Genomic DNA, 43051 nt, shown 5'->3' on the forward strand with positions numbered 1-43051 from the left:
GCCCCGGAGCGACGAGTTCGTCCCCCGTGGCGAGGATCGCAACGCGCGGTCGCCGCCGAACGCTGAGCGATCCGTGGCCCCCGGCCGCAGCGAGCGCGATGCGACGCGGATCCAGGGTCTCGCCAGCGCCGAGCAGGTGATCGCCCGCCGTGAAATCGAGGCCGCTCGGACGGATGAAGCGCCCGGAGGTCACCCGCTCGAGGGCCGTGACCGTCTCCGGCGTCGCCTCGGCATTCTCCTGGATCAGGATGGCATCGGCCCCGTCGGGGACCGGGGCGCCGGTGAAGATCCGCACAGCCTCGCCGGCGCCGATCCCTCCAGTGAAACCGTGTCCGGCCGCACTGGTCCCTAAGACCCGCAGGGTCGCGGGCGCGGAAGCGACATCCGCGCTGCGCACGGCGTAGCCGTCCATGGCGGAGGCCGGGAAAGGCGGTTGCGTCCGCCCTGCCAGGACATCCGCCGCCAGCGTGCGACCCGCGGCCTCCGTGATCGGGACGGTTTCCGCCGTTACGCGACCGGGCAGGCCGGCGAGGACCCGCGCCAGCGCCTCGGCGACCGGGATCATCCCGCTCAAGCGTCGTCCTCGGCGCGGTAGGCGCCGGAGCGTCCACCGTCCTTGGCGAGCAGCCGGATGCCCTCGATGCGCATGCCGCGATCGGCGGCTTTCACCATGTCGTAGATCGTCAGGCAGGCCACCGAGACCGCGGTGAGCGCCTCCATCTCGACACCGGTCGGACCCAGAACCTTGACCTCCGCCGTCACTCGCAGACCTGGCAGGGCGTCATCGACCTCGCAATCGACGCGGACCTTGGAGAGCAAAAGAGGGTGGCAAAGGGGGATGAGCTCATGCGTTCGCTTCGAGGCCATGATGCCGGCAAGCCGCGCCGTGCCGATGACATCGCCCTTCTTGGCGTCGCCCTCCCGGATCAGCCGCAGCGTCTCGGGCAGCATGACCACGGCCCCCGTGGCGCGGGCCGTGCGGGTGGTGGCGTCCTTCTCGGAGACATCGACCATGTTGGCCGCGCCCGATGCGTCGAGATGCGTGAGTTCGGCCATGATCCCGCCTCAGGCTCCCGCATCGCCGAAGAGCAGGCGGCGCGTCGCCGCCGTCACGTCGGCCTCGCGCATCAGACTCTCGCCGACCAGGATGGTGTCGAGCCCGCTCTCGGCGAGGCGAACCACGTCGGCGTGACCGGCGATACCGCTCTCAGCCACCGCGATCCGGTCCGCCGGCACGCCCTCGGCGAGGCGGATCGCCGTCTCGAACGAGACCTCGAACGTCTTCAGATTGCGGTTGTTGATGCCAACCAAACGCGTCCCGAGGGGGAGGGCGCGTGCGAGCTCCTCGCTGTCGTGCACCTCGACCAGTACGTCCATGCCCAGATCGTGCGCGGTCTCCACCAGGGCCGCGGCTTCCGCATCGTCGAGGCAGGCCATGATGACGAGGATGCAGTCGGCGCCCCAGGCGCGCGCCTCGAAGACCTGATACGGCTCGAACAGGAAGTCCTTGCGCAGGACCGGCAGGGTGCAGGCGGCACGCGCCTCGGTGAGGTACTCGGGCCGGCCCTGGAACGAGGGGGTGTCGGTCAGCACCGAGAGGCAGGTGGCGCCCCCGGCCTCGTAGGCGGCTGCGAGGGTGGCGGGGTCGAAATCCGCCCGGATCAGGCCCTTCGACGGCGAGGCTTTCTTCACCTCCGCGATCAGGGCCGGACGCTTCTGCGCGATATGGGCCGCGATGGCGTCGGCGAAGCCTCGCGGGGGCTCCGCGCTGGCTACGCGCTTCTCGAGCTTGGTCTGCGGCACCCGCAGCTTGGCCTCCGCAATCTCGCGCCGCTTGTAGGTCTCGATGCGGGCGAGCACGTCCTTGCGCTCGACCGGCGCGATGTCAGGGGACGGCTCGGACTTCTGCTCGGACATGGGAGGCCTTCAGGCGTTCGAGCGCAGGTTCGAGAGACGGATGAGTTGGTTCAGGGTGGCGCGCGCGGCACCGCTGTCGAGGGCCTCGGCCGCTCGGGTGACCCCGTCCGCGAGGGTTCCGGCGCCTTGCGCAACCACGAGGGCCGCACCCGCGTTCAGCACCGCGATATCCCGGTAGGCGTTGCGGGCGCCCTCCAGGACCTGCCGCAGGGCGACGGCGTTGTGCTCGGGATCGCCTCCGCGCAGGGCGTCCAGGCCGTGGAGGGGCACGCCGACTTCGCGCGGGTCGATGGTGAAGCGCGACACCCGGCCCGCCTCCAGGGCGACGACGGCGGTCGGCCCCGTCACCGTGATCTCGTCGAGGCCGTCGCTGCCGTGCACGGTCCAGACCCGGTCGCTGCCGAGTTCTGCCAGTACGGCGGTCAGCGGCTCGGCCCAGGCCGGCGACGAGACCCCGAAGAGCTGGCGCGTCACGCCGGCCGGGTTCGCCAGAGGGCCGAGCATGTTGAAGATCGTCCGCGTCGGCAACTCCGCCCGCACCGGGGCCACGTGGCGCATGGCGCCATGGTGCGTCTGCGCGAACATGAAGCATAAGCCCGCCTCCGCGAGGCAGAGGCTGAGTTCGTCAGGCGCCAGTCCAATGCGAACCCCAAGCGCCGCGAGCACATCGGCGGCGCCGGAGCGCGAGGTCGCAGCGCGATTTCCGTGCTTGGCCACCGGCACGCCGCAGGCCGCCACGATGATGGCGGCCAGCGTCGAGACGTTGTAGCTGCCCGAATGGTCGCCGCCCGTGCCCACCACGTCGATGGCGCCCGGCACCGCGTGCACGGGGAGCATGCGAGCGCGCATCGCCTCGACTGCGCCGATGATCTCGTCGGGCGCCTCGCCACGGACCTTCAGGGCCATCAGGAACGCGCCGGCCTGCACTGGCGTCACCTCGCCCGAAAGCAGGTCGTCGAAGGCGCGCCGGGCCTCGGCGCGGTCCAGGCCCGCGCCAGTGGCGACCTTCGCAAGGAGGGGCTTAAAGGATTCCATGGGGCTCGGGCGCAAAAATCCGGCGTGGGCGACCGGGATTATTCTCGACGGGCGACGGCCCCCGTCAATGCACGCCGTCGCGCCCCTTGTCACGCGCCGCGTTCCAGGCACCTGCGATGTCCAGGAAATTGCGCAGGATCTGTGACCCATGGTGCGAGAGGATGCTCTCGGGATGGAACTGGACCCCGTGCACGGGCAGGTGTGCGTGCTGCAGTCCCATGATCAGGCCATCGGCCTCCGCCGTCACGGTGAGGTCTTCGGGGCAGCCGCCGCGCTCCACCACCAGCGAATGGTAGCGGGTGGCCTCGAAGGGTCCGTTCAGACCGCGAAAGATGCCCGACGCCCCGTGCCGGATGCTGGAGACCTTCCCGTGCATCGGCGTGGGCGCCCGCACGACATCGCCGCCGAAGGCCTGCCCGATCGCCTGCAAGCCGAGGCAGACGCCGAAGAGCGGGATCTCGGCCGAAAGATCCCGGATCACGTCGAGGCAGATGCCGGCCTCGTTGGGTGAGCAGGGCCCGGGCGAGAGTACCACCGCATCGGGGCGGCGCGCGCGGATCTCGGCGGTCGTGATGGCGTCGTTGCGCACCACGTCGATCGAGCCGCAGAGCGGGCCGATGAGGTGCACGAGGTTCCAGGTGAAGGAATCGTAGTTGTCGATGACGAGGACGTCGGACATCTTCTGTGCGTGCTCGGACATGATCGGGGTTTGACCCGAGTCTGAGGCGCGGTCAACCAAGTCGATCGTCCGCTACTGCCCCCGCCGCGCCCGGCTCGCAAACACCACCGCATCCTCCGCGGCACGGAACAGCGCCTTGGCCTTGTTGACGCATTCCTGCTGCTCCGAGGCGGGGTCGGAATCGTAGACGATGCCGGCGCCGGCCTGCACGTGCATGCGGCCGTCCTTCACCAGGGCCGTGCGCAGGACGATGCAGGTGTCCATCTCGCCGCGCGCGCCGAAGTAGCCGATGCAGCCGCCATAGGGGCCTCGCTTCTCGCGCTCCAGTTCGTCGATGATCTGCATGGCCCGAACCTTGGGCGCACCCGAGACCGTGCCGGCGGGAAAACCGGCGGCGAGCGCCGCCAGGGCGTCGTGCTTCGGGTCGAGATCGCCCTCGACGTTCGAGACGATGTGCATGACCTGGCTGTAGAACTCGAGGAAGAACGAGTCCGTCACCGTGACGCTGCCGATGCGCGCGACGCGGCCGACATCGTTGCGGCCCAGGTCAAGCAGCATGAGGTGCTCGGAGCGCTCCTTCGGATCAGCCAGAAGCTCCTGCGCCAGCGCCTTGTCCTCGGCCGGCGTCGCGCCGCGCCGGCGCGTGCCCGCGATGGGCCGGATGGTGACGCGGCCGTCACGCACCCGCACCAGGATCTCGGGGGACGAGCAGACGAGCTGAAAGGTTTCGAAATCGAGGTAGCACAGGAACGGCGCCGGGTTCGTCCGGCGCAAGGACCGGTATAGCGCCAGGGCCGGCAGGGTGAAGGGCGCCTCGAAGCGCTGGGACAGCACCACCTGGAACACGTCGCCGGCGACGATGTACTCCTTGGCCCGCGCCACCATCGCCAGGTATTCGTCGGGTGTGGTGTTCGAGACCGGCTCCGGGTGCGCGATGGCGCGGGGATCGATGCGAGCCTCGACGGGAAGGGGGCCCTCCAGCGCCGCCGCCACGCTCTCCAAGCGCGCCAGGGCCGCCTCGTAGGCGGCGCGCGTGGGTATACAGGCGTCCGGGCGTACGGGACCGACGACCGTGATGAGGTCGCGCACGGCGTCGAAGACCACCATCACGCGCGGGCGCACCAGGATGGCATCCGGAACGCCGAGCGGGTCGGGGTTCGGCGTGCTCAGGGTCTCCATGGCCCGGACCATGTCGTAACCGAGATAGCCGAACAGGCCGGCGGCCATGGGCGGAAGCGCGTCGGACTCGCCGACAGCCCCGATGGCGCTCTCGGCGATCAGCGCCCTCAGGCTCGTGAGCGGCGCTGCGTCCTCCGGCGTGAAATCGGAAAGCCCAGGGTCGCGTGCGATCTCGGCCCGCCCTTCGCGGCAGCGCCAGGCAAGGTCGGGGTCGAGACCGATCATCGAGTATCGCCCGCGAACGGCGCCGCCCTCGACGGATTCGAGGAGGAAGGCGGGGCCGGTATGCCCGGCCCGCAGCTTCAGGAAAGCGGCGACGGGAGTCTCCAGATCCGCCACCAGGGTCAGGTGGAGGAGGGTGGCGCGACCGGCCTCGTAGGCGTCGGCGAAGGCCGCGAAGTTCGGGTCGTGCTCCATCGCCGGATCAGTACTCGCCGCCGCCGATGGCCCTGCGGAAGGCCTGCTGGTTGATGGTCACGCCGACGGATGTCTGCACGTCGCCGATGTACTGGCCAAGCACGTCGTCCGCGATGGTCGGCTGGAAGCGCTTGGTGATCGCCTCGTCGGCCGGCGTACCGGGCACGTAGGCCGGCATGGTCGCGGCGGTCACCTTGAACAGGGCGCGGCCTTCCCCGGACTCCGCCGAAGCCGACTTGTCGACCGCCGTGGCGAAGACGCGATTGACGATTTCGGCGCTGAGATCGCCCTGTGCCTGGTTGCGGGCGAGGTCGCTCAGGGTCTGCACGTTGAGCCCGGCCTCGGCCGCCACGGCTTCCACGGCCTCGCCCTTGTCGAGGCGGGCGTTGAGCTCCTTGGCCTTGGCAAGGAGCCGGCGCTGGGCTTCGGCCGCACGCCAGCGCGCCACCACCTCGTCACGGACCTCCGCGAGCGGCTTGTCATGCGCTCGGTCGATATTGGCGATGTCGTACCAGATGTAGCCACCCGACTTCGTGCGCAGGGGCTCGTTGTCTCCGCCCATCTCGGCGCGGAACAGGGCGGTCAGCGTGGTGTCGCGGTCGGGAATACCCTCGACTGTGTTTCCAGCCGGATCGAGGCCCTGGGCGCTGACGGCCGGGATGATGCGCAGCGGGAGATCGCGTTCCTTCGCGATGTCGGCCAGCGGCTTCGTATTGGCTCGCTGGTCTTCGATCGCGTCGTGGGCGGCGTCGATCCCGCTGGTCGCGCGCTCGAGCGCGATCGCCTTCGCGATGTCGGACAAGACGTCGGCGAGCGGCTTCACGGTCTCGGGTTCGATCGCCGTGACGCGCAGGAGCACGGTGCCGAAGCGGCCCTTCACGGGCTCGCTCACCGCGTTGAGAGGCAGGGCGAACGCGGCGTCCGCCACCGCCGGATCGAACAGCTCGGCCTTAGTCAGGGTGCCGAGTGACAGGTTCTTGGGATCGGCGCCGGTCTCAGCGGCCACGGCCTCGAACGGCTTCTCGCCGGCCTCGACGGCCTTGCGGGCGGCGTCCGCCGCCGTGGCGTCCGGGAATACGATCTGCTGGATGGTCCGGCGCTCCGGCGAGCCGTAGCGGGCCTTGTCGGTGGCGTAGCGCTTGGCGATATCCTCCGCGCTCACGGCATCCGGCTTGGCCATCGCCTGCGGGTCGAGGATCAGCAGCGCGACGTTGCGGGTCTCGGGTGCGCGGAAGGCGAAGGTGTTCTCGCCGTAATAGGCCTTCACCTCGTCTTCGGTGGGCGCCGGGATCTCGCCGGCCACGGAGGGCGGCAGCATCATCAGCGCCACGGCGCGCCGCTCGGTGGTGTAGCGGTGCACGGCCTCGCGCAGCGCCTCGGGCACGTGAAGGTCGGCAGCGACCGCCTCGGCGAGCTGGAGGCGGGCGGCCACCGCCCGCTGCTCCCGCACGAAGGTGGCCTCGGTGATGCCGGCGCGCTGGAGCGTCTGGTAGAAAAGAGCGGGGTCGAACTTGCCGTCCGCGCCCTGGAAGCTCTTCTCCTCGCGGATCGCCCGCAGGACCGCCGCGTCCGGGATGCTCAGGCCCAGCGTCGCCGTCTGCTGGTCGAGGGAGGCCTCGCTGACGAGCTGTGCCAGCACCTGCCGGTCGATCCCGAGCGCGCGGGCCTGATCCGGCGTCAGGGTGCGGCGGGTCTGGCTCTGGTAGCGTTGAAGCTGGTTCTGGTAGGCGGTGCGTACGGCCTCCGCAGAGATCTGTGCCTTGCCGACGGTGGCGACGGTGCTCGTCGAGCCGGCGCGAAAGAACTCCTCGACCCCGAAGATCGCCACACCCGCGATGAGGAAGGTGAAGACCACCGTCAGGATGATCTTGCCGAGCCAGTGCCGGCTGGCATTGCGCATGTTCTGCAGCATCGGACGTCCGGGTACCCGTCGGGTTGGGCGCGGCGTCGCGCCCGTCATGCCTGGGAAGGCCGACCGCGATAGACCATCCGGGCTGTCATCGCAAAGCCCGTCTCCCGGTTTGCGCCACCTCCGAGGCTCTGTTACGGCCGGCGCAACCGCGAAGCGAAGCCATATCGGACGAGGGCTGGGATGACGAAGTCGGGGCGACGGCCTCTGGTTGCCGGCAACTGGAAGATGAATGGCCTGCGTGGGTCGATCGCGGTGGTGGAGGCGGTACGCCACGGCCTGACGCCCGAACTGACCGCCTCGGCCGACGTCCTGATCTGTCCGCCTTCGACCCTCATCGCATCCTGCGTGGCGGCCGCCTACGGCTCGCCCATCGCGATCGGTGGTCAGAACCTGCACGCCAAGCCGAATGGCGCCTTTACCGGCAGCATCTCGGCGGAGATGCTCGCCGATCTCGGCGCGTCCTACGTCATCGTCGGACATTCCGAGCGCCGGGCCTACCACCACGAGACCGATGACGGCGTCCACGCCAAGGCGCTCGCCGCCCGTCGCGCCGGCCTTTGCGGCATCATCTGTGTCGGCGAGACCAAGGAGGAGCGCGAGGAGGGCCGCACCCTCGACATCGTGCGCGCCCAGCTCGCCATCGGTGTGCCGAAGGGCGCCACCGCCAAGGACACCGTCATCGCCTACGAGCCGGTCTGGGCCATCGGGACCGGGCTGACCCCGACTCCCGAGGACATCGCCGAGGTGCATGCCTCGTTGCGCGAGATGCTCGGCCAGCTCATCGGCGCCGAGGCGCAGGCGGTGCGCATCCTCTACGGTGGTTCGGTCAAGCCGAGCAACGCGCGCGAACTGATGGCCGTGGAGAACGTCGACGGCGCCCTCGTGGGGGGCGCCAGCCTCGTGGCCGACGATTTCCTCGGAATCGCCCGCGCCTACCTGCGCTGACCCGCCGCCCGACTGGTCGCGCGCCACGGGAGGGATCCGTCATGATCGGGCAACCGGACGCGGATCTCGCCTGGGCCGTCGAGGAGGCCTGCCTCAACGCCCGGCCCTCACCGGTCGCGATCAATCTCGGGGGCTGGCTCCTGCGTGCCTCCGGCGGTCCGACCCGCCGGACGAACTCCCTCAATCCCCTGCGTGGCCGGCGCGACGATCCCGCTGCGGTGATCGCGGCGGCCGAGGCGGTGTATCGCGATCTCGGACGTCCCCTGATCGTCCGGGTGCCCGATCTCGCCCCCGAGATGAACACGTACCTCGATCGCTTCGGCTTTCGCAGCGAGGGCGAGACCTGCACGCTGCTGGCCGACCTCGCCGACAGCAGCGGAGCCGAGCCGGAGGGCCTCGTGCTGTCCCGCGACCCGGACGAGGCCTGGTTCGCCGCGCAGGCCGCGTGTGAGGGGCCGGTTTCGAGCGAGGCCGCACGGACCTACCGCGCATCCCTGGCCTGCCTCATCCTGCCCCGCGTGTTCGCTCGGCTCGACCGGGAGGAGCAAGCCGTGGCCGTCGCCTACGGCGTCCTGCATCGCGGGCTCTTCGTCCTCGAATCGGTGGCGACGCACCCGGCGCATCGTCGGGCCGGGCACGCGATCACACTCCTGACCGCCCTGATGGACCGGGCCCAGCGGATGGGGGCAGAGGGCGCGTGCCTTCAGGTCGTGGCCGAGAACGGACCAGCCCGCGCGCTCTACGCGGCGCTCGGATTCACCCGGACTCTCCACGGCTACCGGTATCGCCGGCGTGACTGAGGGTCGGGGCCAGCGCGACCGGTGCCGAGTCATCGCCCGGTTGGCGCGTTCGGCCATCTGGTGTAAGGCCCCAGACTTACGTCGGCTCTGCCCGGATCCCTGCGGCCCGTGGCGCGCCCCTGACCGACCCGTCGTCTCCGAGCGTTCGGATCGGCGCGCATGGTGAAGATTCCGGATTTTCGATGCAGACCGTTCTGATCTCGATCCACCTCATCGTCGTCCTCGGCCTCATCGCCGTGGTGCTTCTGCAGCGCTCCGAGGGGGGGCTCGGACTGGGTGGCGGTGGAGGCGGCGGCGTCGCTGGCTTCATGACCGGGCGTGGCCAGGCAAATGCCCTGACGCGCGCGACCGCGATCCTGGCGGCGCTGTTTTTCACGACCAGTATGGCGTTGGCCATCCTGTCCCACCGGGGTGCGGCACCGCGCTCGATCCTGGAGGGGACTGCAACGGGCCAGCCGGCGACGCAGCCGAATGCCGGCAACCTGCTGGATACCCTGCGCAGCCAGGGCGGTGCCCAGCCGGGCACCCCGGCCGACGTTCCGACCACGCAGCCGGCTCAGCCGGCCGTTCCCCAGGCGCCGCAGTCGCGCTGAGCGCGTTGGTCACTACGTCCGGTTGACGGACCTGCGTCGATACGATCGGCGCGGGCCAAGCTGATCCGTCAGCATTGAAACGGCGCCCGAGGCTTCGGGCGCCGAACATCGTTTGAAGACACTTCACGGACTGCGTCCTCACCGCGCATGCGCCCGCATCGTGGTGGATAAGCGTTTTTGCCGTTTGGCGAATCACCCACCCTTGTTTATGGACCGAGGCCCATGACGCGGTACGTTTTCATCACCGGCGGCGTGGTTTCCTCGCTCGGCAAGGGTCTCGCATCGGCAGCACTCGCTGCCCTGCTTCAGGCTCGCGGCTACAAGGTCCGCCTGCGCAAGCTCGATCCCTACCTCAATGTGGATCCGGGCACGATGAGCCCGACGCAGCATGGCGAGGTCTTCGTCACCGACGACGGTGCCGAGACCGACCTCGATCTCGGCCACTACGAGCGCTTCACCGGGGTGCCGGCAACACGCGCGGACAACATCACGACGGGCCGGATCTACCTCGACATCATCACCAAGGAGCGGCGCGGAGATTACCTCGGCGCGACGATCCAGGTGATCCCGCACGTCACCAACGCGATCAAGGACTTCGTCCTCGAAGGTAACGACGCATTCGACTTCGTGCTCGTCGAGATCGGCGGCACGGTGGGCGATATCGAGGGACTTCCGTTCTTCGAAGCGATCCGCCAACTCGGCCAGGAACTGCCGCGCGGCGCAACGGCCTTCGTGCACCTGACGCTGCTGCCCTACATCCCATCAGCCGGGGAACTTAAGACCAAGCCGACCCAGCACTCGGTGAAAGAGCTGCGCTCGATCGGCATCCAGCCCGATATGCTGCTCTGCCGCTGCGACCGACCGATCCCCGCCGACGAGCGGCGCAAGCTCGGGTTGTTCTGCAACGTGCGCGAGACCGCCGTCATCGAGGCCCGCGACGTGGAGTCCATCTACGACGTACCGCTCTCCTACCGCGAAGCCGGGCTCGACCGCGAGGTCCTGGCGCATTTCGAGATCAGTTCCGAGGGCGAACCGGACCTGTCGCGCTGGCGCACGATCTCGGAGCGGGTAAAGAACCCGGAGGGCGAGGTCTCCATCGCCATCGTGGGCAAGTACACGGGGCTCAAGGACGCCTACAAGTCGCTTACGGAAGCACTGACCCATGGCGGCATCGCCAACCGGGTCAAGGTAAACCTCGAATGGATCGAGGCCGAGGTCTTCGAGCGGGAGGACCCAGCGCCGTTCCTCGAAGGCATTCACGGCATCCTGGTGCCCGGTGGCTTCGGCCAGCGCGGCGCCGAGGGCAAGATCCGTGCGGCGCGCTACGCCCGCGAGCGCAGCATCCCGTATTTCGGCATCTGCTTCGGCATGCAGATGGCGGTCATCGAGGCGGCACGCTCCCTTGCCGGTGTCGCGAATGCGAATTCCACGGAGTTCGGCGAAACGGCGGAACCCGTCGTCGGTCTTCTCACGGAATGGCTCAAAGGCAACGAACTGGAGCGACGCGCGGCGGCCGGTGACCTCGGCGGCACCATGCGGCTGGGCGCCTATCAGGCTGCCTTGCGTCCCGAATCGAAGATCGCCGAGATCTACGGGACCACCGACATCTCTGAGCGTCACCGCCACCGCTACGAAGTCAACATGGCCTATCGAGAATGCCTGGAGGCCAAGGGTCTGCGCTTCTCCGGCCTTTCGCCGGACGGCCTCCTGCCGGAGACCGTGGAGCATGTCGGCCACCCGTGGTTCATCGGCGTGCAGTTCCATCCGGAGCTTAAGTCGCGCCCGTTCGAGCCGCATCCCCTGTTCGAGAGCTTCATCGGCGCCGCCATGGTGCAGAGCCGTCTGGTCTGACGCTGCGCCCGGTCCGGTCGCAGAACCCAGCTATCGGGTAGCCGGGTTCTGCATCGGTGGCGGGATCACCGTCGTCAGCACATCGGTCACGCCGCCTGTGCGACGAGCCCGGAGTAGCCCGCGACCGCGTCCTGCCGCGCGGAGCGCGTGCCGAACAGAAGTGCCTGAAGAACCGAGGGGGTATGCACCCGGCCCTCGGCATCGACGATCCGGACCTCCGCCATGCCCGCAACCAGCAGCGACAGGCTCTGATCGAGTGCGCTCAGCATGGAATGATGCTGGAACGAGAACTGACGAGCGGAGACGCGCGCGCGGACGGTGAAGCTCACGGGGGAAAGTCCTGATGTGTCGGGTCCGCGACCGGTCGATCCGGCCGTTGAATCCGATGAAAATTGGGATGTGCGCCGCAAGGTCTGCAGAGCCGTCGCGAGCGAGTTGTCGCTATGGGACAATCATGGCTTCGGGTTGACGAAGCATGCGCCAAATCGGGCCGCCGCACGGAAAAATCAGGCCTTTCCGTGGGCAGGGGCCGAAATCGCCTGCGCGGCAGCGACCACCGCCTCCGGATGCTGATGATGCAGCATGTGCCCGGTCCGACGAAGGGTCTGGAAGACCGCATCCGGAATCTGCAGGGACGCCAGGGCGCCATGTCGGGGCGTGCTCACGACGATATCGGAATCACCCCCCAGGATCCGCACAGGAACACGGCAGGTCTGGTAGGTCAGTGCGCTCCGCGTCAGACCGGCCGTAAGGCCCATCGCGTCTTCGCCTTCGGCCACGAGTTGCGCCGCCTGTGCGGCGAGCCCGAACGGATAATGTGCGGCAAAGGCCGCTGGCATCACGGAGGGGAGGAACATCGCATTCCAGAGGAGCGGGAGCAGTGCCGGATCGGCTGAGCGTTCCAGTGCCCCCGACAGAGCCCTGCCGCCCGGAGCGGCCCTCGGTCCGAAGATCAGGTGTTCGAGGCGCGGCTCTGGATAGCAGATCGGTGCCAGGGCGACCGTGCCCGCGATCTCATCCGCAAACTGCAGGGCGTAGGCAAGGGCGACCGCTCCTCCGAAGGAATGTCCCAGGATCACCGGTCGCTCGAGCCCAAGGGCCCGAACGCCCTCCCGGATCAGCGCGGCCTGGCGCCAGGAATGGGCGTCGGCCGCCCCTTTCCTCCGGCTGAAGCCGTGTCCCGGCCGGTCCACCGCAATCACCCGGAAATGCCGGGCAAGGTATGGGACCGGCCCAAGCCAAAGATCCTCCAGGGACATCAGCGTGCCGTGGATCGCGACCAACGGTGGACCGCTGCCCATCTCGGCATAGGCGAGTGTCCGGCCTCCGGAGAGTTCGATCACCGTACGCGGAACCATACGGGCAGTAACGGCTGACGAGATCGGGCCGGTCGGGCTGACGGTGGCCTGCGGCCGCATCAGAGCGGTTTCCGGCGGCGCAGGCTCTGGCGCGCCACGAAGGCGGTCGCCGCGAGCCCGAGGCCGATCCGGGCCGCCGTCGCGACCGGGTGCAGCGAGGCACGCGTGTAGGTGCTGGTTCGGCGGACGTAGCCCGGCTGGTCGCCGTGGGCCTCGCCGTCCTGACCGGGCGCGTGGAGGGCACCCTTCGGATCGCGCGGCGATTCGTTGCGCTTCTGAAAGGCGATGATCGCGGGCGCCAGGAGGTCGTAGGCGCCGGGCGAGAACTCCTTCAGGCTGGTCAGCGCCTTGCCACCGCCGCCGACGACGATGTCGCGCTCCGGATGCACGGCGGCATGCAGAATTGCATGTGCCACCTCCTCCGGCTGGTAGACCGGCGGCGGGAGCTTCGGCTCGTGGTCCATGTAATTCCGCGCCCGGTGCGGCAGGGGCGTGTCGATGGAGTTCGGCTTGATCAGCGTCACCGAAATCGGGGCGCCCTCGTGCACCAGTTCCATGCGCAGGGCGTCGGTGAAGCCCTTGATGGCGTGCTTGCTGGCGCAGTACATGCCCTGGAACGGGAAGGCGAGGTCGCTGCCCACGCTGCCGATGTTGATGATGGCTCCACCGCGCCCGCGCAGGTGTTCGGCTGCGATCAGCGAGCCGTAGACCGTGCCCCATAGGTTGGTCTGAAGCAGGCGCTCGTGGTCTTCGTCGCTGACGACGCGCAAGGGGCCATAGATGGTCAGGCCAGCGACGTTGACCCAGGTGTCGAAGCCGCCGAAGGCCGACACCGCCCGGTCGGCGATCGCCTGGACATCCGCGCGCTTTCCGACGTCGGCCGTCACCGCCAGCGCCTGCCCGCCATCGGCCTCGATCTCCCGCGCGATGCGCGCGAGGGTCTCGCCGCTGCGTGCCGCCAGAACGACGCGGGCGCCTTCCCGCGCGGCCATGCGCGCCGTCGCGAGACCGATACCGCTGGACGCGCCCGTAATGACGATGACCTGATCGCGCAGCTTCTTGCGACGTTGCATCTCGTGAACTCCCCTTTTGGCACCGGTGCGGACGATCACGGTCCGCCTTTCAGGAGGAGTTACGTCCGGGACACGCATCGGTTCGCTGCGCGCGTGATCTGCGCGGTTATCACGCGCGTCCCGGCGAGCCGGTTCGCCGGTGTGAACCCGCGATGGTGCTGGCAATAGGCGGCGGGATGCCTACCTTGCTGCCTGTGACCGAGATCCTGTTCTACCACCTCCAGCAGCAGCCCCTCGAGAAGGTGCTCCCGAACCTCTTGGAGCGCTCGCTCGAGCGTCAATGGCGCGCGGCGATCCAGGCGGCCAGCGAGGAGCGGCTCCAGGCCCTCGACGACCAGCTCTGGACCTACAGCGACGACAGCTTCCTGCCCCACGGTACGGATCGTGATACCGATGCGGCAAGCCAGCCTGTGGTGCTGACGCTGAAGGATACCAACCCGAACGCGGCGTCGATCCGCTTCCTCGTGGAGGGTGCCGATCTCCCGCCGGATGCCGAAGGATATGCACGGATCTGCGTGCTGTTCGACGGAACCGACCAGGACGCGCTCCTGCGGGCCCGCGAGCAGTGGCGGGAGGCCAAAGCCGCCGGCCACACGATCGCCTACTGGCAGCAGGACGAGGACGGCCGTTGGCAGAAGAAGGCCTGAGGCTCCTGCCGACCTCACGAACAATGCCGAGAGGAAACGCCATGAGACGCTTCGCCATCGGCCTCGCGGCCCTCCTGTTTGCGGGAGCGCCCCTCCAGGCGCAGCCGAGCCCCCAGCCCGAGGCGAGACGGGCCGCCGAGCCGCGCGGCCTGGAAGGGCGCAAGCTCCCCGCCGACTCGGTCACCGAACACAGCATCACCCTGCCGGACGGCCGGACCCTCGCCTTCACCGCCCGCGCCGGGAGCCTGCCCCTCGTGGACGAGGCCGGAAAGCTTCAGGCCGAAATCGCCTTCATCGCCTACACGGTCGCCGGTCGGGCCGATGCGCCCCGCCCTGTGACTTTCGCGCTCAACGGTGGCCCCGGCGCGGCTTCGGCCTACCTGAATATCGGCGCTATCGGACCCTGGCGCCTGCCCGTCGAGGGCACCAGCATCAGCCCGTCGGCTCCCATCGGTCTCGTGCCGAACGACGGCACCTGGCTCGACTTCACCGACCTCGTCTTCCTCGACCCCGTGGGGACGGGCTACAGCCGCGCCGCCGATGGCGACGCCAAGCGCTACTGGAGCGTCGACGCGGATGCCTCCGTGTTGTCCTCGGCCATCGCTCGTTGGCTGCGAAGCTACGATCGCGTCGCCTCGCCCAAGTTCTTTGTTGGCGAGAGCTATGGCGGCTTCCGAGGCCCGCTGATCGCCGCCAAGCTGCAGGAGGAGATCGGCATCGGCCTCTCAGGCATGGTCCTGCTCTCTCCGGTCCTCGACTTCGCCTGGCTCCAGGCGCCGCGCACGACGCCGTGGGGGCACGTCATCAAGCTACCCTCCTTCGCGGCCGCCGCCGTCGAGCGCGCCGGGGGCACGCCCACGCGCCAGACGATGGCCGAGGCGGAGGCCTACGCCACGGGGCCCTACCTGGCCGATCTCCTGAAAGGACCGGCCGATGAGGCCGCCGTCGCGCGTTTGGGTGACCGGATCGGGGCGCTCGCGGGGCTCGACCCCGGTTTCGTGCGCCGCCAGGCCGGGCGTCTTTCCGGCCAGAGCGTCCAGCGCGAGATCGGTCGCGGGACCGGCCGCGTCGCCAGCGCCTACGACACCGGCGTCACGGGTTGGGATCCCGATCCGAATGCCGTGACGTCCGGTTTCGAAGATCCCCTGCTTACCGGACTCCAGGCGCCGCTGACCAGCGCGATGCTCGCGCTTTATGCCGAGAAACTGAACTACCGGGTGCCGGACCTGCGCTACGAACTCCTCAACGGCCAGGTGAACCGCGGCTGGTCGTGGGGCGGCGGACGCATGGCGCCGGAGGCACTCGGGGCGCTACGTGGCGTGCTGGCTCTGGACGGCAACATGCGTGTTCTTGTGGCGCATGGCTTCACGGATCTGGTGACGCCGTACTTCGCCTCGAAGCTCCTGATCGACCAGATGCCGGCCTTCGGCGGCGGGCGCCTGGATCTCGCCGTGTACCCCGGCGGTCACATGTTCTATTCCCGGCCCGATTCCCGTGCCGCCTTCCATCGCGATGCGGCCGCCCTCTACGCGGCGGCCCTGGCTGCGCGGGGACAGACACAGCGCTGAGGACGAACCGTGATCGCCTTTGAAACCCTGCGTGGCCTCGCTCTGGCCAGCTGTGCGGCCTTCGGTGTTTCAGCCTGTACGAGCAGAGAGGCACCTCCGCCCGCACCGGTCGTTTCCGCACCGGCCGCGCCGCCGCCGGCTCCAACCTTCGCCGGTCCGGTCCTGAATGCGGATGGTACCTGCACGGCGGCCGCTCCGGGTGGCGCCGCAGCCATCGCGCTCGGGATCGGCGAATGCGACCTCGTCCGCCTCAAAGGAAAGCCGCCCACCGATGTGCTGGTCGGCGAGGGGCGGTCCGGCCGGGAGGTGCAGGTGCTCTACAACGAGCCCGGCGCCAAGGAGCTGTACTTCTTCGTCAACAACCGCCTCGACCGGATCGTGAAGTAGGCTCACGCCTCAGCGTTCCGTCAGCTTCATCTCGATCCGGCGGTTGCGGGCATAGGCATCCTCGGTCGTCCCGGCCTCGATCGGCTGGAACTCGCCGAAGGCGGCAGCGAGCAGGTGCTGCGGAGGAATGCCCTTCGCGGTCATGGCTTGGACCACCGCGATGGCGCGCGCGGCCGAGAGCGCCCAGTTCGACGGGAATTGCGAACTGGCGATGGGGCGCGCATCCGTGTGGCCATCGATGCGCAGTACCCAGGGGATGTCGGCTGGGATCTGCCTGGCCAGGTCCAGGATGGCCCCGGCGATGCGGTCGAGTTCCGGCCCGGCCTCGGGCTTCAGGCTGGCGGAGCCCCCCGGGAACAGCACCTCGGACTGGAGGACGAAGCGGTCGCCGACGATGCGAATATCCGGCCGGTTGCCGAGAATCTGCCGGAGGCGCCCGAAGAAGTCCGAGCGGTAGCGCGCCAGTTCCTGCACCTTTTGAGCGAGCGCCACGTTGAGGCGGCTACCAAGATCCGCGATCCGGGCCTGGCTTTCGCGGTCACGGTTCTCCGAGGCCGCCAGGGCATCCTCCAGAGCGGCGAGTTGCCGACGCATCGCGGCGATCTGTTCGTTCAGGAGGTCGATCTGCGAGGCGGCACGCGCCGTGTTCGCCCGCTCTGCGGCCAGTTGCCGGTCGACCTCGCCCTGGCGTCCCGGGGCGCCCTGCGCAGCCTCGGCCTGGGCCTTCAGGCGATCCCGGTCGGCCTGTGCGCCGAGCAGTGTATTGCGCAGAGAAGCGGCCTGATCTTCCTGTGTCTTGCGGGTGGAGCGCTCCAGGGCGAGCAGATCCGTGAGGTCGGCGATCTGTCGGTTGAGCCGGGTCAGAACCGAATCCCGTCCGCTGATCTCCTGCGAAAGGAAGAACTGCCCCACCACGAAGATGGTGAGCAGGAACACCACGGCCAGCAGCAGCGTCGCCAGTGCGTCGACGTAGCCCGGCCAGACGTTCAGGCTCCGGTCGCGGCGGAAGCGCGCGGAGGCCATCTCAGCTCCGCTCGCGGCCGAGGCGCTCGAGCACCTGCTTCAGTTCGCGCTCGCGGTTCGCCTGCGCTTCGACCCAGTCGCGGATCATCTGCTGTTCGGCTCGCATGTGCTGGACGAGGCCTTGAATACCCTCCGCGAGGTTGGTCATCGCCTGAGTGGCGACGCGGCCATTGGCACCCTCGGCCACGACGGCGGTCAGACGGTCCACTGCGTCCTTCAACTCGCGGGCGCTGGCTGGATCGTGCGCGCCAGAGGGCTTTGCCACAGCCGCGACCGGTACCCCCGTCGCCGGGTGGTCGCCGGAAAGCAGCCAATCCTCCAGCTCGTTGTGGAAGCGGGCATGGGCCTGGCCCGCCTGCAGGTCGAGGAAACCGACGATCAGCGAACTGCCGAGGCCGAACAGGGAGGCGGAGAAGGCAAGCCCAATGCCCGAGAGCGGCACCGCGAGACCGTTCTTCAACTCGTCGAACATCGCCGCCGCCTCACCGCCGCCGCGCATGGTGCGGATGACCGAGCCCACCGCGCTCAAGGTATCGATGAGACCCCAGAACGTGCCGAGGAGGCCGAGGAGGATGAGGAGGCCCGAGACGTAGCGCAGGATCTCACGACCCTCGTCGAGGCGCGCGGCGGCCGTGTCGAGGAAGGCGCGGCTCGTGGGCAGGGTCAGCCCGCCGTGACGGGCCGCGATGGCGGGGACGAGGGGGGCTACGAGCAGCGGCGGCTTGCTCGGGCTCTCGCCGGCCGCCACGGCATTGACGTAGGCGGCCTCGCGGTAGAGCCGGATCACCTGACCGAAGGCCAGCAGCACTGCGATGAGCAGCACGCCGAGGATCAGCCCGTTGAGTCCTGGATTGGCGAGGAAGGCCGGTGTGATCTGCCGGAACAGCACGAAGGCGAGGAAGCCGACGAGGATCAGGAAAACCAGCATCCGAAAGAGGTAGATGCCGGGTTTGGCGAGTGTCGCGGGTGCGGGTGGGGTCGCCATCGGCTCGGGCACACTCTCGACGCAAGGGGGGCGCACGCGGGGCGCGGACGCCGAGGCGGATGTGCGGGCACATTGGAGGCAGGCTCGACATCGATCAAGCCATGGGCGCGCTTAAGCCTGTGGGAGCACCGGCCGAACCTCACCTTGATCCGAGCCAAGCTGGCTAGTCCCAGTCGCGCGGCCAAGTCTCCTCGAGGTGAGGGCCGAGGCGGACCGCGGCGACGCTGCGAGCGAGCCCGGTCGCGTCGTCGGTCTCGACGGCGATGCCGCACAAAGTGCCTTCCCCTTGCGCCGCTTCGAGCCGCGCACCGGGGGTCTTCTGCAGGAAGCGGCGCAGGGGCTCGTCCTTCTGCATGCCGAGGATCGAATCGTAGTCGCCGCACATGCCCGCATCCGACAGGTAGGCGGTTCCTCCGGGCAGGATGCGGTGGTCGGCCGTGGGCGTATGCGTATGGGTGCCGACCACGAGGCTGACGCGGCCATCGAGGAAATGCCCGAAGGCCTGCTTCTCGCTCGTGGCTTCGGCATGCACGTCGACGATGACGGCATCCGCGACTGCGCCGAGGGGGCAGGCCGCCACTTCGCGCTCCGCCGAGGCGAATGGATCGTCCAGGGCATCCATGTAGATGCGGCCCATCACATTGAGGACGAGGACGCGCGCGCCCTTCTGCGTCTCCACCACGGTGGCGCCCCGGCCGGGCGTGCCGGGCGGGTAATTGGCCGGGCGAACCAGCCGGGTCTGACGCTGGATGAAGACGAGCGCCTCGCGCTGGTCGAACGAGTGGTTCCCGAGCGTCACCGCATCGGCCCCAGCCTGCAGGAGTTCGTCGCAGATTGATTCAGTCAGCCCGAACCCACCGGCGGCGTTCTCGCCGTTGATGACCACGCAATCGAGGCGCCAGCGGTCACGCAGGGCCGGGAGGCGGTCCGAGATCACGTGGCGGCCGGGCCGGCCGACCACGTCGCCGAGGAAGAGGAGTCGCATCGGTGAACGGTCAGGTCCGCGTCAGCGGGACGGGGCCCGCTTCGGTGATGAGATGGTCGAGGGGTTGGTCATGGGGCTCGGCCGGGACGCGCTCCACGGCCTGGACCGAGAAGGCGACGCCGATGGTGAGGACCGGGCCATTCCGGGATAGGCGTTCGATCGCCTGATCGTAGTAACCGCGACCGTAGCCGATGCGGTGCCCGCGCCGGTCATAGGCGGCGAGCGGCACGATCAGCGCCGCCGGATCGACGGGGGGCAGGTCATCGTGCGGTTCGCTCAGCCCGAAGCGGCCGGCGACCAAGGTTTCGCCGTCCCGCCATTCCCGGAAGACGAGGCCGTCGGGGGTCACCTTCGGCAGGGCGACCCGCTGGCCACGCGCGAAGAGCAGGCGGGCGAGGGGGCGTGGATCGACCTCGCTGCGGATCGGCCAGAAGGCACCGACGATCATCGCTTCGGCCAGGGGCGCGATCGCGATGACGTCCTTAGCGATTCTGAGTGAGCCGGCGCTTCTCACCTCTGCCGAAAGCTCGTCGCGCCGGGCCAGGGCCTCGCTGCGCAACGCCGCTTTCACGGCGGAAATCGGCGGGTCGCTATCGGAAGAGGGTGAGTGCGGAGCCACGTGAGCCGTTGGAGTGTCGATCCCGGGAAACCTACAGTGTAGGTGGGCGCCGTGTTGGCCAAGTCCAGGGACAAGGCCAGGGACAGCTCCCTGGGGAGTCGATAAGGCCCCGGGGAAAAGTTATCCTGACGGACCCGGCAGCCCCGCCATTCCTATGTAGCGTTGCTCCTCCGCGCGCGCCAGAGGGGCGGACACGAAACCTGTTGGGCCACGCCGACTGTTTGATAGGGGGCTGAGCGAAGTGCCTCTGCGCTCAACCCGCCGAGATCGTGTGCGCGAGGCGTTCCATCCGGTCGGCGCACCGGTTCAGGCCCTCGGCGAGGCGCGCGTCCTCGCCCGCCCGCGTGGCGTCGGCGGCGTCCACTACCGCACGGAGGGCGGCCGCTTCCTTTTCCAGGGCGGCGAGGCGGGTCTGCGCCTCCTGCAATTCGTCGGCCTGCATCAGGGCTGCCATCACATGCAGGCGCATGTCGCCGATCTCGCCGAACGCGCGGCGCATCTCGGTGACGCGCGCGTCGAGCCCGGTGGCCAGCCCCGTGAGGTGGTCTTCCTCGCCCTCGGCGCAGGCCATGCGGTAATTCTTGCCGTCAATGGTGACGTTGATCTGAGGCATCGCGTGTCGGATCGATCAGGGGTGACGGTTACTGGGTGCTGCGCGGCGAAGCCAGGATGCCTTCCACGGCCGTGATCGCGCGGCCCAGTCGATGGCCGACATCCTCGGAAGTGGCCTCCACCGCCACGAGACGTGCGCTGGCCGCGTCGAGTTCCGCTGCGAGGCGGGCGCGGTCCTCACCCATGAGCGCGAGTTCGGTCTCAAGGTCGCTCGGATCACGCTCGGCCTCGAAACGCTGGATCACCGCGCCTTCGAGCCGACTCAGCACGGTCTCGAGACGCCGCAGGGCGTCGTCGATCTTCTCACTCACCAATCGAAGCCTTCCATCCGGGGGCTCTGCGCATGCCGCGTGACGGCCGCGATCATACTGCGTAGGGAATCTATCTTCGATCACCCCGCCGTGCGAGCGGGAAAGCGGACGCACCGGCGCGCCGCCATGGGCTTCGCACGAGTTATCCCCCGCCCGGCACCGGCATGTGACCTTTGCCGGATTTTGTCATCATGTTAGAGACCCGCCGTCCGCAGACCGGGTATAGGGCGTCCTGTGACACGTTCAGGTCCGTCGCAGGTCCCTCGCGCGCGGTGATGCTGCGCAACTCGTCCGGTTCAACGGGGCACTCGAGGCGGTCGTTCGTGGCGCTGGTTCATCTGTCGTTCAATCTGGATTCGCACAGAGCGGGCGACGCATCGAGGTCTGCCCATCGGGCGCGCCGCGACGATCAACATGCTGGAGGGTGCCGCGAGGCCGGCGCCCGATTTTGGGAAGGACTCACGCCGTGTCGGTGAAGGTTGCCATCAACGGGTTCGGACGCATCGGCCGCAACGTCCTGCGCGCCATCCATGAGGCCGGCCGCAAGGATATCGAGGTGGTGGCGATCAACGATCTCGGTCCGGTCGAGACCAACGCCCACCTCCTGCGGTTCGATTCGATCCACGGTCGGTTCAACGCGAAGGTCGAAGTCGACGGCGAGTTCATCGTGGTCGACGGTCAGCGCATCAAGGTCACGGCTGTGCGCAACCCGGCCGAGCTGCCGCACCGCGAACTCGGCGTCGATATCGCCCTGGAGTGCACCGGCATCTTCACTTCGAAGGACAAGGCCAAGGCGCACCTCGATGCTGGCGCCAAGCGCGTGATCGTGTCCGCGCCTGCCGACGGCGCCGACCTCACGGTGGTCTACGGCGTCAACCACGACAAGCTGACGGCCGACCACCTCGTGATCTCGAACGCTTCCTGCACCACCAACTGCCTCGTGCCGGTGGCCAAGGTGCTCAATGATCTCGTCGGGATCGAGCGCGGCTTCATGACCACGATCCACTCCTACACCAACGACCAGCCCTCGCTGGATCAGATGCACAAGGACCTTTACCGGGCCCGAGCCGCCGCTCTTTCGATGATCCCGACCTCCACGGGCGCCGCCAAGGCCGTCGGCCTCGTCCTGCCGGAGCTGAAGGGCAAGCTCGACGGGACCTCGATCCGCGTGCCGACTCCGAACGTCTCGGCCGTCGACCTCGTGTTCACCGCCAAGCGCCAGACCACGGTCGAAGAGATCAACAACGCGATCCGTGCGGCCGCCGACGGCCCGCTGAAGGGCGTGCTGGCCTATACCGACCAGCCCAACGTCTCCATCGACTTCAACCACGATCCCCACTCGTCGACCTTCCACCTCGACCAGACCAAGGTCATGGACGGCACTTTCGTGCGTATCCTGTCTTGGTACGACAACGAGTGGGGCTTCTCGAACCGCATGGCCGACACGGCCGTGGCGATGGGCAAGCTGCTCTGAGCCGCGCCGCCGGTTTCTGACGGACTTCACCGCTCCCGAAGACCAGGATGGTACGCCTGATATGACCGAGACTTCCTCCGCCGGACGCGACTTCATCCCAGGCAGTACCCCGACCGCGTCGCCGGCCCCCGTGCCGGCGGCGGCATCCACGCCTGCCGCTCCTCCGGCGGTGGTCGGGAAGGTAGAGCCTCTCTCGACCCCATCCCCGGCGTTGGGCGGCGACCAGCTCGCACGGATCGAGGATAAGTGCGCGCGGATCGAGGACAAGTACGCCCGTTCAGAGGCGCTGCTCTCGAGGGTCGAGGAGAAGGTCGAGGGGGCCGCCGTCCGCATGAACGAGGCCGCCCGGCAGAGCGATCTCTCGGCCCTGCGCAGCGAGGTTCGGGCCATTGCAGACCGGACGCGCGGCCTGCCGGGGTCCGGTGCCCTCGTGCTCACCGCGATCATCACCGCTGTCCTGACGGTGGCCCTGACCATCGCGGCCCAGCGGTTCCACCTCGATACCCTGCTGCCGCCGCGCTGATCCCGCTTCCGACCGCCCGAACGACCAGGCTCCGATGACCGCTTTCCGTACCCTCGACGATGCCGGAGCCCTCCGGGGCAAGCGCGTGCTGCTGCGCGTAGACCTCAACGTGCCGATGGAGGGGGGACGCGTGACGGACGCCACCCGGATCGAGCGGATCGTCCCGACGATTCGCGAGATCGCCGACCAGGGCGGGCGCGTCGTCCTGCTGGCTCATTTCGGTCGCCCCAAGGGCAAGCCGGTTGCGTCCGAATCCTTGAAGCCGGTGGTCGGGACGTTGAGCGAGCATCTCGGTCGGCCGGTGGGCTTCGCGGAGGATTGCGTTGGTCCTGCGGCAGCGGATGCCGTGTCGGCCTTGAACGATGGCGACGTGCTGCTCCTGGAGAACACCCGCTTCCACGCGGGTGAGGAGAAGAATGACCGGGCCTTCACCGAGCAGCTGGCTGCCAATGGCGACATCTACGTGAACGAGGCGTTCTCGGCAGCCCACCGGGCGCATGCCTCCACCGAAGGCCTTGCGCACGTGCTGCCAGCCTATGCAGGGCGGCTGATGCAAGCCGAGCTCGATGCCCTCACCAAGGGACTGGAAGCACCGACCCGTCCGGTCATCGCCCTGGTGGGGGGCGCCAAGGTCTCGTCCAAGATCGACCTTCTGCAGAACCTCGTCGCCAAGGTGGACATGCTCGTCATCGGCGGCGGCATGGCGAACACCTTCCTGCACGCGCAGGGCAAGGGCGTGGGCAAGTCGCTCTGCGAGAAGGATCTCGCCGATACCGCCCTGCGTATCGTCGAGGCGGCGAAGGCCGCCAAGTGCCGCATCATCCTGCCGGTGGATGCCGTCTCGGCTTCCGAGTTCAAGGCGAACGCCGCCCACGAGACCGTTCCCGTCGACGCCGTGCCCGAGACCGGCATGATCCTCGATGCCGGCCCGGCTTCGGTCGCCGAGATCAACGCGGCCATCGACGAGGCCGCGACGCTGGTCTGGAACGGCCCGCTGGGCGCATTCGAACTCGCGCCGTTCGATGCCGCCACCGTGGCGGCGGCGCGGCACGCGGCCGAGCGCACTAAGGCCGGCAAGCTCGTCTCGGTGGCGGGCGGCGGCGACACGGTCGCGGCACTGAACCATGCGGGCGTGGGCGAGACCTTCTCGTACGTCTCCACCGCCGGCGGCGCTTTCCTCGAATGGCTGGAAGGCAAGGAATTGCCCGGCGTCGAGGCTCTGCGCGCCAAGGCTTGACGCTTGCGGGGTCACGAACCCCTTCCGCCGAGCCTGAGGACGAAGGCGCAGCGGCGGTACCCTTTTACGATTGTCTCACGCCTCCTTGAGGCTTGAGCGAAGACATCGCATTCGAAGAACCGCGCCACCCGGCGCGACGGTTAGCGGATCGCTCCGGCGGTCGAATCTGAGGAGAAACCCATGGCCCGCATCACCCTGAGGCAGCTCCTGGACCATGCTGCCGAGCATGAATACGGCGTGCCGGCGTTCAACCTGAACAACATGGAACAGGGCCTCGCTATCATGGCGGCGGCGGATGCCACCGATTCACCGGTGATCCTTCAGGCGAGCAAGGGTGCGCGCGCCTATGCCAACGACATCGTCCTGGCCAAGCTCATCGACGGCCTCGTCGAGATCTATCCGCACATCCCCGTCTGCATGCATCTCGACCACGGCAGCGACGAGGCCACCTGCGCCACCGCCATCCAGTACGGCTTCACCTCCGTGATGATGGACGGCTCCCTGAAGGCAGACGGCAAGACTCCGGCCGACTACGCCTATAACGTGGAGATCACCCGCAACGTCACGAAGATGGCCCATTGGGCCGGCGTCTCGGTCGAGGGTGAACTCGGGGTGCTCGGTTCGCTGGAGAGTGGAGAGGGCGAGGCCGAGGACGGCCACGGCTTCGAGGGCGTACTCTCGCACGACCAACTCCTCACCGATCCGGATGAGGCGGTGAAGTTCGTGGAAGCCACGAAGGTCGATGCGCTCGCGGTTGCCATGGGGACCTCCCACGGGGCCTACAAGTTCACCCGCAAGCCGGACGGCGATGTGCTCGCGATGAACGTCATCGAGGAGATCCACCGCCGCCTGCCCACGACCCACCTCGTCATGCACGGCTCCTCCTCGGTACCTCAGGACCTTCAGGACATCATCAATCAGTACGGCGGCGAGATGAAGCCGACCTGGGGCGTGCCGGTCGAGGAGATCCAGCGCGGCATCAAGCACGGCGTCCGCAAGATCAACATCGATACCGACAACCGCATGGCGATGACCGGGCAGATCCGGAAGATCCTGGCCGAAAACAAGGCCGAGTTCGATCCGCGCAAGTACCTCAAGCCTGCGATGGAGGCGATGACGAAGCTGTGCCGCCAGCGCTTCGAGGAGTTCGGCACCGCAGGCCAGGGCTCGAAGATCCGCCCTGTTTCCGTCGCGACCATGGCCAAGCGCTACGCCAACGGCTCCCTCGACCCAAAGATCGGCACCGCCGGCTGACGGCGCGTAGAAGGACCCCGCATGTCGGAACCCCGTACCCGCCTCGCCCTGCTCAGTCCCTATCGGGTCGAGGCTGGTGATTCCGATGCCCTGGCGGTCGCGATCACGGCGGCCTGTGCCGCCGGTGACGTCGCCGCCCTGATCTTGCGTCTAGCCCCGTCCGACGAGCGAAGCCTCGTGAACTTGGTCAAGCGCCTAGCGCCGGCCGCGCAGGCCACGGGTGCGGCCGTACTGGTCTCCTGTGGGGGCTTTGCAGGCGATCTGGTCAGCGTGTCCGCGCGGGGTGGGGCGGATGGTGTTCATGTCGACAAGCCGAAGGAAGGCGTCTTGCGCGAATTGCGTGAGCGCCTCGACGACGGGCGTATCCTCGGGGCCGGAGGGCATGAGCAGCGCCACGCCGCGATGGAGGCTGGCGAAGCGGGTGCGGACTACGTCATGTTCGGTGGCTTCTATGCCGACGGTGTTTCGCCCGACCCGGAGACCGTGATCGACCGGGCCACTTGGTGGACCGAGATCTTCGAGACACCCTGCATCGCTGTCGCGCATACGGCCGAAGAGATCGCGCCGCTCCTCGCGACGGGCGCTGAGTTCCTGGGGCTCGAAAGCACGCTCTGGATCGGCGAGGGCGCTGACGTTGCCGGAATTCAGGCGCAGGTTGCCGCGGCCCGCGAGGCGAATTCGTGAGGGGGGCGCTTGGCGTTCTCTTGGTTGCCGTCTGCGCGAGCGGGGCGCATGCCGCGACAACGCTTTCGCCGGACTCGGCCAAGCCGGTCACTCGGGAGGTATTCAAGGCTCCCATGAGGGAGCTGCCGACCCCCTACACACCGAACGCCATGCGCCTCGTACCGCCCGCCGGCAAGCCCGGCGATAAGCCGGTGGACACAGCGTTCGGTGCCTATCAGCGCGGACAGTATACCACCGCCTTCCGTGAGGCGACGAAACGGATCGCTGCGGACGCCAAGGACGCGGCGGCCATGACCCTGCTTGGTGAGCTCTACAATCAGGGCCTTGGCATCAAGCAGGATCCGGTCAAGGCCGCCGAGTGGTACCGCCTCGCGGCGGCGCAGGGGGACGTCCACGCCATGGCCTCCTTGGGCTTGATGTCCATCGACGGGCGCGGGGGTGCCAAGGACATGAAAGCCGGTCGGCAATGGCTTGAGAAGGCCGCCGACAAGGGGGACGGTACGGCGGCCTACAACCTCGCACTGATCTTGCTGGGTACTGGCACCGAGCCGGACCAAGCCCGCGCTGCGACCCTATTCCATAAGGCAGCCGAGGGCGAGATCGGGGCGGCGCAGCATGATCTCGGTGTGCTCTACCTGCAGGGCCGCGGTGTGCCGAAGGATGCGTCTCAAGCCGCCGAGTGGTTCCGGCGTGCGGCGGACAATGGCGATCTGGCGGGTGAGGTCGAATTCGCGATTCTGCTCTTCAACGGCACCGGCCTGCCGAAGGACGAAGCCCGGGCCGCGCGCTACTTCCTCCACGCGGCGGCCCGCGGCAACGCCATTGCGCAGAATCGGGCCGCCCGCCTCTTCGTGGTCGGGCGCGGCGTTCAGAAGAACATGGTCGAGGCCGCTGCCTGGAACCTTGCGGCCTCGGCACAGGGATTGTCCGACGGCTGGCTCGACGACAACCTGAAGGCTCTGACCCCCGACGAGCGCACCCGCGCCGAGGCCCTTGCTGCGGAGCGGGCAAACGTCAAATAGCTCCGCCGGAGGGCAAATCCGCAATCCGTATGGGGTGAGCCGGCGCGTAAACGTGCTATGGCGGCGCCGAATCGCATTCCGCACAGACGTTCTTTGAATCGACCCGGATCCCAAGATCGATGATCAGTTCACCTCTCATGACCGTCATGGTCGATGCCGTCCGCAAGGCGGCCCGTGGCCTCAAGCGCGACTATGGCGAGATCGAGAACCTTCAGGTCTCGCGCAAGGGTCCCGGAAATTTCGTTTCGGCGGCTGATCGCAAGGCCGAGGAGGTTCTGAAGGATGCGCTGATGAAGGCGCGACCGGGTTACGGCCTGATCCTCGAGGAGTCCGGAAACGTCGAAGGGGCCGACAAGAGCCACACCTGGCACGTGGACCCCCTCGACGGCACGACGAATTTTCTGCACGGCATCCCCCATTTTGCGATTTCGGTGGGCCTGGAGCGCGAGGGCCAGATCGTGGCCGGCGTGATCTACGACCCGGCCAAGGATGAGCTGTTCGTGGCCGAGCGCGGTAAGGGCGCCTACCTGAACAACCGCCGCCTGCGCGTCTCCGGGCGCACCGACATGGCCGACGCGCTGGTCGCCTATGGCTCCCCCTATCTCGGGCGCGGCGATCATCCGAAACTGCTGCGCGAGGTGGCGGCCGTGATGGCGGTGACCGGCGGCGCCCGCCGCTTCGGCTCGGCCGCCCTCGATCTCGCCTACGTCGCCTGCGGACGTTCGGATCTCTACTGGGAGCGCGACCTTCAGACCTGGGACATCGCAGCCGGCATCATCCTGGTGCGCGAGGCCGGTGGCTTCGTCACGAGCGCGGATGGGGGCGCCGAGCCCCTCGCGGCCCGGTCCGTCGCCTGCGGAAACGAGATCCTTCACGGTGAATTGGTCAAGCTCCTGCGCAGGGCCAACGCCTGACGAGCGTCCCCACCCACCGACCCGCAACTCTCCACGAAGGCCGTTCGCATGGAATCCCGTCGCCACATCGCGTTGAAGGATTCGATCCGCTCGATTCCGGATTACCCGAAACCCGGTATCGTGTTTCGCGATATCACCACGCTTCTGAGTGATCCACGCGCCTTCAGGCGCGCCGTCGATGCCCTGGTGCATCCCTTCGCGGGCGGGCGGATTGATCAGGTGGCGGGGATCGAGGCGCGCGGCTTCATCCTGGGCGGCGCGGTGGCGCACCAGCTATCCTCGGGCTTCGTTCCGATCCGCAAGAAGGGCAAGCTGCCCCACAAGACCGTCTCGATCGCCTATGCCCTGGAATACGGGACCGACGAGATGGAAATCCACGTGGACGCCATCAAACCGGGCGACCGCGTGCTCCTGGTGGACGACCTCATCGCCACCGGCGGTACGGCCTGTGCGGCGGTCAACCTCCTGCGCCGGATCGGTGCCGAAGTGGTCGCAGCCTGCTTCGTCATAGACCTACCGGAAATCGGCGGCGCTCAGAAGCTGCGCGACCTAGATGTACCCGTACGGACCCTGATGGAGTTCGACGGGCACTGAGAGCGACACACGTTCGTCTCCCCCCGGCAGGAGATGGTGGCTCGTGAAGCGGGACGTTTGAAGAGACCACCTGACCCGGAAAGGTCTTCCACCTCTACAGTATGCTTCCCAGGCGCCCTCTCCCACTGAGGGGAGAGGGTTCTCGCGCGCTAGGCCGCGAGGCTCGCGAATAACCCGCGCCCATCGGTCCCGCCTACAAGACCTTCCACGAAGTTCTCCGGATGCGGCATCAGGCCGAGGACGTTGAGCTTTTCGGAGTAGATTCCAGCGATGGAGTTCAGCGAACCGTTTCGGTTGGCATCTACCGTCAGGTTCCCGGCCGCATCGCAGTAGCGGAAAGCGACGCGACCTTCGTCCTCGATCCGGGCGATGGTCTCTGAATCGGCGAAGTAGTTGCCCTCACCGTGCGCGACGCAGACGTCGATCACCTGGTGCTTGGCATAAACGGAGGTGAAGCGGGTGTCCGCACGCTCGACGCGGAGCAACTGGCGATGGCAGATGAAGCGTCGGTCGACGTTGCGCATGAGGACACCGGGTAACAGACCCGATTCGCACAGGATCTGAAAGCCGTTGCAGATGCCCAGCACGAGGCCACCGCGCGCTGCATGAGCGCGGACTGCGTCCATGGCCGCTGCGCGCCCCGCAATGGCTCCGCAGCGCAGGTAGTCGCCATACGAGAAGCCGCCGGGCAGTACGGCCAGATCCGTCCCCGCCGGCAGTTCGGTGTCGGCGTGCCAGACCTTCACGACCTCTGCGCCCGCCTGGGTCAGAGCTCGGGCCACATCCGCGTCGCGGTTAGAGCCCGGAAAGACGATGATGGCAGCACGCATCAGGCGATCTCGATGGCGTAGTTCTCGACCACGGTATTGGCGAGCAGCTTCTCGCAGGCGCTCTTGAGCGTTGCCTCTGCTGCCGTTCGATCGTCGCCTGCGATCTCGACATCGAAGACCTTGCCCTGTCGAACGCCGTCGATGCCGGAAAGGCCGAACGAGGTCAGGGCCGCCTCGATCGCCTTGCCCTGCGGGTCCAGCACCCCGGTCTTCAGGGTGACGATGATGCGTGCTTTCATGGGGACGGACTCATCTCGTAGCGGGAGCATCGTGTTCGGGCTCCCTGGCGATAATGGGGAACAGCGCCGCAGGCAACGCGAAACGGCCTCCGAAGGAGGCCGTATAAGATCGTCAATGATGGACATGACCTCAGCGCGAGGATGAAGTCCGATCGCGCAGCGGCTCGATGCTGGTAGCCCTAAGCCACAATTGCCGCATCACCCATGCCGCGAACAGGCTGAAGATCACCATCAGGACATGGCCGATCGTATCGCCGAGATCGAACAGGCCAGCCAGCGCCCAGCCAGCCGCGATGGCGACCGCAAACACTTCCGTGCCGACGAGCACCATCATGCTGAGGATCGTGACGAGATTGCGCGTGTTCACTGCCGTGTCATCCCGTTGCCGGCCTCAAGCCTCGTGGACCTGCGGGCCCGTGGGCTCTCGACCGGCGACGTAGCGCGAAGTCGGACCTTCACGCAACGCCGTTGGTCGTGGGCTCAGCGCGGTGCGCGCTTTGCCAGGATACGCTGCAGCGTGCGGCGGTGCATGTTGAGCCGCCGGGCCGTCTCCGACACGTTGCGGCCGCAGAGTTCGTAGACGCGCTGTATATGTTCCCAACGCACTCGATCCGCAGACATCGGGTTCTCGGGCGGGTCCGCACGCTCGCCGGGCTGCGCCATCAGCGTTCCGTGAATCTCGTCCGCATCTGCTGGCTTAGCGAGATAATCGAAAGCGCCGAGCTTCACTGCAGTCACCGCCGTGGCGATGTTGCCATAGCCCGTCAGGATGACGCCGCGCGCTTCCGGACGACGTTCTTTGAGACGTGCGATCACGTCGAGACCGTTGCCATCGCCGAGCCGCATGTCGATCACCGCAAAGGCTGGCGGACGTACATCCACCATCGATACGCCTTCGGCCACGCTCTCGGCCACCTGAACCTCGTAGCCGCGCATCTCCATGGCGCGCGCCAGCCGCGTCGAGAAGGGCTTATCGTCATCGACGATCAGAAGCGTGCGATCCGTGAAAGCTGCGAGCGGATCACCCTCGCCAAGCTGCGCAATATCGGCGCCGGGCGCCGTTGTACCGGTCTGCGTCAGCATCGACGCTCCTCCGTCTGTACCCATCAATCTTTGGGTGCGATCTCGTGTACGCCTTATATAGGTGTCGCACCGGATTCGGTTAGGGGTTGTCCGCCACTCAATTGTGCGTGATGCACCGCAAGGGCATCCCTTTCGAAGATATGGCGTGCCCAACCGACCCTGACGACTGCGCCTGTCGCTTCGCTTTGCGAGACGTTCGACAACGTTAACTGCGCGCCCGATCGTTCGATCAGTGTCTTGGCGATAAAAAGTCCGAGGCCGAGCCCCGCTCCGGTACTATCGGGTCTAGCCGACCGGTCCGGGCTGCGGGTGGTCACATAGGGCTCCCCGGCTCGGAGCAGCACTTCGCTCGAGAATCCCGGACCGTCGTCGCGGATCTCGAGCCAGACTCGCTCGAAGTTCCAGCGCGCCTCGATCACGACGCGGCTCGCCGCGAAATCGATGGCGTTGTCTACGATGTTGGCCAGACCGAACATCACCCCGGGATTGCGTCGGCAGACCGGCTCCGGTCCCTCGCCACGATTGGAGACGTCGAGCACGATGCCCATGGCACGCTGCGGCTCGACCAGTTCCTCGACGAGGTGGCTCAGGCTCACGGTCTGGAGGAAGCCGGCCTCGTCGCTGTCGAGCGAGGTCAGCTTGGACAGGATGCCCCGGCATCGATCGACCTGATCGCGCAGGAGCGCCAGATCCTCGCGCACCGCCTGGCTGGCGGTGGTACCGAGTTGGCGGGTCAGCTCCTTCGTCACCACCATGATCGTACCGAGGGGGGTTCCGAGTTCATGGGCGGCGGCAGCGGCCAGGCCATCGAGCTGCGAGAGATGTTGCTCGCGGGCCAGCACGAGTTCCGTGGCGGCCAAGGCCTGGGCGAGCTGGCGCGTCTCCTCCGCGACCTTCCAGGCGTAGACGCCGGTGAATGCTGTTCCGAGCAGGATCGCGGTCCAGACGCCGGAAATGTAGAGGAACGGCAATTCGAGCCGGCCATCGGCGAACCAGGGCAACGGACGGTGCACCAGTGCCAGCAGGGTGGCGAGCCCGATAGCGAGGAGGCCGAGCGCGAGCGTTCGCTCCGGTGGGAGGGCGGTCGCCGAGATCAGGACGGGGGCAAGGAACAACAGGGAGAACGGGTTCTGCAACCCCCCGGTGAGGAACAGCAGCGCGGCGAGCTGGATGATGTCGAAGGCCAGGAGCAGAGCGGCCGAATCGTCGCTCAGCCGGTAGCTTGCGGGGAAGCGGATTCGCAGGGCCAGATTCAACCAGGACGATGTGGCGATGACGAGAAAGCACCAGCCGAAGGGAAGCGGCAGGCCTAAGCCGAATTGCGCTCCCACCACAGCCGCACTTTGTCCGGTGATGGCAAGCCACCGCAGGCGCACGAAGGTGTCGAGGCGCAGGTGTCTGGCATCGCGAACGAAGCCGTTGGTGCTCATGTCGATCATGTGAGGAGAACGATAGGGCTCGGTTGTCTCGCGTCCATCCCTTCATCGCTCGCGCCACGCTCTTGTCGACCCCGCTTTTGCGCTAAGTCGGACGATGCGAATCCGGAAGGATCCCGTGCGGTGCGGCGTCCGGCTCGGCGCGATCCGTAAAAGTGCTCGGGGGGAGCGAAGCCGGCGCGAGGGGGGAACGGCCCATGAACCTGTCCTACTACTGGTATGAGGCGGCCCGTATCATGACGACGCCGGCGCGCCTCCTTGCCGACATGGTAAAGTACAGCCTGCAAAATCCCGGTAGTCCGCTGGCCTATTCGCCCTACGCCCGCTCTGTCGCGGCGGCCTGCGAAATGTTCGAACGCGTGACCCGTCGTTACGGCAAGCCGGCCTTCGGCTTCACGAGCACCGACGTGGATGGCGTCGCCGTGCCGGTGAGCGAGCGCGTGGTCTGGGAGCGCCCGTTCTGCCGCATCGTCACCTTCGACCGCGGCTTCGTGCGCGGGCCCGCCGAGCCGCAGCCGAAGCTTCTCATCGTCGCGCCGATGTCGGGCCACTATGCCACGCTCCTGCGCGGCACCGTGGAAGCGATGGTGCCCAATCATCAGGTTTTCATCACAGATTGGGCCGACGCCCGCATGGTACCGATCGGTGCCGGACGTTTCGATCTCGACACTTATATCGACTATCTGATCGACATCTTCCGTGAACTGGGGCCGGACCTGCACGTGATGGCGGTCTGCCAGCCAGCAGTGCCCGTGCTGGCCGCCATTGCCTTGATGGAAGCTCAGGACCACCGACCGGTGCCATGTTCGATGACGCTGATGGGAGGACCCATCGATACGCGGCGTTCGCCCACGGCCGTGAACTGCCTCGCGCAAGAGCGCGGCGTTGCATGGTTCGAGCGCAACTGCATCACCACCGTACCGCCCGGTTATCCAGGCGCATGGCGAAGCGTCTATCCCGGCTTCTTCCAGCTTTCGGGTTTCATGGCCATGAACCTCGATCGTCACGTCAATGCGCATACGGAGATGTTCGACCACCTCGTGACGGGCGACGGGGACTCCGCGGAGAAGCACCGTGAGTTCTATGACGAGTACCTCGCCGTGATGGACCTCACCGCTGAATTTTACCTGCAGACCGTTCGCACCGTCTTCGTCGATCATGCCCTGCCAGGAGGCACCATGATCCATCGCGGCGCACGGGTGGATCTCGGTGCAATTCGCACCTGCGCCATCCTCGCCGTCGAAGGCGAGAAGGACGACATCTCGGGTGTTGGACAGACGCAGGCCGCCCTGGACCTCACCCCAAACCTCCCCTCGAACCGTAAGGCCTATCACCTGCAGCTGGGTGTCGGGCATTACGGTGTGTTCAACGGCTCCCGCTTCCGTACCGTCATCGCGCCGCGGATCGCGGCCTTCATCCGGGAGATGCAAGCTGGGGCGGCGGACACAGCCCTAGCGCCTCCAGAGGCGTTGGTGTCCCCGGTTTCCGGACCTGAGTCCTGAGGATCCGAGCCACAGGATCATGGCGCAGGCTTGCTGCAACGGATAAGCTCCCGTCATGCGACTGGCATTGCTGCGTGGGGCGGACCCGGACCACCTCGACATCATGCATGAGGGCGAATCCCTCCGTGTCCTGGTTCGGCGCCGGCCGACAGCCCGGCGCCTGACCCTGCGCGTATCGAGCGCGACTGGTGAGGTCATGATGACCCTGCCGACCCGAACCTCGATCACCGTCGCGCGGACATTCGCTCTCAGCCACGGCGGCTGGATCGCGGCGCGCATCGCGCGGATGCCCGAACGGGTGGCTTTCGTTACCGGTGCGACGGTGCCTCTGCGCAGCGTCCCCCATCGAATCGCCCATCGCTCTCACCGCAGCGGTGTGACGCGAGTCGAAAGCTTGGCGGGCGAGCCTATTTTGTCCGTGGCTTGCGACGAGCCGCACGTCTCTCGCCGGATCGTGGATTTCCTGCAGCGGGAGGCGAGGGCCGATCTTGTCGCCGCGGTGGCACGCTACACCGCGAAGCTGGGGCAGGGACCCAAACGAATCACTCTCCGCGACACCCGCAGCCGCTGGGGGTCCTGCACCGCGCGGGGAGACCTGAACTTTTCCTGGCGGCTCATCCTCGCACCACCCCTGGTGCTCGACTACCTCGTGGCCCACGAGATGGCTCACTTGCGCGAAATGAACCATTCGGCGCGCTTCTGGACGCTCGTCGGCTCACTCTGCCCGCATGTCGACGAAGCGGAACGTTGGCTGAAGACCCACGGCGCCGGCCTTCACCGCTACGGCTGACGGCACTTCAGCCGCGTACGCGCAGGACCCTGCTGCGGGTGACCTGCTCGGCGGGCCAAGTCGGGCGCGGGTCGACGTCGCCGGGGTTCAGGGTGCGGGGTGCGATGCCGTCGCAGACTTCGCGCTGGCGCAGGATCACCGGCTGTCCGAACTCGTCCCGGCGCCGGATGATGCCGCCATCGCGGCAAAAGCCGGCGAGTTCGGCTGCGTTTCCGCTACGCCGCCCGCCGGGCGTACGGGCGATCGGGCGGTGCTCGATCACGAGGGGACCATCGCGATTGAGGGAGCGCTCCACATAGGTCGTCTCACCCACGGGAAGCGGCTCGGCTAGGGCGGGGAGAGCGATCACCAGGGGGGCGAGGAAAAAGGCGGTGCGCAGTCGCATGGATCTGTCCGTTGGCGGGCAAGCGTGGCAGGCAGCACTAGAACCTGTACGCGCGGGGCGATAGTCGGTTCCGTGAAAGCCGTGCTTCCCTTGACATTCACGGGTCCAGCATGGTCCGAACACCCGTGTTTTCGGTTAACGGCTCGCAGGGCGGCGAGTGAGGCGAGAGGGTCCACCGCGTGGGGTTTCGAGGAATGCTGCGGCGCACGCACGGTGGGATTGCCCGGGCTGCGGCGGCGGGCGCGATCGCTGCGGGACTGCTGGTCGCGGGCGTCGCGCCGCAGGAGGCGGCGGCGCAGGGTATGGTGCGCAATACCTTCGGCGATTGGCAGTTGCGGTGCGAAACGCCGGCGGGGGCTAAGGCTGAGCAATGTGCCATGGTGCAGTACCTGGCGGCGGAGGACCGGCCGAACCTGACGCTGGTGGTGATCGTCCTGAAGACCGCCGACAATCGCGGGTATCTCCTGCGCGTGGTGGCCCCGCTCGGGGTGCTGCTGCCCTCGGGGCTCGGCCTGAAGATCGACAAGACGGATGTGGGCCGCGCCGGATTTGTGCGTTGTCTGACAACGGGTTGCGTCGCCGAGGTGGTGATGGACGACGGTCTGGTCAAGCAGTTCGCCGGCGGCGCGCAGGCGACCTTCATCGTCTTCCAGACCCCCGAGGAGGGCGTCGGAATCCCCCTCTCGATGAAGGGGTTCGCGCAGGGATTCGAGAGCCTGAAGTGACCCAGCGGCCGGTTTCGAGCAGGGGCGACGCGACCATGACTTCGTGCATCATGCGGCACCGGATACGGGTTTCGCCTGCATCATACGGCAGGATCGCGGCGATCGCGATCGCACTCGGCTGCATCGGGGCGGACCCGGTGTGCGCCGAGGAGGGAAACATCTTCAGCAACATGCTGAAGTACGGCGGCACCACCGTGCCCCCGTCCCAGCCGGCCGACACCGATCCCCCCTACTGCCCGACGGTCGAGGTGCCCGAGGGCGGGGCGGCGATCCGGGCCTATGCTGGCGCCTCCGGCGACGGGGCGCGCCTGCGCCACCAGATCACCCTCGGTCGGGTGGCGCGGGAATGCACCCGGCTTCAGGACGGTTCGCTCAGCGTGAAGATCGGCGTCGAGGGCCAGGCCCTGCTCGGTCCGGTGGGTGCGCCGGGCCGGTTCGATGCGCCGGTCACGTTCACCCTCAAGGCCGGCGGCAAGGTGCTGGTTTCGCGGGTCCGGCGCGTGGCGGTGATGGTCGCGGCGGGAGAGGCGCAGGGCCTGTTCAGCGTGATCGAGGACAACCTCCCGGTGCCGGCGGCGGCGAGCCAGAACTACGACATCGAGGTCAAGCTCGGATCCGCGCCGCAGCGCGCCGCCCCCAAGGGCGCCCATGCCTCCAAGCCGCGCCGGCAGGCCCCGACGGCGGCCGCCTCGGAGGACCCGGTCAAGACCGCGCCCCAGGCCACCGAGGAATGAATGCGCGATCCGCGCGTCGGGTGATGTCCTGACGGCACCGGCGGGCGGCGGGCGCCACGGCGCGCGTGATCGCGCGGTCGCGTTCACCCTGGAGGCGCAGGACGATCCCGTCTTCGGCCACCGGCTCAAGCTGGCGGAAGCGGTGCGGGACGGCTGGGTCGTCCTGACCTATCGGGGCGATCCGGTGGCGCGGCCGCGGCGTCCGCGGCTGCGCCTCGCGCGCGCCGATGGACGGCAGGAGACCTTCGTGTTGCCCGCTCCCGTTCTCGGGGCGGCCCACGCCCTGGTGCACCTCCCGCCGGATTGGCGCAGCCTCGAACTCGCGACGGACCCGCGCAGCGCCGTCGTGCTGGAGCGCGTCGGGCTGCGGACAACCGCGAGCCTCCTCGCCGAAGCGTTCCGGAGGCGGCCTCTTCGCGCCCTGGCGGCGGCCTTCAATCACGTGCGCGGCGACGAGCGCCGGTTTCGCGATATCCTGCGGGGCACCTGCGGGGTCGCGCCGCTGGCGGATTACGCGCGCTGGGCCGCCGCGCGGACCCGGCCCGATCCAGGGCCGGTCCCGACCGCCCCCGCGCTTCGCCTGATCCTCCCGGCGCATCCGGACGAAAAGGCCACCATCGCCGAGACCATCGCGAGCCTGCGGGCCCAGACCTTCACGGCCTGGACGCTGGCGGTGCGCTGGTCGAAGCCCACGGCGGCGATCCCTCTCGACGACGCCCGGATCACGCAGGCCGCCTGGGTCGGAGCCGCGACCCTCGACGCCCTGGCCGGCGCAGCCGAGGCGGTGGCCCTGCTCGCCCCCGGCGACCGCCTCGATCCCGACGCCCTGGCGATCCTCGTCCGGGCGCTCTCCGACACGCCGCGACCGGAACTCGTCTACGCCGATGCGGCAAGCCACGACGCGAGCGCCGAGCCAAGCCTCAAGCCCGACTGGAGCCCGGACCTCGCTCGGGTCACCGCCTATCCGGGGACGCCGATCCTCTATGCGGGCGCGCTTCTGCGGCACCTGCGGCACGAGGCCCTGGGGGGGGCGGAGACGTTTTCCACGCGGCTGCTCCTCTCTGCGACGGAGACCTTGTCCGCACCTGAGACCTTGTCCGCACCCGAGATCTTGTCCGCATCCGAGATCTTGGCGTCCCGCCCGCGTGAGGGCTTGGCAGCCGGCCCCGGTGCAACCGGGCGGGTCGCCCATGTCCCGCGCGTCCTCGTCCGGCAGGGGCCGCCGGACTCCGACGCGGGCCAGCGCCACGCGGGCACCCTGCGCCAGCATCTCGCCCGGCACGGGGTCGCGGCCCGGGTCGAGGCCAACCGAACGGGCTTCGACCTCTCCTGGTCGCTGCCCGCGCCGCCACCCCTCGTCAGCGTCGTCATCCCCACGCGCGACCGCCTCGAACTGATCCGGCGCGCGAGCGACGATGTGCTTTTCGCGACCGCCTATCCGCAGCTCGAACTGGTCATCGTCGACAACGGCTCCACGGACCCGGCGGTGCGCGCCTATTACGAGACCCTGCGCGCGGATGCGCGGGTGCGTATCCTCGAGGCGCCGGGCCCGTTCAATTTCTCGGCGCTCATCAACCAGGGCGTCGCGGCCTCGCGCGGGTCGATCGTCGTCCTCCTCAACAACGACATCGCGGTCCTGCGGGAGGATTGGCTGGACGCCCTGGTGCGCCAGGCCTGCCGGCCCGATGTGGGGGCGGTGGGCGCCAAGCTGCTGCACGGGGACGGCACGCTCCAGCATGCCGGGGTCGTGGTCGGTCTCGGGGGCGGGGCAGGGCACATTTTGCGGCGCCGGCCCGCCGACACGCCCGGCCATCTCGGACGCCTGCGCGTGGCCCACGAGGTCTCGGCCGTCACCGCCGCCTGCCTCGCGGTGGAGCGCGCCAAGTTCGACGCGGTGGGCGGCCTCGATGCCGAGACCTTCCCCATCGATTTCAACGACGTGGATTTCTGCCTGCGCCTCGGGGCCGCCGGCTACAGGACGATCTGGACCCCGCACGCCGTCCTGTCCCACCTCGAATCGACCAGCCGTGGGCCGGCCGTCGGCCCCGCCCGGGCCCGCTTCGAGCGCGAGGCGGCGGCCTTCGCGGCGCGCTGGCGCGACACGATCCGGCACGACCCCTACTACCATCCGGGCCTCGCCCTCACGACCTTCGGGGAAGAGCTTGAGTAGGGAGCCGGAGGTGCGGGTGCGCGGCACGGCTTTCCGGGTCACCTCCGATCCGGCCCTGCGTTTCGCGGATGCGCCGCAGGTTCACCCCGTCCGGCGCTGGCTGCGCGCCGCCGGCATCCTCCTGCGCGCGCCCGCCGAAACGGCCCTGATCCTGCGGGCCCGCCTCACCGGCCGGCGCGTGCGCGCGCGTCAGGCCATGGCGGCGCTGATCGGCCTCGATCATCGCGGCCTCTGGCTTCGCCCCGGCGAGACGTTCCGCGACGCCACGCCGCCGGGCGCCCCGATGGTCCCGGGGCTGGATCCGCGATCGGATCTGCAATCGACCCGGGATCCCGTCCGGTCCGCGAGGGCCGACGTGGTCATCCTCTGCGACCCCGAATACGAACTGCTGCCCGGTGCCGAGGCGGCACTCTGTGCCACCCTCGCCGACCACCCGCGTTTCCAGGCCCTCTACGGCGACGCGCTCCTGGTTCGTCCGGACGGCGCCGCGATGTCCTTGCTGCGCCCGGCCTTCGATCCCGATTACCTCATGGCGCTCGATTACATCGGGCCGCTCATCGCCGTGCGGGGCGCGGCCTGGGATGCCGTCGCGCCCGAGACGACCGCCTCGGGTCCGGCGCGGGTGACCGACCTGATCCTGCGTCTGGCCGAGCGCGACGGGCCGGGCGCCATCGGGCACCTTCCGCGTCCCCTCGCGCGCGTGGCCCTGGTGAATCCGGGGAGGACGGCAGGGGAGGGGGGGCGATCGGCCCACCCGGCGCGCCCGATCACGGGGCGGGAGGCGGCGTCGGACCCGCACCTGCGCGCCGACGCTGACGTGGCGGTGGCGCCGGACGGCGCGGCCGCGCATCGCGCCGTGATCCGGCACCACCTCGACCGCACCGGAGCAGCGGACGTCGAGGCGGTGCCGGGACCGGACGGGATTCTCACCCTGCGCCATCCGCTGCCCCCGCAGCCGCCCCTGGTCAGCCTGATCGTGCCGACGCGGGATCGCCTGGACCTGCTGCGCCCCTGCATCGCGAGCCTGCTCACGCGCACCGCGTGGCCGGAGCGCGAGATCCTGATCTGCGACAACGACAGCCGCGAGCCCGAGACCCGCGCGTATCTGCGCGATCTCGAAGCACGCGGACTGGCCCGGATCGTGCCATGGCCCGGCCCGTTCGACTTCGCGGCCATGAACAACGCGGCGGCTCGCGCGGCGCGGGGGCGCGTCCTCGCCTTCGTCAACAACGATGTGGAGGCCCGGCACCCGGACTGGCTCGAACGGCTGGTGCGCGAGGCCCTGCGCCCGGAGGTCGGAGCGGTTGGTCCCAAGCTCATCGACGGGCGCGGCCGCATCCAGCACGGGGGCGTGGTCCTCGGGCCCGGCGGCCTCGTCACCCACGCCCACCGCTTCTTTCCCGGTGACGCGCCCGGCTATCTCGGGGGCTTGAGCGCCACCCGGGCGGTCTCGGCGGTGACGGCGGCCTGCCTCGTGGTGGAGACCGACAAGTTCGCGCGGGTCGGCGGCTTCGACGCGGCGGCCTTCGCGGTGGATTTCAACGACGTCGACCTCTGCCTGCGCCTGGGCCAGGCCGGCTACCGCACCCTGTTCGTGCCGGGCGCGGTGCTCGACCACTACGAGGCGGCGAGCCGGCGCTGGACGCCGCCGGCGCTCGCGCGCCATCGCCGCGAGGTCGCGGCCTTCAAAGAGAGATGGGGGCCGCTGCTGGCGCAGGACCCCCATTATCACCCGGGATTCGATCCCGATCTCGGCACCTATGCCCGGCTGCGGCCGGACGGGGCGGGGGCGGTCGGCCCCCGCTGAGCCTCACTGCACGAGGCGCGGGCCGCCGGTCTGCACCTTCTCGTTCTCGGACATGATGCCGAGGCGCTTGGCGACCTCGGTATAGGCCTCGATCAGGCCGCCGAGATCCTTGCGGAAGCGGTCCTTGTCGAGCTTGTCCGAGGACTTGATGTCCCAGAGCCGGCAGGAATCGGGGGAGATCTCGTCGGCGACGACGATGCGCATCATGTCGCCTTCCCAGAGGCGGCCGGTCTCGATCTTGAAGTCGACCAGACGGATGCCGACGCCGAGGAAGAGGCCCGACAGGAAGTCGTTGACACGGATGGCCAGCGCCATGATGTCGTCGATCTCCTGGGGCGTCGCCCAGCCGAAGGCCGTGATGTGCTCCTCCGACACCATCGGGTCGTTGAGCGCGTCGTTCTTGTAGTAGAACTCGATGATCGAGCGCGGCAGCTGCGTGCCTTCCTCGAGGCCGAGGCGGGTGGCGAGCGAGCCGGCGGCGACGTTGCGGACCACCACTTCGAGCGGGATGATCTCGACTTCGCGGATCAGCTGCTCGCGCATGTTGAGGCGGCGGATGAAGTGCGTGGGGACGCCGATGTCGTTCAGGTGCGAGAAAACGAATTCCGAGATCCGGTTGTTCAGCACGCCCTTGCCGTCGATGACATCATGCTTCTGCGCGTTGAAGGCGGTGGCATCATCCTTGAAGTGCTGGATCAGCGTTCCCGGCTCCGGACCCTCGTAGAGGACCTTCGCCTTGCCCTCGTAGATGCGACGGCGGCGGTTCATAGGCGTGTACCGTGGTTTGAGGAAGTCCATGGGCCGTGACTCCTTCGGGCTGGACGATGCGGAATCCGCGGCGTGGCGACCTGATCTGGAGGCCGGGCCGAGAGACACGTCGTACGCCGAAAGCCTCATCGACCGAGGCGCAAACTACCCGAAGCGGGCAGGCAGCACAACGCGTTAGCCCGAAGGGCGGGGGTGCGCCGGGCGCGCGCGCCGAGGAGCCCGGCCTCGGAGCTCCCAGGTTCCACCGCAGGCGGCCGCCCCGTCAGGCTGCGGGTGTCTTCGCCGGGAAGCGGCAGAGATCGGCGACGGGGCAGCGCGGGCATTCGGGCTTGCGGGCCTTGCAGATGTAGCGCCCGAACAGGATCAGCCAGTGATGGGCGTTGAGCCGGTAGGGCGCCGGGACCAGGGCCTCCAGCCCGGCCTGGACCTTGTCGGTGGTGGGAGCCACCACGAGGGGGATCCGGTTCGAGACCCTGAAGATGTGGGTATCCACCGCGATGGTCTCCTCGCCGAAGGCGACGTTGCGCACCACGCTCGCGGTCTTGGTGCCGACGCCGGGCAGGACCTCCAGCGCCTCGCGCTCCCGGGGCACCTCGCCCCCGTGCCGCTCCACCAGGATGCGCGAGAGCGCGATGACGTTCTTCGCCTTGGTGTTGAACAGGCCGATGGTGCGGATGAAGTCCCGCACGCGCTCCTCCCCGAGCGCCAGCATCGCCTGCGGGGTATCGGCGATAGCGAAGAGCGGGGCGGTGGCGAGGTTGACGCTGCGGTCGGTGGCCTGGGCCGAGAGCACCACCGCCACCAGGAGGGTGAACGGGTTCTGGTACTCCAGTTCGGCGCGCGGCTCCGGATTGGCCCGCGACAGCCGGGAGAAGATCTCCGCGACCGCCTCCGGGCCGACCGGCTCGGGCGCGACGGGGGCCTCTGCGACGATCGGCGCGGACGCCCGCGCGGAGATCGGCGATTTCCGGGGCTTGGTCGGCTGTCGGCTGCGCATCCCCGCGTTATATTGCGGGAATGGCGAGCGGCAATCATCACGGTTCCGGGACGGGCCAGCCGGCAACGGCCCCGCATGCGGGCGAGGCGCAGGCGGCGGGTCGGCACCCGTACGGCCTCGATCCCGACAGCATGGACCGGCCGGTCTTCCAGGCCACCATCCGGCCGCACCAATCCCTGAGCCCGGACGGCTTCCGCATCGTCATGGCGTTCTGCTGCGCCGTTTCCCTCGTCACCTCCATCGCCTGCGTGCAGGCCGGCTACTGGCCCGTTGCGGGCTTCTTCGGCCTCGATATGCTCGCCCTCTATGCGGCCCTGAAGGCGAGCTTCCGGCGCGGGCGTTCCTTCGAGGAGGTCATGATCTCGCCGATCGAGGTGCTGCTCGCCCGGGTCTCCCATCGCGGTGAGCGCCGGGAATGGCGCTTCAACCCGCTCTGGACGAAGCTCACCAAGGTCGAGGACGAGGAATACGGCATGCAGACCCTGACGCTGGTCTCGCGCCGGGAGTTCGTGGTGGTCGCCCGCGATGCCTCGCCGCCGGAGCGCGAGGCGGTCGCGGCCGGCCTGACCCGCGCCCTGGCGCAGGTGAAGAAGGGATACTGAGCGGATGCGCCGGGCCGGGATCGGGATCGTCGCCCTGATGGTGTGGGCCGGCCTCCAGCCGGCGGGTGCGCTCTCCGACGCGGCGGTGGAGATCCGCTTCGTCGCGCCGGAGCGCTACACGGATGCCGACGACCGCTACGGGTCGGGCCCGTCGCTGCGCGGGACGCTGTCGGAGATCCGGCGGATCCTCGAGCTCTCGGCGCGGCGGGTGCTGGCGCCCGGCGACCGCCTCACCATCGACGTTCTCGACATCGATCGCGCGGGCTTCGTCACACCGGGGTTCAGCGGACCGTCGGGCCTGCGCGTGGTCAACGACGTCACGCCGCCGGCCTTCCGCCTGCGCTACGACCTGCGCCGGGCCGGGCGCCGCATCGCGTCGGGCGAA

At 68.5% G+C, this 43051-nt stretch carries 47 protein-coding genes and 1 other RNA gene (2 of these 48 cut by a window edge); 23 read left to right on the plus strand and 25 right to left on the minus strand.

From position 1 onward, the window contains the following. The 7 genes from OF380_RS13520 to OF380_RS13550 form a co-directional block, all read right to left on the minus strand. On the minus strand, positions 1-574 hold the 5' end (the start) of the coding sequence (locus tag OF380_RS13520) for a molybdopterin molybdotransferase MoeA (protein ID WP_264044876.1). Its footprint begins 656 nt before the window's first position; the window shows 574 of its 1230 coding nt (coding positions 1-574); its start codon is at positions 572-574; its stop codon lies off the left edge, out of view. Then, on the minus strand, positions 571-1056 hold the full coding sequence (gene moaC / locus OF380_RS13525) for a cyclic pyranopterin monophosphate synthase MoaC (protein ID WP_264044878.1): 486 nt from the start codon (positions 1054-1056) through the stop codon (positions 571-573). The genes OF380_RS13520 and moaC overlap by 4 nt, the downstream gene beginning before the upstream one ends. Before the next feature lie 9 nt (positions 1057-1065). Next, the gene (gene trpC, locus OF380_RS13530; RefSeq protein ID WP_264044879.1) at positions 1066-1917 is read right to left on the minus strand and encodes an indole-3-glycerol phosphate synthase TrpC; all 852 of its coding nucleotides are present in this window, start codon (positions 1915-1917) and stop codon (positions 1066-1068) included. A 9-nt stretch (positions 1918-1926) separates the two neighbouring features. After that, positions 1927-2952 (minus strand): anthranilate phosphoribosyltransferase, encoded by a 1026-nt coding sequence (gene trpD / locus OF380_RS13535; RefSeq protein WP_264044881.1) that lies wholly within the window; start codon positions 2950-2952, stop codon positions 1927-1929. A 64-nt stretch (positions 2953-3016) separates the two neighbouring features. Then, entirely contained in the window at positions 3017-3631 is a 615-nt protein-coding gene (locus OF380_RS13540; protein WP_264051319.1) for an anthranilate synthase component II, read from the minus strand. 72 nt (positions 3632-3703) lie between these two features. Beyond that, positions 3704-5227, minus strand: a complete 1524-nt coding sequence (trpE, locus tag OF380_RS13545) for an anthranilate synthase component I (protein WP_264044883.1) — start codon at positions 5225-5227, stop codon at positions 3704-3706. Between the two features lie 7 nt (positions 5228-5234). After that, entirely contained in the window at positions 5235-7139 is a 1905-nt protein-coding gene (locus OF380_RS13550; RefSeq protein ID WP_264044885.1) for a peptidylprolyl isomerase, read from the minus strand. Positions 7140-7319: 180 nt separating this feature from the next. Between OF380_RS13550 and tpiA the strand changes: the two genes are divergently transcribed. From tpiA to OF380_RS13570, 4 genes are all read left to right on the plus strand, one after another. Further along, entirely contained in the window at positions 7320-8084 is a 765-nt protein-coding gene (gene tpiA, locus OF380_RS13555) for a triose-phosphate isomerase (protein ID WP_264044888.1), read from the plus strand. A 41-nt stretch (positions 8085-8125) separates the two neighbouring features. Further along, positions 8126-8884: a GNAT family N-acetyltransferase gene (locus tag OF380_RS13560; RefSeq protein WP_264044890.1), complete on the plus strand. Its 759-nt coding sequence runs from the start codon at positions 8126-8128 to the stop codon at positions 8882-8884. A 182-nt stretch (positions 8885-9066) separates the two neighbouring features. Beyond that, the gene (gene secG, locus OF380_RS13565; protein ID WP_264044892.1) at positions 9067-9477 is read left to right on the plus strand and encodes a preprotein translocase subunit SecG; all 411 of its coding nucleotides are present in this window, start codon (positions 9067-9069) and stop codon (positions 9475-9477) included. Between the two features lie 222 nt (positions 9478-9699). After that, entirely contained in the window at positions 9700-11328 is a 1629-nt protein-coding gene (locus tag OF380_RS13570) for a CTP synthase (protein ID WP_264044894.1), read from the plus strand. An 86-nt stretch (positions 11329-11414) separates the two neighbouring features. Here the strand turns inward: OF380_RS13570 and OF380_RS13575 are convergent, their stop codons facing one another. The 3 genes from OF380_RS13575 to OF380_RS13585 all read right to left on the minus strand — a co-directional run bounded on the left by OF380_RS13575 (position 11415) and on the right by OF380_RS13585 (position 13759). Beyond that, positions 11415-11657: a hypothetical protein gene (locus OF380_RS13575; protein WP_264044896.1), complete on the minus strand. Its 243-nt coding sequence runs from the start codon at positions 11655-11657 to the stop codon at positions 11415-11417. Between the two features lie 177 nt (positions 11658-11834). Beyond that, the gene (locus OF380_RS13580) at positions 11835-12746 is read right to left on the minus strand and encodes an alpha/beta fold hydrolase (RefSeq protein ID WP_264044897.1); all 912 of its coding nucleotides are present in this window, start codon (positions 12744-12746) and stop codon (positions 11835-11837) included. Beyond that, complete coding sequence (locus OF380_RS13585) at positions 12746-13759, minus strand: SDR family oxidoreductase (protein WP_264044899.1); 1014 nt, start codon at positions 13757-13759, stop codon at positions 12746-12748. The genes OF380_RS13580 and OF380_RS13585 overlap by 1 nt, the downstream gene beginning before the upstream one ends. Before the next feature lie 194 nt (positions 13760-13953). On the opposite strand from OF380_RS13585, the gene OF380_RS13590 reads away from it, so the two are divergent. The 3 genes from OF380_RS13590 to OF380_RS13600 are packed head-to-tail and all read left to right on the plus strand — an operon-like array spanning position 13954 to position 16361. After that, complete coding sequence (locus OF380_RS13590; RefSeq protein ID WP_264051320.1) at positions 13954-14406, plus strand: DNA polymerase III subunit chi; 453 nt, start codon at positions 13954-13956, stop codon at positions 14404-14406. Positions 14407-14447: 41 nt separating this feature from the next. Next, positions 14448-15974, plus strand: a complete 1527-nt coding sequence (locus OF380_RS13595) for a S10 family peptidase (RefSeq protein WP_264044901.1) — start codon at positions 14448-14450, stop codon at positions 15972-15974. Between the two features lie 42 nt (positions 15975-16016). Continuing rightward, positions 16017-16361, plus strand: a complete 345-nt coding sequence (locus OF380_RS13600) for a hypothetical protein (protein WP_404810614.1) — start codon at positions 16017-16019, stop codon at positions 16359-16361. Between the two features lie 9 nt (positions 16362-16370). Here OF380_RS13600 and OF380_RS13605 read toward each other — a convergent pair whose 3' ends face one another. The 7 genes from OF380_RS13605 to OF380_RS13635 form a co-directional block, all read right to left on the minus strand. Beyond that, on the minus strand, positions 16371-17384 hold the full coding sequence (locus OF380_RS13605) for a peptidoglycan -binding protein (RefSeq protein ID WP_264044905.1): 1014 nt from the start codon (positions 17382-17384) through the stop codon (positions 16371-16373). 1 nt (position 17385) lies between these two features. Next, positions 17386-18369, minus strand: a complete 984-nt coding sequence (locus OF380_RS13610; RefSeq protein ID WP_264044907.1) for a MotA/TolQ/ExbB proton channel family protein — start codon at positions 18367-18369, stop codon at positions 17386-17388. A gap of 163 nt (positions 18370-18532) precedes the next feature. Beyond that, positions 18533-19354, minus strand: a complete 822-nt coding sequence (locus tag OF380_RS13615) for a TIGR00282 family metallophosphoesterase (protein WP_264044909.1) — start codon at positions 19352-19354, stop codon at positions 18533-18535. Positions 19355-19364: 10 nt separating this feature from the next. Then, complete coding sequence (locus OF380_RS13620) at positions 19365-19973, minus strand: 5-formyltetrahydrofolate cyclo-ligase (RefSeq protein WP_264044911.1); 609 nt, start codon at positions 19971-19973, stop codon at positions 19365-19367. After that, positions 19963-20120: non-coding RNA, 6S RNA (ssrS, locus tag OF380_RS13625), on the minus strand. Before ssrS ends, OF380_RS13620 begins: the two co-directional genes overlap by 11 nt. 106 nt (positions 20121-20226) lie before the next feature. After that, positions 20227-20586 carry a cell division protein ZapA gene (locus OF380_RS13630; RefSeq protein ID WP_264044912.1) on the minus strand — a complete coding sequence of 120 codons (360 nt, stop codon included), beginning with the start codon at positions 20584-20586 and terminating at the stop codon, positions 20227-20229. 28 nt (positions 20587-20614) lie between these two features. Then, positions 20615-20896: a DUF4164 domain-containing protein gene (locus tag OF380_RS13635; RefSeq protein ID WP_264044913.1), complete on the minus strand. Its 282-nt coding sequence runs from the start codon at positions 20894-20896 to the stop codon at positions 20615-20617. A gap of 466 nt (positions 20897-21362) precedes the next feature. Here OF380_RS13635 and gap point away from each other — a divergent pair, with 466 nt between their 5' ends. The 8 genes from gap (at position 21363) to OF380_RS13675 (ending at position 28598) form a co-directional block, all read left to right on the plus strand. Beyond that, positions 21363-22370 (plus strand): type I glyceraldehyde-3-phosphate dehydrogenase, encoded by a 1008-nt coding sequence (gene gap / locus OF380_RS13640; RefSeq protein WP_056476152.1) that lies wholly within the window; start codon positions 21363-21365, stop codon positions 22368-22370. Between the two features lie 61 nt (positions 22371-22431). Beyond that, positions 22432-22893: a hypothetical protein gene (locus OF380_RS13645; RefSeq protein WP_264044914.1), complete on the plus strand. Its 462-nt coding sequence runs from the start codon at positions 22432-22434 to the stop codon at positions 22891-22893. A 34-nt stretch (positions 22894-22927) separates the two neighbouring features. Continuing rightward, entirely contained in the window at positions 22928-24130 is a 1203-nt protein-coding gene (locus OF380_RS13650; RefSeq protein ID WP_264044915.1) for a phosphoglycerate kinase, read from the plus strand. Between the two features lie 180 nt (positions 24131-24310). Next, entirely contained in the window at positions 24311-25384 is a 1074-nt protein-coding gene (gene fba, locus OF380_RS13655; RefSeq protein WP_264044916.1) for a class II fructose-bisphosphate aldolase, read from the plus strand. A gap of 21 nt (positions 25385-25405) precedes the next feature. Beyond that, positions 25406-26068 carry a thiamine phosphate synthase gene (locus OF380_RS13660; protein ID WP_264044917.1) on the plus strand — a complete coding sequence of 221 codons (663 nt, stop codon included), beginning with the start codon at positions 25406-25408 and terminating at the stop codon, positions 26066-26068. Continuing rightward, entirely contained in the window at positions 26065-27090 is a 1026-nt protein-coding gene (locus OF380_RS13665; RefSeq protein WP_264044918.1) for a tetratricopeptide repeat protein, read from the plus strand. The genes OF380_RS13660 and OF380_RS13665 overlap by 4 nt, the downstream gene beginning before the upstream one ends. Positions 27091-27209: 119 nt before the next feature. Beyond that, positions 27210-28004, plus strand: coding sequence for an inositol monophosphatase family protein (locus OF380_RS13670; RefSeq protein ID WP_055955245.1), 795 nt, complete (start codon positions 27210-27212; stop codon positions 28002-28004). Positions 28005-28052: 48 nt separating this feature from the next. After that, a complete protein-coding gene (locus OF380_RS13675; RefSeq protein WP_264044926.1) occupies positions 28053-28598 on the plus strand; it encodes an adenine phosphoribosyltransferase in 546 nt (181 codons plus the stop codon). Positions 28599-28747: 149 nt separating this feature from the next. Here OF380_RS13675 and purQ read toward each other — a convergent pair whose 3' ends face one another. The 5 genes from purQ to OF380_RS13700 all read right to left on the minus strand — a co-directional run bounded on the left by purQ (position 28748) and on the right by OF380_RS13700 (position 32189). Next, the gene (gene purQ, locus OF380_RS13680; protein WP_264044928.1) at positions 28748-29428 is read right to left on the minus strand and encodes a phosphoribosylformylglycinamidine synthase subunit PurQ; all 681 of its coding nucleotides are present in this window, start codon (positions 29426-29428) and stop codon (positions 28748-28750) included. Beyond that, positions 29428-29667 (minus strand): phosphoribosylformylglycinamidine synthase subunit PurS, encoded by a 240-nt coding sequence (gene purS, locus OF380_RS13685; protein ID WP_264044929.1) that lies wholly within the window; start codon positions 29665-29667, stop codon positions 29428-29430. The genes purQ and purS overlap by 1 nt, the downstream gene beginning before the upstream one ends. A 130-nt stretch (positions 29668-29797) precedes the next feature. Then, complete coding sequence (locus OF380_RS13690; protein ID WP_264044931.1) at positions 29798-30034, minus strand: hypothetical protein; 237 nt, start codon at positions 30032-30034, stop codon at positions 29798-29800. Positions 30035-30147: 113 nt separating this feature from the next. Next, positions 30148-30750 (minus strand): ActR/PrrA/RegA family redox response regulator transcription factor, encoded by a 603-nt coding sequence (locus OF380_RS13695; RefSeq protein WP_318784092.1) that lies wholly within the window; start codon positions 30748-30750, stop codon positions 30148-30150. A 53-nt stretch (positions 30751-30803) separates the two neighbouring features. Continuing rightward, positions 30804-32189: an ActS/PrrB/RegB family redox-sensitive histidine kinase gene (locus tag OF380_RS13700; protein ID WP_264044933.1), complete on the minus strand. Its 1386-nt coding sequence runs from the start codon at positions 32187-32189 to the stop codon at positions 30804-30806. Between the two features lie 194 nt (positions 32190-32383). Between OF380_RS13700 and OF380_RS13705 the strand changes: the two genes are divergently transcribed. Beyond that, the gene (locus tag OF380_RS13705) at positions 32384-33688 is read left to right on the plus strand and encodes a polyhydroxyalkanoate depolymerase (protein ID WP_318784093.1); all 1305 of its coding nucleotides are present in this window, start codon (positions 32384-32386) and stop codon (positions 33686-33688) included. 55 nt (positions 33689-33743) lie between these two features. After that, positions 33744-34478 (plus strand): M48 family metallopeptidase, encoded by a 735-nt coding sequence (locus tag OF380_RS13710; RefSeq protein ID WP_264044936.1) that lies wholly within the window; start codon positions 33744-33746, stop codon positions 34476-34478. A 7-nt stretch (positions 34479-34485) separates the two neighbouring features. Here OF380_RS13710 and OF380_RS13715 read toward each other — a convergent pair whose 3' ends face one another. Continuing rightward, positions 34486-34863, minus strand: coding sequence for a hypothetical protein (locus OF380_RS13715; RefSeq protein WP_264044938.1), 378 nt, complete (start codon positions 34861-34863; stop codon positions 34486-34488). Between the two features lie 194 nt (positions 34864-35057). Here OF380_RS13715 and OF380_RS13720 point away from each other — a divergent pair, with 194 nt between their 5' ends. From OF380_RS13720 to OF380_RS13735, 4 genes are all read left to right on the plus strand, one after another. Continuing rightward, positions 35058-35588, plus strand: coding sequence for an invasion associated locus B family protein (locus tag OF380_RS13720; RefSeq protein ID WP_264044940.1), 531 nt, complete (start codon positions 35058-35060; stop codon positions 35586-35588). Between the two features lie 50 nt (positions 35589-35638). Then, positions 35639-36322: a hypothetical protein gene (locus tag OF380_RS13725; RefSeq protein ID WP_264044942.1), complete on the plus strand. Its 684-nt coding sequence runs from the start codon at positions 35639-35641 to the stop codon at positions 36320-36322. A gap of 247 nt (positions 36323-36569) precedes the next feature. Beyond that, complete coding sequence (locus OF380_RS13730; protein WP_264044944.1) at positions 36570-38492, plus strand: glycosyltransferase family 2 protein; 1923 nt, start codon at positions 36570-36572, stop codon at positions 38490-38492. Continuing rightward, on the plus strand, positions 38485-40299 hold the full coding sequence (locus tag OF380_RS13735) for a glycosyltransferase (protein ID WP_404810454.1): 1815 nt from the start codon (positions 38485-38487) through the stop codon (positions 40297-40299). Before OF380_RS13730 ends, OF380_RS13735 begins: the two co-directional genes overlap by 8 nt. 3 nt (positions 40300-40302) lie before the next feature. On the opposite strand, the gene purC is transcribed toward OF380_RS13735, so the two are convergent. After that, entirely contained in the window at positions 40303-41097 is a 795-nt protein-coding gene (purC, locus tag OF380_RS13740; RefSeq protein WP_243910591.1) for a phosphoribosylaminoimidazolesuccinocarboxamide synthase, read from the minus strand. Between the two features lie 232 nt (positions 41098-41329). Next, positions 41330-42064, minus strand: coding sequence for an endonuclease III (gene nth, locus OF380_RS13745; protein ID WP_264044948.1), 735 nt, complete (start codon positions 42062-42064; stop codon positions 41330-41332). Between the two features lie 131 nt (positions 42065-42195). Between nth and OF380_RS13750 the strand changes: the two genes are divergently transcribed. Beyond that, on the plus strand, positions 42196-42666 hold the full coding sequence (locus OF380_RS13750) for a DUF2244 domain-containing protein (protein ID WP_264051324.1): 471 nt from the start codon (positions 42196-42198) through the stop codon (positions 42664-42666). A gap of 4 nt (positions 42667-42670) precedes the next feature. Beyond that, positions 42671-43051: the 5' portion of a DUF3016 domain-containing protein gene (locus tag OF380_RS13755; RefSeq protein WP_264044949.1), read on the plus strand. Its footprint extends 117 nt past the window's final position; the window shows 381 of its 498 coding nt (coding positions 1-381); its start codon is at positions 42671-42673; its stop codon lies off the right edge, out of view.

Source organism: Methylobacterium sp. FF17 (genome assembly GCF_025813715.1).
Lineage (GTDB): Bacteria > Pseudomonadota > Alphaproteobacteria > Rhizobiales > Beijerinckiaceae > Methylobacterium > Methylobacterium flocculans.

Bases quoted from the DNA above. Each gene is read 5' to 3' on its own strand.
- moaC (WP_264044878.1), bottom strand. From the start codon at position 1,056: ATGGCCGAACTCACGCATCTCGACGCATCGGGCGCGGCCAACATGGTC.
- trpC (WP_264044879.1), bottom strand. From the start codon at position 1,917: ATGTCCGAGCAGAAGTCCGAGCCGTCCCCTGACATCGCGCCGGTCGAG.
- trpD (WP_264044881.1), bottom strand. From the start codon at position 2,952: ATGGAATCCTTTAAGCCCCTCCTTGCGAAGGTCGCCACTGGCGCGGGC.
- OF380_RS13540 (WP_264051319.1), bottom strand. From the start codon at position 3,631: ATGTCCGACGTCCTCGTCATCGACAACTACGATTCCTTCACCTGGAAC.
- trpE (WP_264044883.1), bottom strand. From the start codon at position 5,227: ATGGAGCACGACCCGAACTTCGCGGCCTTCGCCGACGCCTACGAGGCC.
- OF380_RS13550 (WP_264044885.1), bottom strand. From the start codon at position 7,139: ATGCTGCAGAACATGCGCAATGCCAGCCGGCACTGGCTCGGCAAGATC.
- tpiA (WP_264044888.1), top strand. From the start codon at position 7,320: ATGACGAAGTCGGGGCGACGGCCTCTGGTTGCCGGCAACTGGAAGATG.
- OF380_RS13560 (WP_264044890.1), top strand. From the start codon at position 8,126: ATGATCGGGCAACCGGACGCGGATCTCGCCTGGGCCGTCGAGGAGGCC.
- secG (WP_264044892.1), top strand. From the start codon at position 9,067: ATGCAGACCGTTCTGATCTCGATCCACCTCATCGTCGTCCTCGGCCTC.
- OF380_RS13570 (WP_264044894.1), top strand. From the start codon at position 9,700: ATGACGCGGTACGTTTTCATCACCGGCGGCGTGGTTTCCTCGCTCGGC.
- OF380_RS13580 (WP_264044897.1), bottom strand. From the start codon at position 12,746: ATGCGGCCGCAGGCCACCGTCAGCCCGACCGGCCCGATCTCGTCAGCC.
- OF380_RS13585 (WP_264044899.1), bottom strand. From the start codon at position 13,759: ATGCAACGTCGCAAGAAGCTGCGCGATCAGGTCATCGTCATTACGGGC.
- OF380_RS13595 (WP_264044901.1), top strand. From the start codon at position 14,448: ATGAGACGCTTCGCCATCGGCCTCGCGGCCCTCCTGTTTGCGGGAGCG.
- OF380_RS13605 (WP_264044905.1), bottom strand. From the start codon at position 17,384: ATGGCCTCCGCGCGCTTCCGCCGCGACCGGAGCCTGAACGTCTGGCCG.
- OF380_RS13610 (WP_264044907.1), bottom strand. From the start codon at position 18,369: ATGGCGACCCCACCCGCACCCGCGACACTCGCCAAACCCGGCATCTAC.
- OF380_RS13615 (WP_264044909.1), bottom strand. From the start codon at position 19,354: ATGCGACTCCTCTTCCTCGGCGACGTGGTCGGCCGGCCCGGCCGCCAC.
- OF380_RS13630 (WP_264044912.1), bottom strand. From the start codon at position 20,586: ATGCCTCAGATCAACGTCACCATTGACGGCAAGAATTACCGCATGGCC.
- OF380_RS13645 (WP_264044914.1), top strand. From the start codon at position 22,432: ATGACCGAGACTTCCTCCGCCGGACGCGACTTCATCCCAGGCAGTACC.
- OF380_RS13650 (WP_264044915.1), top strand. From the start codon at position 22,928: ATGACCGCTTTCCGTACCCTCGACGATGCCGGAGCCCTCCGGGGCAAG.
- fba (WP_264044916.1), top strand. From the start codon at position 24,311: ATGGCCCGCATCACCCTGAGGCAGCTCCTGGACCATGCTGCCGAGCAT.
- OF380_RS13660 (WP_264044917.1), top strand. From the start codon at position 25,406: ATGTCGGAACCCCGTACCCGCCTCGCCCTGCTCAGTCCCTATCGGGTC.
- OF380_RS13670 (WP_055955245.1), top strand. From the start codon at position 27,210: ATGATCAGTTCACCTCTCATGACCGTCATGGTCGATGCCGTCCGCAAG.
- OF380_RS13675 (WP_264044926.1), top strand. From the start codon at position 28,053: ATGGAATCCCGTCGCCACATCGCGTTGAAGGATTCGATCCGCTCGATT.
- purQ (WP_264044928.1), bottom strand. From the start codon at position 29,428: ATGCGTGCTGCCATCATCGTCTTTCCGGGCTCTAACCGCGACGCGGAT.
- purS (WP_264044929.1), bottom strand. From the start codon at position 29,667: ATGAAAGCACGCATCATCGTCACCCTGAAGACCGGGGTGCTGGACCCG.
- OF380_RS13695 (WP_318784092.1), bottom strand. From the start codon at position 30,750: ATGCTGACGCAGACCGGTACAACGGCGCCCGGCGCCGATATTGCGCAG.
- OF380_RS13700 (WP_264044933.1), bottom strand. From the start codon at position 32,189: ATGATCGACATGAGCACCAACGGCTTCGTTCGCGATGCCAGACACCTG.
- OF380_RS13705 (WP_318784093.1), top strand. From the start codon at position 32,384: ATGAACCTGTCCTACTACTGGTATGAGGCGGCCCGTATCATGACGACG.
- OF380_RS13710 (WP_264044936.1), top strand. From the start codon at position 33,744: ATGCGACTGGCATTGCTGCGTGGGGCGGACCCGGACCACCTCGACATC.
- OF380_RS13715 (WP_264044938.1), bottom strand. From the start codon at position 34,863: ATGCGACTGCGCACCGCCTTTTTCCTCGCCCCCCTGGTGATCGCTCTC.
- OF380_RS13720 (WP_264044940.1), top strand. From the start codon at position 35,058: ATGCTGCGGCGCACGCACGGTGGGATTGCCCGGGCTGCGGCGGCGGGC.
- OF380_RS13725 (WP_264044942.1), top strand. From the start codon at position 35,639: ATGCGGCACCGGATACGGGTTTCGCCTGCATCATACGGCAGGATCGCG.
- purC (WP_243910591.1), bottom strand. From the start codon at position 41,097: ATGGACTTCCTCAAACCACGGTACACGCCTATGAACCGCCGCCGTCGC.
- nth (WP_264044948.1), bottom strand. From the start codon at position 42,064: ATGCGCAGCCGACAGCCGACCAAGCCCCGGAAATCGCCGATCTCCGCG.
- OF380_RS13750 (WP_264051324.1), top strand. From the start codon at position 42,196: ATGGACCGGCCGGTCTTCCAGGCCACCATCCGGCCGCACCAATCCCTG.